Here is a 56518-nt window from a genome sequence, read left to right as displayed (position 1 = left end):
GATTTCCTCATGAGATATCCTTCCGTTTTCCTCGAGCAATTGAACAATTTTCAGGTCAACCTCATCCATCACATACCTCCTGTGGTTATAGTAGCATATTTTCCTTCATATAGACTATTTGTACTCTATATTGACCGAATTCAAACGAATAGTAAATACAGAGCAAGAAATCCTAAAAAAATCATGCCAAAAACCGTCGCGAAAGCCCCCTTCTCATTACGAATCGTTACTTAGGTACCCATACAAAAAAGAACAAGCCCCCGCTTAATTGTAAGCGGGGACTAGCTTAGAAGCATCGTCCTTATCATTCTGGTTTCTCAAACAATGCCATCCACTCATCAACTTGGATGGAAACGACTTGCTCTCCAACTTTTTCAACCGCGAAGTAGGCTTTGGTTTCATCGTCAGCACTTGTGATATGCGCGGTTACTTGCTCAACTTGCTCCTCAGTCTCAGTCGTACGTCTGACCCAAGTCGCATATGGGAACGTCTTTTTACGGATGCGCGAATGACTCTCCACCAGCCCCTCTTGCTCGATCCACGTTACCCATTCGGAGCGTGAGTAGCTTCGTACATGACTGTGATCCCGAAGTTTCTCCAGCGTATTCACAAATCGGTCGAGCTTTTCATCCTCTGCTGCGATATTGTCGATCAGCACGAATTTTCCACCCGGTTTCAGAACACGCGCCACTTCTTTTACAAACGATTCCGGGTTCGGGAAGTGATGAGCCGCGATTCTGCACCCGACTGCATCAAAGGATTCACTCAAAAACGGAAGTGCCTCCGCATCCGCAACCACATAAAAGACATTGCTTGTGTGAGATTTCAGATGGTTTCGCGCCGCTGCAAGCATCGGCTGTGTCAAATCAGTCGCAAAGACGTGACCGACATGTGGAGCGATTGCCTTGGTAAGATAACCGCCGCCCGTTGCCACATCGAGAAACACCCATTCCGGCGATGGATTCAGCCATGGCGTGAGGAGAGCGAGATCCTCTCCCGTAGCATGCGTCTGGCTATTCACATACTTTTCAGCATTCGCGCCGAACTGCTGTTTGACTTCCTCTTTGATCCTTTTGTCATCGCGCATGAGAATCGCCCCCCTATTCTTCGTTCACGATAACTTTCTTCCCTCTCATTTTCATGATCAAGGGAACGGTGATCCAGAGAACCGCAATGATGAGGAACACCAGCGATACTGGCTTTTCAATAAAGATAGAAAAATCACCATTGGACGTCGTCAGCGCTCGTCGTAAATTGTTTTCAATCATTGGACCCAAGACCAAGCCAAGAACGAGTGGAGCCATTGGAAAATCGTTTTTCGCCAAAAAGTAACCCACGAGTCCGCAGAGCAGCAACAAGACCAGATCAAAAACAGAGACACGGACAGCGTATACACCAAACACCGAAATCGCAACGATCATCGGGATCAAATATTTCGGCGGTGTCTCAATCAGCTTCGCAAACACCTTTACGAGCGGCATATTGAGGATCAAGAGCATCACGTTTCCGATGAACATACTAGCGATCAAGCCCCAAGCAATGGTCGGATGATCCTCAAATAAGAGCGGACCTGGCTGCACATTGTACATAATCAGTGCGCCCATCAATACCGCTGTCGTCCCTGTCCCCGGAATCCCCAAGGTCAAAAGTGGAATCATCGCCCCGCCAGATGCTGCGTTGTTTGCCGACTCTGGAGCCGCTACCCCGGCAATCGCTCCTTTGCCGAATTTTTCAGGCGTTTTACTGATTTTCTTTTCCAGCAAATAAGCGAGGAAGGATGCCAGTGTTGCACCAGAACCAGGAACAATTCCTTTAAAGAATCCAACCAGTGATCCACGGAGAATCGGTCCAGCACTTTCCTTCAAGTCTTCCTTGGTCGGTATGATTCGGGAAATTTTGGCGATCTCTCCCTCATTCACATCGCGCTCGAGGATCGTCTTGAACACTTCGCCAAGCGCAAATACCCCTACGGCGATCGTCAAAAACTCCAAACCGGAATAAAGCTCGGGCATATCAAAGGTAAAACGCGCCACGCCGGATACATTGTCCAGCCCAATCGTCGCGATCAATAAGCCAAAAACCGTCATCATCAATGCTTTGGTCACGGACTTGCCTGCCAGCCCGCTCAGTGCACATAACCCCAAGATCATTAGCGAAAATTCATCTGCCGGACTGAGCTTGAGCGCTACTTCAGAGAGTGGCTCTGCCAAAAATACCAAACCGATAAGCGAGACAAGTCCTGCAAAAAATGAACCAATCGCAGCGATGGAGAGAGCAACTCCGGCTCTTCCCTGCTTTGCCATCGGGTATCCGTCCAGTACGGTAACGACAGAAGATGATTCACCCGGTGTATTCAACAAAATCGAGGTGGTAGAGCCGCCATACATCGCCCCGTAGTAAACCCCTGCTAACAAAATAATGGCGCTGGTAGCCGCTGCTTCTGGTGGCAGTCCACTCGTCAACGAGGCTGTCACCGGAATCAATAAGGCTACACCGCTGATTGGCCCAATCCCTGGCAATACTCCAACTACCGTCCCGATCAAGACACCCACAAATGCAAAAATGATATTTTGCCATTGCAGGGCAGTGGCAAATCCGTTCAGCAAATAATCAAATGCACTCATTTCATCCACCTCCTACAAGCCTAACCATGTTGGTAAACCGGGCAATGTGCCATCGAGAACTTCCACGTACAACAAGTAGACACCGAACGAAAACGCACCGGAAATGATTACGCTGTTGAGCCACTTCCCTTTCTGCATTGTCTGGAACCCAACGAAAAGGAACAGGAAGGTACTGATCACGTAGCCGATTTCCTCTAAAAGCAATACGTACAATAATGCCCCGACCAGAATGATGAGGAACCGTTTGTAATCGAGCTTTTCCTTCTCTTTCTTGCCCTCTTGCTTGTATGTAAATGTCTCATAAAATAATCGCAGGCTGAGCAGGATCAGAAGACTTCCGAGTCCCATCGGAAAAATGTTTGGCCCTACATGGCTGCCGTAAGCACTCGCCGAGATGTTTTGGCTCCCGACTACAAAGGCTACGCCCAACACGAGAAAAATCAGACTGGCGAAGCGGTCAAATGTTCTGCTCACGTATGTTCCCTCCTGTTCGTACCAGAATCCAGAATGAAGGAGGAGAAGAATCGCTCCTTCTCCATCCCCCAGCAACCCTTTTTATTTCGCCATTCCGAGCAAGCCCAGGATTTCCTTGAACATTTTTTCTTGCTCACCCAGGTAGCTCTTGAAGTCTGCACCGTTTTTGTAGCCATCGTCCCAGCCGTTTGCTTCCAGCTCTGCTTTCCACTCAGGAGTCTCTGTCATCGCTTTCAATTTTTGCTCCCAATAAGCAACAGCATCTGGCGTCATATCTTTTGGCCCAAATACACCGCGCCAGTTGATCAGCTCCGTGTCATAACCGGATTCTTTGTACGTCGGGATATCCTTGAACATTCCTTTCAAGCGCTCAGGGGAAGAAACACCCAGGATTCTGACCTTGCCGGATTTCAAGTATTCACCCGAACCGGATACATCTGTTGCCAGTACGTCAGCATTGCCACCCAAGAGAGAGGCGATCGCTTCTCCGCCGCCATCGTAGGAGATGTATTTCACGGATTTCGGATCAATTCCCGCTTTGACAGCTGGCATCAAGAAGGTCAAGTGATCAAGCGAGCCAGGAGCAGAGCCGCCTGCAACCGTTACTTTGGTTGGATCAGCTTTGATGGCATCCATTAACGATTTCAGATCCTTGTATGGAGAATCGGCTGCTACGACGATCGCGCCGTAATCTTTCGTCAATTGTGCCAACGGAGTCATATCCTTGTAGGAATGCGGGCTGTTTCCTTCTTTTTTCACATTGTTGATGACGATTGGTGTAGAGGGAAGCAGGAGCTTGTAGTTGTTTTTCTTGTCCTGCGTCACAAAATCAGCCAAGCCTACTGCCTGTCCGCCACCTGGTTTGTTTTCGACCGAAATCGTCTTGTCTACCAGCTTCGTTGCTGACATCACCTTTGCGAGGGAGCGCGCTGTTTTATCCAAGCCTCCGCCTGCGCCCGATGGTGCGATAACGGAGATAGGTTTTTCCGGGTAGGTAGAAGCTCCTCCAGAGGATGCTGTCTGCCCACCGCCGCCTCCACAGGCTGCGAGGCTAAGTGCCATTGCCGTAGTGAGGAGTACTCCGCTCCACTTTGTCCATTTGTTTGATTTTTTCATCTTTATGACCCCCTCTGTTGATAGCGTTTTCAATTATGGTAAGGAGATCATAGCATTCGATGAAAACGCTTCCTAGTTTATTCAGATAATTTGGATAAACACCATATTTCCGATTATTTTCATTCTTTTCACGCCAAAAAGACCTGCCGTTCCGATCTGGGAACGTGCAGGTCTTGCCATATATTTGACTGTAAAACTACGTCAGGCGCTGGTCTCCTTTGGCTGTTTGATCCTGCTGTGGTAGTTGGTCCATGCACGTGCGCCGAAGGAAAACAGTGTAAGGACAAGGACCAAGCGAAACAAATGAAACGCCGTCACTAGGAGCGGATCGGCTCCTGTCGCCAAGGCAGTTAAGCTCATTTCGGCAAGTCCACCTGGCACCGTAGCCAGAATCGCTGTCACGATATCAGTTGCAGTGACGTAAGAAATGCCGATGGCAAGCACAATTACCATGACGAACAAGAACAAGGAATGCATGAGACCAAACAGAAAGAATCGGCGGTTTTTCACGATGTCCTCTCGTTTGAAGCCAAGACCGCTGCTGACCCCGATGAATATTTGGGCCCCTTGGACCAAGATGCTTGGCAACGCAGGACTCTCTCCCACAAGTGATGTATTCATCGAAATCAAAGCGGTCACGAGCAAGGCACCTAGCAAGAACGGAGCGGGTATATAACAGCGTGACGCAATCAACGCTCCAATGAGACCAGCCACAAGAATCATGACTGTCTGCCCAATCCCCAGCATGTGTTCTGTCGTAGCCGTCTGTACGGCAGCATGCGTAGGTAGAAATGCCACGAGATAAGGGGTACAAAGCACGACGCTGATCGCACGGATCGAGTGGAAAATCGTAATGACTTGTTGATTTCCTCCCGCCATTTGCCCCACCGACACCATTTCCGATAATCCACCGGGAATATTGCTGAATATCGCCGTTATCCCGTCTACTCTGCAAATCTTGTAAAAGATCCAAGCGTTCACCAAACTGATCAAGATGGTCAAAATCGTGGCGATGAGCATCAAACCCACGTGCCCCGTCATCGTATCGACGATTTCAGATGTCATTCGCAGACCAAGGGTAATCCCGATCACTGTCAATCCTGCTTGACGAAACCAGCGGGGAATCCAAAGATTTTTGACCCCAAGCATATTACAGATAACTGTCGTAACTAGCGCTCCGAGTAGCCAAGGAAGTGGGCTGTGAATGGTAGCAAACAGCAAGCCTCCCAATGATCCGAGCAGCAATGTAAACAGAATGCGTAGCAGCATAAGCGTTCCCTCTCCTACTATCCGACGTTGTATGAAGCTTCTAGGGTGGGGGTACACCTAGTGTAAATCAATTGTTCTCGCAGAAAAAATACAAAATGGTTATCGTTAGCGATTCCTTGTGTGAATAATAAAAAACTGCTGGCTCCCCTTCAGGGAATTCGCAGCAGTTCCTTTTTCCTTGCTTAATCGATGAATGCAATCTCACCCTGCTCTATGAAGCCCACAAATGCCTTGACCATTTGCAATTCCATCGAGTCGGCATGATAAAACATCCAGGTACTTCGCTTGATCGGCTCTCCCTCAGCTGTGGTCAGCTCAGTCATGTGCAGATCATCTTTGCCATTCAGCACGCCTCGTGGAAGGATGGCGTACCCCAAACCATTTGCTACCATTTCACTGCATGTATCCGCCTTGTCGACCTCCATGCCGATCAACGGTGGTTGGGAAAATCGTTCCGTCCACCAGCTGTCCACTAATGCCAGCAGCATGGGATCCGTCTCATAGTCGATTCGCGGCAGAGTGGGCAGGTCGTCGATCTGAATGGGTTCCGTGGAAACGACATAGACCGATTCCTCGAACAATAAGTGCTTTTGGTCGGACCAGTTGTAGCTTCCCCGGACGAAGCCTACGTGCACGTCCTGATTATACACGGACTTGTAGACGTCTTTGCTCCATCCGGTCATTACCTTGTACTCGACGTTTGGATAGGCTTCCTTGAACTTTTTCAAGATCATCGGGAGCTTGTACCGTGCAAAATAGTTGGAAACCCCCAGCCGGAGCGTACCATTGACCTCGCCGCCCATGTTCAAGACATGCTCCTTGATATTGCGCAGTCTGAGGAGCATTTCATCCGCACATTTGGCCAAGTACTCGCCTTGAGGAGTGAAATGAACGCCTCTACTCCCCCGTTGCACGATCTGTACGCCAAATTCTTTTTCAATCTGCCGTAGTCTTTTCGTCAGCGCAGGCTGGGACAAATACAAGCTTTCAGCTGTTTTTGTAATGTTTTGTTCCTGGTACAAGGTTTGGAGAATGTACCAATCGCGATATTCCATAGCTATAGTGTCTCCGCTTGGTTATTTGTCACTTCTTTATTTATCACATTTTTCTCCTTCCTTTTCAAATAGTTTCCAATCACAATAACCAGAATTGCCAATGCTACTGGCAAAATCATATGCAGCGAAGGCATTACCCCCTCCAGGAAGCTGCCAACTGCTTTGTCTCCTACAATCATTTCTCCTGCTGTATATCCGAGCAGAGCCGCCCCCAATAATACGATAATCGGAAAGCGGTTCATCAGCTTCATCAGAAGTTGACTTCCCCAAATGATGAGCGGAATGCTGATAGTAAGACCGATGATGACCAAAACCAGGTTTCCGTTCGCTGCTCCAGCTACGGCGATTACATTGTCCAGGCTCATAATCAAATCGGCAAAAATAATGGTTTTGAGTGCCTCGACAAAACTCGCTCCCCCACCAATGTGACTGTCCTCATCTTCACCTTTTAACAGCTTGACCGCAATCCAGATGAGCAAAAGCCCTCCGACGACTTGGACAAACGGAATTTTCAACAGCCAGATAGCAATGAAGGTCAGGATGATCCGAAGTCCGATTGCACCGAAGCTCCCCCAAAAAGTAGCTTTCTTCTGCAGCTCTGGACTCAGGTTGCGACAGGCAAGAGCAATCACGACTGCATTGTCTCCGCTCAAGACCAGGTTGATCATAATAATTTGAAGTAAGCTAAGTAAGTATTCTGTCATGATGTCTCCTCCAAAATTTCTGATACTGACAATAATAGACCTATCTTTTCATTCGTGCAGTATTATTTCTATTATTTGCATATATTTTTTTGGAATAGAAAAAACCTGTCATTCGAAGACAGGCTACTTCTTGTATCCATACACAGAATAATCCGCCCGCACTTTTCGAATCGCTAGCCAAACCGGCAATCCTCTCGCTACCCAACGCAGGGCGGACATAATATTTTGTTCATTTTCAAACTGCTCGACAATGATGACGGTCTTTTCGTTGATGTACGTCTGTAGCTCCTCCCACCCCATTGCTGAATAGCGATCATTTCCGTACGTTTTCAACGCCAAAAAGTCTTCGCGTTTTGGGTCCTTCAGTTGGAGGAGATGCTGAATGGCTCTCGCGCATTCGGGATGAATGGTATTATTCATGCTGTCATGCCTCACTTTGGTACGGGATGATTTTATGTTAAACGATTGCAGCAGGCTTCGCACGCAAATAAAAAAGGCCATCATCACTTTGGAAGGACAACGACCTTTTGTGCTTCTGTTGATTCAGTTTTTCTGCTCTCGTCTTCGTCGTCCGTTGTCTCATGTCAGCGAATGCAAAGATGCTTCTGTTGAGCTCTGGGTTTCTTTTTCCTTCACGAGCCAGTTTTTCCCGCTGCTTGCGTGCTGCGCTTTTTGCCATTGTCTTTCACTCCTTTTTTACTGCTTACTACGATGAATACAGTCCTTGGTGTTATCATAGACCGCTTCCTGCTTTGTTGCAACGAAAATAGTAAAATTGCCTACTAGTCTTGTCCACGCCTTTTTCTCTCCCATGAATAGGATAGATTGACAGGAGGTGTTGAGACTCGATGAAAAACAAAAGAATCACCGCGAATCGCGTGGAAAACCAAGTGTATTCCAATCGGGTTCTGCGCTCTGAATTCGACCGCAACTGGCGTACGGTAATCTCCAGAAGTGGTTACGTTATTTATATTGCAAAAGCGAATCGGGCAAAAGTCACTGTACTACTCTCAGATGGATCCAGGAAATTGCTCATCTTCAGACAAGGTGGAAGAGTATTGGTTGGCGGTGGGGGTACCAGTCATTATAGCAAACCACACATTGCAAGGAATTTGTAAAATGTGGGAAGCGCCCTGCTCAGTATTGCTTGTGGCAGGGCGATTTTCATTGAACGGATCACTACCTCGTCTTAATAATCACCGTCATTTTTTGCTCCTTTTTTGTATCCTGAATACTGCCCATGATCTCCGCTCGTTTCCATCCCAAAAATGTATGGTCTTGTCCGTTATGCATCTTTATTTTCATTCCGTTTGGGATCATGAACAGCGTATTCCATTTTTCAACTGCCGCAATATCTTTCAAGTCTAATTCGAGAGGTTGTGTTTGAATATGGAGACTGTGTGGTTGAAAATAGAGTCTATCACTCGTAATCGTTAACCTCCCACTTACTACTTCGATCCCTCTGAATAGGCTGACGGCTATATTCTCTTTCACAATCGATTCGTTTCGCCTGAGTTCCATTGCTTACTTTTCCCCTCCGACATACGATTCCATTTTTTCTCGAATTGGTAGGCAATTCATATTACCATAATTAGGAACTCGTATGTACAAATGAAGCACAACAGATTCTGTCAACGATCTGTTGTGCTTCAAAGCGCCCTGCTCGTATGCTAGTAGGTAAACTTATTGAGCATTACTTTCAGCTCTTCCGCCAATGACGACAAGGATTGAGCGGAGGATGAGATCTCTTGCATGGAGGCGAGTTGCTCCTCTGTAGAGGCTGCTACTTCCTCGGCTGTTTCGGCATTGCTTTTCGCGATGGTGACGAGCACATTGGCTGTCGCGGTTACTTCCTGAACAGCAGCCAAGATTTGCTGTGCGATCATGGAAACCTCATCGATATGTGGATTGGTCAGTCTGGTGCTTTCCATAATGCCTTCAAACTTGTGAATCGTCTCCTCCGAAACTTCCAAGCCTGCTTCAACATCCAGTCTGACTGTTTCCATGTTGTCGACGGATTGCTTGGTTTCCCGTTGAATCTCTGTGATCAATTCAGAAATTTGCTTAGCCGACATTTGTGATTGCTCAGCCAACAGTCGCACCTCTGTAGCTACAACCGCAAAGCCTTTGCCATGCTCACCAGCCCGCGCCGCTTCAATCGCTGCATTCAATGCCAGCAAATTCGTCTGCTGGGCAATCCCGCTGATGACATCCGAGATCGTGCCGATTTCTTTCGAACGGTCATAGAGCGATTTGGTCATGCGATCCGACTGTTCTACGGATTCGTGAATCGACTTCATTTGACTCATGACCTGAGCGACAAAGTTGCCCCCTTCTTCTGCCTGAACCGTCGTTTGCTGAGCCGTATCCGACAACACATTGACACTCTCTACAATCCGTGTGACCCCTTCCGCAATCTCTTGCAATGAGCGAACATTTTGGTCGATTCCGCTCGTTTGTTGTTCCGCGCTGCCAGCTACCTCTTGAACCGCAGTCGTTACATGCTCGGTTGCAATGCTCGTCTGCTGCGCACTCGCAGTCAATTGCTCCGAAGACGCTGCTACTTGCTCCGCTCTAGTCTCGACATCTGAAATGAGCGCCCGCAGGTTATCCTGCATCGTATTAAACGCATGGCCGAGCTCACCGATTTCATCGGTTGACCGTACTTGAATCGGGTCAGTCAAATTCCCTTGGCTCACTCTGACGGCATGTACCTTCACTTCCTGGATGGACTGGAGAAGGGAACGCAGAACAGCTGCTACAATGAGTCCTCCCAACACCAAGCAGATCGCGATCGTCCAAAACGTTTGCGCGAAAATCGGCTGTGCAGCCTCCTCAACCTCTGACAGGTGCATCGAACCGGCGATTTTCCAACCAATAGCCGGATTCGTCACATATAAAATCTTTTTCGGGATGCTTTGCTCCTCGTAATTGAATTGACCTGTTTCTCCTTGGAACAAGTTGTCGTAAAAACTCTCTTGTGCCACTGTTCCTGCCTGATTTTCCGGGTGGACTACATACTTCTTATTGCTGTCCACTACGATGACATCTCCATCCGAACCGATGCTGACTGAGTTTGCCAGTTGTTTGATCTGTTCAATCCCAACTGTAATGCAGATAACCCCAGCGCCATCCTCTGTCGTTCTTGCTACCGCTACTACAACCTCACCTGATACCGCCGAAATATATGGCTCCGTAACGACGACCGTCCCCTTGTTCTCCATCGCTCGCTTGTACCAGTCTCTCGTCCGCGGATCAAACCCTGCCTGTACTTCTTGCTTGGGAGCGCGGAAATACTGGCCATCAACCGTTCCCAAACTGATACTGGACACATCCGCATGCATACCCATATACATATCCAAATGGTGCATGATTTCTTCTTGAACATCAGCTGATTTCACGCCAGGTGTGATATCTTTTGCCAAATAGTCAGCATCCTTCTTTTTGTCCTCAAACGTACTGCTTACGATGGAGTTGACCAAATCGACGTTTTCGTCGGCGCTGTCCATGATCTGTTTTTCAATTTCTTGTCTCGCTTGATTGTAAGCCAGGCTTCCAACGACAAGGGAAGGGACTAACAGAATCAAGAGAAATGTGATGATGAGTTTGGTTCGATAGCTTCGAAGCCAATTCCTGAGGTTAACTTTCACTTCATTTCATCTTCTTTCTAAGGGGTATTTCGAAAAACGTTTCCTGTTGGTGAAGTCCTAATTTTTTTATATCGGTAACGAAGGAGTGTTAATTAAGCAAAAAATATATCGAGCTGTAATAGGTATAAAAAAGTGGGGATTATACCGCCCGTGCGGCCATAGAAAAACCGCCCTGCTTATGAATGATAGACAGGACGGTCGGTATGGGATCGATGCAAGCTGCAACAGTTGCCACGATTTGTTGAGCGAATTTGTAAGTCACTTCAACCGCGCTTCATTTTCCCCAAGCGAATAAACTGTTCGTCACGCACACGCAGCTTTTCTGAAACAGCCGTATCCGTATACGAGTAAATACCTGCTCCGGTCTTGGTGCCGAGATTGCCTTCTGCTACCCGCTCCTCCATGATAGGAGGTGCTTTTGTCGATCCATTCAGCTCTGGCACCAGGTTATCCATCACGCGCTTCCACGTATCGAGTCCACCAAAATCCGCCGTCTCAATAGGCCCGACAAAAGCCCAACGAAAGCCAATTCCGTTCTTCATCACCGTATCGATCTGGGCTGCATCTGCAACACCTTCTGCAAGCAAATGAAAAGCTTCTCTCATCAAGGCTGTTTGTAGCCGATTGGCGATAAAGCCCGGTACATCCTTTTTCAACAGAACAGGGCACTTTCCGATCTCTTCCATCAGCTGCATGGTTTTTTGAATTACTTCTAGCGCAGTCTTCTCATGCTTGACTACCTCGACCAACGGAACCAATTGGGCTGGATTGAAAAAATGTGTAATGATAAAGCGTTGGGGCGTGATAGCTTTTTCAATCAGTCGCGCAATCGAAAACGTAGACGTATTGGAAGCAATAATCGCATCTGGCTTCGCGTAATGCTCCAGCTTTTCAAACAGCTCCCACTTTAGCTCGATGACTTCTGGGATTGCTTCTGTGATGATTTCAGCTTCAGATACTGCCGCTTGCAAATCCGTGGTCAGGACGATATGCTCGAGCGCCGCTACTCTAGACTGGTCTGCAATCACTCCCTCTGCAACCAGAAGGGAAAGGCTGTTCTCGATGCTAGCTCTCGCTTTCAGCAAAAACTCTTCCTGCAAGTCGTAAAGAGAAACACGAAATCCAGCCAATGCGAATAACTGCGCGATTCCATGTCCCATAACACCTGATCCGATAACAGCCGCATGCTTTTCCATAGAAAGATCCTCCTAGGGTGAATTCGGTTTACTAGCAAAGCTTTCCACGATGAAATACCTAGTTCCTGCCCACAAATTCCTACTCCTTTTACCGAAATTCATTCCTATGACGCTTGTTGGTAGAGTCAAAGTTTTGTACCATTAAAAATCGTTTCCTAAAACCAGCTATTAGAATGAACGTTTCATATACGGAGGTACGCATGAAACTATTGAATAAAGTCGTGGTCATCACAGGAGCCAGTCGGGGATTGGGCCTTGAGATGGCAAATGTTCTGGCAAAAGAAGGAGCGATCGTTTGGGCAACCTCTCGAACCGCGCCTCATCCGAACGAAATTGCACATGCTGAACCGGGAAGTGTGACGAATGTACAGCTAGATGTGACTGACGAGCAAAGTGTCTTTGCCTTATTTGCGCAAGTACAAAGGTTATACGGACGTCTAGATGTCCTCGTGAACAATGCAGGCGTCGGCGTGTTTAAGCCTGTTGAACAAACAAGCTTAGAGGAATGGGAGAATGTTTTTCGCACCAATGTAACCGGACTCTTTCTTTGCAGCCGCGAAGGATACAAGGTAATGAAAGCTCACGGAGGCCGTATCATCAATATCTCTAGTGTCTCAGGGTATATTCCCATTGCGGAAAACGGCGTTTATGGTGCTTCGAAATTTGCCGTTCAAGGCTTTTCCCAAATTTGCAATGAAGAATGGAAAGATGACAACGTAAGAGTCTCCACCATTTTTCCCGGCGCTGTTCATACAAATATGACGGAGGACCGACATTTTTTTGATCTGAGTGCGATGCTCGTACCAAAAGATGTGGCAGATACCGTGTTAGATATCGCTTCCCGTCCCCTCCACGTTCGAATCGATGAAGTCAAAATCCTTCCGCCTAAAGGCGTCCTCTAAATGACAGATGAATAAGGAGAGTTTACAAATGCAGCAAGTAGCAATCATCACAGGAGCAGGCAATGGAATCGGAGCAGCAGCCGCAAAGCTTTTGGCTCAACATGGGGTACGTGTCGCTGTTCTTGATTTACATGAAGAAAAGGCTCAGTTAGTCGCCCAAGAAATCAATCAGGCAGGCGGTCTAGCCTTGTCCATTCGCTGTGATGTCGGTCAACGAGCGCAAGTAGAAGAAGCCATCCAGCTAGTAGAATCGCATTTCGGAGATATCACCATCTTGGTCAACAACGCCGGAGTTGGCGGTCCATTCCACCGAGTCGACGAAGTCTCTGATGAAGAGTGGGATTGGATCATGAATACCAACTTGAAGAGTGTTTTCCTATTTTGCAGAAACCTGTTGCCCAAGATGAAAGAAAGGAACTACGGGCGGATCGTCAACATCGCTTCTATTCAGGGCTTGCTCGGCTCAGCACATTCGTCCACCTACGTCGCTTCCAAGCACGGCATGATCGGCTATACGAAAACAATTGCTGCGGAGTGGGGTGAGCACGGGATTACTTGCAATGCCATCTGTCCCGGATATGTGGATACCGCGATGGGCGTACGTCCGGAGGATATTTCGGATTACATGAATCGCGTCATCGCCAAAAGCCCGGTCAAACGCGTAGCTCAACCGGTGGAAATCGCCCAGATGATTGATCATCTAGTTGGACCGCATAGCGGATACATCAACGGAGCGAGCATCACCATGGACGGCGGAATCAGCAGTCACATTGGAATTACGGATCAGTTGTCCTAGTTCGTTACACACAGAAAAAGCCGCACGCTCGGTCAGTTTCCACCGGTCGTGCGGTCTTTCTTTCCTCTCCCCTTATAGTCCAAATAAATCATCCAAAAAGCCACCGCAACTGTGATGACTACTAAAACCTTTCTATTGATTCCCATAAACAATCAACCCATTTTCGAATAATTAGTGAAAACACCGATCCAAAGTCAAGCAACTTTCTTTGACCACCTCATATGTTATTGCAGGAGGTGGTCTAAGTGGCTAACAGATGTCTTTGTCGAGGTAGTAGATGTAATATCTTTTGCAGGTGTGGATGCAGGCGAAGAAGGAAAATAGCAGCGAACTAGGAGGATGATATGCTATTCCTAAACATGATTTTTCTCAGTTTGGTGACGGTTAGCAGTATCCTTTATACCTATAAAAATCGGTCCGAGCTTGCCTGTATGGATGGCATGATCATCGCTATGGTGTCAGGTGCTATGTCTAGTATTTCCTTGGGGTTGAACATTCAAGTATATCTGGTGAGCGATTTACAATCTGCGACGATCATTGCTGTCGCAATTGGTATGATGGTTGGGTTTATCTCAGGGAAATTGGTCTCTCTTACCGCTTCTATTGAAGGAGTAATGGCTGGAGTTATGGGCGGGTTGATGTCACCTATGCTAGGGGCCATGCTTTCTCATCCCTTGGGGCTTATCTGGTTTCTCGACTTTGCCTACATCTTTGTTTTCATCCTGATTGTTTTCCTAGTAAAAGAAGCAAGGCAAGCCTTTTTGGAAGAAGCGATGGAGCTTGAGAAAAAAACTAGCAGTTTACCTTGAAACTCTTCAAAAACACGGACGCGCTCGCTTCTTTGCGAGTTTTTTTCCAGCTCTCTTCCATCAACGGGACGAGCATCCCCATGGACGGCGGGATCAGCAATCACATTGAAATGACGGATCAGTTGTCCTCGTTCGGACACGTAGAAAAGGCCGCACGCTCGGTCAGCTTCCACCCGGCACGCGGCCTTTTTCCCCCTATAAAAAGCGGCGATGTACCTTCTTGCCATCGTACGTAAACAACACTTGTCGATCCTCCACCATCGATTCAAGGTGGATGGATTTTCCCCACAAATCATAGATGTAAGGCAATGTTTTTTCTACGTATTTGACATCCAGCTCCAGCCCCTCGAAATGATGCTTCAGGTACATCTCGCCGGAGCGTAAGTAATCCCCATCGTGTACGAGTACATAAGGGAATCCCCCGTTAACCCGTGTGCCCGCAAGACCATCGCGTACCTTCTCCCACTGCTTTTCCGCTACGACCCAATCGTTGCCCTGCTTGCCGAACATATACAAATCCAGATCACTGACGAGGTCCTTGGTCAGGAAGTTGCGAATGAAGCTGATGTCGGACTCCAGCTCGCGCACCTCGAAAATTTTCGCGCGTCCCTCACCTGGCTTGCGTCCGAAACGCTCCTGCTCCTCCTTCGTAGGATTATCCCAGCGCTTTTCAATGTCCTCCAAAATTTTCAGACCCAAATGATACGGATTGATGCTCGTCGTCGAAGGCTGAATGACGGAGGAATGCAGCTTGGCAAACTCGATCGTCTCCGATTCTGTCAGCTCCATTTCCCTCAGGATGCGCATATGCCAGTAGGTGGCCCAGCCTTCGTTCATGATCTTCGTTTCCATCTGCGGCCAGAAATACAGCATCTCATCCCGGATGATCGTCAGCACATCCCGCTGCCAATCGTCTAGGATATTGCTGTATTCCATAATGAACAGCAACAGGTCTTTTTCCGGCTCAGGCGGGAATTTTCGTGGTGCTTTTACCGGCTCGGCTTCCTCTTTTGCTTTACGGTCCAATCCCCAGAGATCGTCATAAGGGGAGTGCCGTTCGTTTTTCGTCTTTTTGTTCGCTTCCTCTGGCTCTCGTTTCCAACGCAGCTTCGGACGCAGCAAGCTTGGATCGATGTGCTCCTGAATCGCCAAGCTCGCGTCAAGCAAATTCTCCACAGCTTCCTTGCCATACTCGATCTCATACTGGCGAATCCGCTCTCCGCTGGCCGCCATGCTTTCGACCATATCCCGATTCGTGTTGGAGAAGCGCACATTGTTTTTGAAAAAGTCGCAGTGAGCAAGGACGTGAGCCACAATGAGCTTATTTTGGATCAAGGAATTGCCGTCCAAAAGAAACGCGTAACAAGGATTGGAGTTGATGACAAGCTCGTAGATTTTGCTCAGATTCAGGTCATATTGCAGTTTCATCCGGTAAAAGGACTTTCCAAAACTCCAATGCGAAAATCGTGTGGGCATTCCATACGCGCCAAATGTATAAATGATGTCAGACGGGCATATCTCGTATCGCATCGGGTAAAAATCAAGATTGAACCCTTTGGCGATCTCAGTAATTTCGTCAATGGATCGCTCCAGTTCTTTGCGCTCGTCGTTGGTCAAATCGTTTCGCCTCCCCCTATTGCCGTCGGTCTACATTATGTATATGGGGGAAACAGCCAAAAGACGCCACCTTTTAGAAAAGATGTCGTTCTTCATATGGCACGTTTTGATGGGGAATTTATGTCAATTGATTAAATCTTCTTTTCAACCAACGCTTGTACGTCCTGGTATTTGGTTCAAGCGGCCTTCCTCTTCCTGATCGTATCTCCTTGTAGAGAGTCGGTCGTTCTTTGAATTCAAGTGCCAGATCAGAAAGCTCCAAGTCATCTCTCCGAGCAATAAAAAAGATGCGCTCTCTCTTCTGAGGCACACCCATTGTTGCTGAAGCTACCAAAGACACATACCCTTTCGCTAATCCAATGATCATTCCCCTAACGTTCTCCGCGACCACTACCCGCGGACGTAACTTCTCAACCACGTCCAAGAAATCGAAGAATAGATCATCAAGCTTCTGCTTTGCCTGACCTTCTCTAAAATGATGTTCCTTGCCCCATTTCTTCTCGCGCTTTCCAGATGTAGAAAACACACTGCATAGAGGGGGAACCATCTAAGATGTCCAGATCAAAGAGCTCTGCCGGTAGCTGAGAATTCGGGAGATTCTTGAATTCTTGAATGGGCATTTGAAATGGGTACTTCGGGGGCAATGACAATCGAATTTGTTCTCAGCAAAATCATCCAAGTCGAGTACCTCGTTGGTAAACTCCGCGTCTTCATCGCTTTTAAAAGTGAACTGTGCAATGAGGTCTGCTGCTTCTTTATCATCGAAGCCGGTAAGAGCTTGATCCAGTTCACTATCTCGCAGCTCCACCAGCACTTCTTGGGCGAGAATTTCCTCATCCCAAGCACCACTGATCTTGTTTAGTGCGATATTGAGCGCCTTCTCTCGGATTTCATCCAAGGACTCAACAGAAACCTCTATTTAAGTAATTCCTTGTTCTACAAGAATTTTAAAACGCTGGTGTCCGCATACGAGTTACCTGTTTGCTCAATCCAAATGAGTGGCTCGACGGATCCAAACTCTTGAAAAGATCGTTTAAGCTTCTCGTATTCGATGTCGCCCGGTTGCAAATCTATTCGCGGATTAAAAGGGGCTAGATTAATTTTAGAGACTGATATTTTCCGTATATCCATGCTGTTCAGCTCCTTCGTGGCAATAAAGTAAGAATAAAGAATATTGCCAGCCCTTAAATTGCTGGATGCCTTGATTTTGTTGGGCTGGTGCCATGTTTTGTAGGTGTAATCAAACGACTACTATTCCAGTGGAAAAGTATATGTTTTGTTTCACCGCAAAAAATGGGGTTGAGGCTTAGAGCCTCATGCTTTGGCTGGCGGTTAGCTTCTGGCGACCCCCTAGTCCAAATTTGGGTCTTCCCCTGCCTCTGTGATCTCCTGGCTGAATAGGTGCAGGAGCCACGCCTCTGCTGTCTTCCCATTGAGAGAATACAGTGGATTGATTGCTAATGCTGACTGTCCTTCTAAATGAGTTCGACGCATGATGTGCAGCTCAATGAATGTCTTCACGATCTTGCGTGCTGTTGGATAGGAACAGTCTGCAATGCTGGCAAGGTCTTTGACGGTAAGTGGCGTCCCCTTTTGCCCACGCTCATTGTCGCCTTGCAGGAGGTTAGTTCCCTCGCTTGCATAGGGTGCGATTTTAAGCAATAAACCAGCCTCTGCAAGTGACAGCTTTCTGAGCCGTCGCTTTGCCTTCTGGCTGGCTGTGATCTTTACGACTTTTGAGCTGGCCTACAGGTCGAAATACTTTTACAATTTCGTCCGACCGGCGCAGTACTTCCTCCGTATAGTAAATTTCACCTGTCACTGAGTCAACAAACTGGTGCACTACATTTCACCCACCTCCATGAAAAAAAGCACCGCGTGGGTGCTTAATTTAAATTATTTCTTATTACTATCACTGTGACAAGAACCCCTGCGATACTTGGAAGAATAATTTTCGAACTAACGACAATATCAGGTATCAAAATTCCTAGATAAATTTCTGGCAAAATATCACCCCCTATACTTCCATTCTGAGGTAATGGCAGGAGCTTGTCTATATCAAAAGCCCCACTCTTTCGGCAGGGGCATCCGGCGCGAGCCAATCCTTACGCCTAACTGCGGTCACAGGCTATAGGAGGCGGTACAGCAGGTAATTCTGTACACTTGAGACAGGATCGGCTTATTCGAATATGAGAGATACCGGACAAGGGACGAGAAGCCGAAGCCGTAGGTCTCGCATGTAATCCCCTGTCCGGTAAATCCCAGCAGAGTAAATCGCGATTTTCCAAAGTTCCGAGAAGGGTTCCTAAAACTTGAAAACCGCTGTAATGCATACAATGAAAAATAATTGCATGGTTCCCTGCTACGCTCGTCGCAACTGGTGCGTTCAGGCTCAGAATGTCCCCCTCTCGTAAGGTCACATTCGTCATCACCCATAGATTCGCTCAGGTACACCATTGATAAGGGATAGGTGGTATCTCCCAAGAGCTGGTGCCGCTTGCTACTGACTCAAGATTACCGACTATCCGAATTCAAATCGTCCTGCCTTTTATCCCTGATAAAGTCCGAGTTTTATCCTGCATTTTATCGCGATTTTATTGGGCTTTTTCGCACAAAAAAGGGCACTCAGATCATGCCGAGTGCCGTAGCAATTTGCCTTATTGCCGACGCTCGATCTCGTCTAGCGAGTATTTCAATGCTCGATCAATCTGTTTGGCCTTCAGCTCGTTTATTGTCTCTGTTGGCTGTAGCCTTGGGAACAGTTGACCTATGCCCTTCTCTCTTAGTTCCTGCCTATTCTGTACAGCAACACGGAGGGCTTTATACTCTTTCAGTTCTTTCACAACGGCCTTTCTGACTTCTGTCTCATTCACTGGTTGCAGAAATGACAGTTGTTCTTGTACCTGTGCGCTCATTTCCAGATTCCCCCTCGCGGTAGCCCGTGATATAATTTTCTTGGCGAAAGAAATTATTAGGGCTCCCTGTTTGGGGGCTTATTTTTTTGTACTCCCGAAATATTATGTTAAAAGTCATGTGGATCAGCCCACTCAAAGTCTTTTTCAGTCAGACTTTCATTTTCTGAGACACTATTTAGAAAGCAATTAATTGTATCTTCCAATGCTTCATCGGGAGTATTTCCAAAACCAGCGATCCAATCTGGTGATCCGTCAACTCGTGATTTAAAAGCAACATTTACCTGACCAAAAAACCCACCTTTATTACTTTCTTTGATCTTTACCTTAAACTTGGTAAACGGAAGGAACACATGTGCCCAAACGTCATACTCTCCCACTACCTGATATATCTGAGTTACTCTCGAATCACTTACATTTTTCCATTTCATCAAAATTCACTCCTAATTAATTGAATTTCTCTTTTGTAAACAGGATAATCGACCCACTCCCGACCTTCGAGTAATCAACCGCTCTCTCCGACCGCAAATATCCAATTCAAGCCATGTATTTAGCGAGGCCTCTAAAGTTCTGCCTTACTGCCACAGATAAATACGCCCGACTGTAATACCAACATTTTTTGATTTTTTGGTAACTTCGAAGCCTTTCGGACGTCTAATAGTCACAGAAAGGATGAGTGTCGATGAAAAATAGTAGTATTTTAGCCCTTGCGACAGTGTTCTTTACAGCATCCGTGCTTCCTCCGTTGGTATTACCGGCAGCAAACGCAGCGACAGTTGCGACTGCTGCTAACACTGCGGCTCCACCAACCAAAATATACCGGATAGATCTTGATGGAAAAAAGCAAACGCTAGTCGCTCAGTTACCTGCAGTGCATCGGGCAAGCATGTCGCCAAACGGAAGGTTTGTATATGCAGAGAAGCAGGGGTTCAAGAAAGATGAACCAACCATTCCATACTTATATGACACCAAAACCAAGCAACTGAGCCAGTTGAACGGTTTCGCTAAGTGGGTATCGGGCAAGGACGAATTATTAATGATGGATCAAGCTAGCTTGTATCGATACAACTTACTCACCAAGCAAAAAACATTGCTCGTGAAAGGGACCACTGAAACCCCGATCTTGGATTATGCGATTGCACCAGATGGCCATTACCTTACCTTTATCCAATCTGATCTGAAAGATCCTGACGCACAGAAACGCAACAAGCTTATCTTGCAAGACATGAGTACGCTTAAAATGAAGGTTAATGACCAGTTTTTCCTTCCTGACGAAGAACAAAGCAGTACACAGTCCATAGAATTGCTCTATTGGATACCAACGTCAAAAAAAGTGTTGTATAAAGCAAACGGAACAATAAAAGAACTTGATTTACCGACAGGTCTCAAATACACGCATTCATTCAAAAGCTTCCCCTCGTATTCCAACGATATAAAGTTTCGGTTTGATATCAAGGAAGGTCACGGTTATATGACTGACCTGCAAACAGGTAAGAGTGTCCCGACGGCGGAGCATCCACATCCATTCTATTTGGATCGTGACTTGACTCAAGTCTTCTGGTCTCCGACCGGACATAACTATGTCGCAGAAAAATTCCTATTCACCTCAAATGCTCAAGATGCAAATGAACAACTTGTGATTCAATCGACGAAGAAATCGTTTGTGTACCCATTTGATGGAAGCCCCTATCTGAACGCAAATGACAATATCCAATTTTTAGGGTGGGCAGCTGATGGCAAGTCATTTTTCGTTGGTGATTTGGACTCGGTGCACATGAGCCGTTTCGACAGGTGGCAATCCCGTACAAGATAAAAAAGAAAAGTGGCTCTCTTATTGGAGCGTACACGGATAATACGCTAATACGCTCCTCTATCTTTTTTAATAAAAAAATATACCCTTGTTAAGTTAAATCACGATGGCTTCATGTCTCAGCAGTCCATTTTCTGCTGGCTGCATCATCGGTGGGAATCGGTCAGCGTGGAGCTGTAGTAGTAGTTTCCCTTTCTTGCTGTAACCCGCCTTATGAAACCCTGCTGCATGAAAGCAACCACCGCGTAAATGCTTCCCTACATAAGTGACTATCCCATCCTTTGGCGGCTCTCCCCAGAGGTGCCGCGTGATCCCGAGGGCCATCACAATAAGGTGACTGGAAAGGTAATCCCCTTCATTCCTAAACAATGTGCATTCCCAGGCATCCCAGCCATCGTCCCTGATGCCGTGCCATGTAACCCACAATGCCTTTTCATCCTCTGTGAGCAGGACCAGATTTTTCCCTGGTAGGCAGAACTGATTGCTACCAGGTTTCTGTCGGGTGTAATGCCGATCAGCCAGAGCCAGCGCCCTTTTGTCGCCTTTATTAATCAGGTTCCACGACATTCCTTTCACCCTCCCATTTATCACATCGATTGGTATGTATATCACATGATCCCAAGTAAAAGCTCTTTCTCGTCTACTACTTTATCTTTGGAAAATAAAAGTAGTAAGAAAACCCACTAGCCTACTCCGACAGTAACAAGAGATGCATTATCCACCCTATATAGTCAATAGCTACACCTTTTCCCTAAGTCATAAAGCTCGTTGCTCCTTCTCGCAATTGATAGTCTGAGACTATGGAAACCATAGTTTATTTGGAATAGTAAATAGGTTTATAAATCAGTAAAATAAGGTCGAAACAACCAATACTTCAATATAATAGGAGATGTTGTTCATGAAAAAAGTGCTTCTCACTTTATCTGCACTAGCTGTATCACTGGCAGGAACCCCAGCCGCTTTTGCAGAGTCACAAACTGCCGTTAAATCTGAAGCCAATTACCAAGCACAGGCAATAAACTACACTTTCTCCGCTGGCCTAGGCGAACCACAGCCAGGACCGGGAGATGCATTTAATTACCAATTTTGGGTGAATAGCCCTAGCCAGATTAAAGTAGTCGCTACGCAAAAATCTACCAAAACTCCCCTAATTGTGTATGACATTATGACAAGTACAGATGGTGGTAAAACTTGGGTCGATTCTGGTGTTGATGGAGTTTCCTTTACTGGTAATAGTACAGTTACTTATGCACCGAAACAAACTTTGCAACCCGGTTTCTACATGTTCTTATTGAAAAATTATGGGTCCAGATACACAAAAGTGGATGGAACTCTTAGTGTACTCCCACTACCATAAACTATTTTGGTAGAAGAAACCCTTGTGAAAAAACAGTGACATACCCAAGCAGTCTTAAAGCTGTCGAGAAATCTCGGCAGCTTTATTTATGCCCTTGAGCAAAAAATCTACCAATTACCGCTATATCACCTCTCCCCGTTGAGATTTGCATGATCAATTCCTCCTTGTTTTACAAATCGTGTGTTGAGTTTCCTATTCATTGACAACCTGATTGCCGCCCTCCAAAATGGTAATATGTGTGGATTCAGATTAGGAGAGAGCAGATATGCTCTTTCGCTCTTTCCTAAATTATCGAAAGGAGTGAAGATAAAAATGGATTTAGATAACTACAAACTCATTTGGACAACCGGAAAAGAAAATTATGTTTTAGTCAAGATGGATGGTCGTTATTTTGTTTGTAACCGAGTTACTAATACACTTTTGTTAATTGAAGATGAAGATCTGCATGAAGCGATTGTCAACGAAATGTTAAAAAATCAGTGCGAGATAGTAGAAGAGAGTTAAACTCAATTACCGTTTTGTAAAGCAACGTAAATGACTACTTTCATTAGTGACACGCTAATGACTTTCTGAGTAATCCCTAACTATCTATTCAGTTTTTGAAACCTCCTGATCTATACATTCAATCAAACTTGTAATAATATGGTTAAAAATGAAAATGAGGTGTCCATTTGCTTGGAGTAAATGTCTTCTTTTTTGTTACTTTGCTCGGTGTTTTAGGGTCATTACTGTGTACAGCAATTATTATCGGAAGACGATGTACAGAACCATCAAACGAACTCAGAAGACAAGTTGCAGTGCTTACCCGTGAAGTTGAAGAATTAAAATCTAAGAAGTTAAGTTAAACTTTAAGCATTTCTTGCTTAAGGTTTTTTTATTTCTCTACATAACTAAAATGTTAAATAACGATTTTTCCATGTGATAAAATTTCGATATACCTTTTATGGAGTGAACTTTGAAATGATACAAAAACATGAGGTTATCGACTTATTCTTATCTGCTTGTCCATCCTATAAAGAAAGATGGCTCCATTTTATTAGTGAAACTTACGACGATAGCGAAGAGCATCTTCCGTATATTGATGTCTCAGATTTCGCCCAACATGTAGATGAGCTTTACCAACAGCAAAAGTTAACCGAGTTCCCAATGATATTTGAGGTTTTAGAAATTCTCCATATCAACGGTGACGACTATGTTAAAGAATTAGCTACAATTGGGTTTCTGGAATCATTGCTAGGTTGTGAAATTTCAAGCTCAATTGAATGTTTTCTGATGCCCATTTCCCTAAATGGTGGATCTCATTAAATAAATTCATGTCTGGAGAAAATCGTTATGTTGGCGAAGACCAATAATACAACGTACACACTGTGTTAAATTGCTTGTTCCTTTCAAAAATGTGATTTAAACTTCAACTAAACTCTCTGTTTTGCAGAGACATATGGTGATGAATTATGAATAAGAGGCTAAGAAAAAAGATTCATAAACAGCTTTTGGTAGATATCTGTTTTGAGATTTGCGTATCTGCGCATTGGAGAAAAAAACTCAAACGCACTCCCTTCCATGTCCCAATCGAAATTAATGTCTTCAACTCAATGTATCTGCCTTCTGAACTTCGCCAAAAGATTAGACAATTCAACCTAAAATATTTTGTTAAAAAGCTACCATATCACTTTACACACGATTTTGGTTATTATCCGGATAATTATGTGTTTTTTTGCTTCACCCCACTTGAATTCCCTAGGGTAAAACAATTGTCAGTAAACAATCCAGCTACAATGTAACGGACATCCTGAAATTGCCCCTACTCTCCATCAAACCTGTTTTTATATAACATTGAACCATCGTTACAATCTGAGGAGGACCTTGTATGGACGTTGGTCAAAAAGATGGACAAGCATATACAAAGCAGGACCTAATCGATTTTATTCAAAGATCGCTCGCTGAGTTGGAAAACAATCCGGATTGGGAAAATGTCTCTCTAAGTCATTATCTCGAATCGATGGCTGCTTGGTTGAACACCCAATTAGCACCAGACACCCCTTCTTGGGAAGCTTTCGCGAAAATCTTAGAGGCATCCAAATACTACGAATAGTTCAAAGAGCTAATTAGCATATTGAGCAATTTGTTTAATCATGATCTGAAATATTCCGAAAATTACTATTCTTATAGTTCTCTACATATGTTAAGATGAAGCAAATGGTAAATATCCCCTTTTGTTGAGGTGATTAACTATGTGGAAGAATCTCCTTAAATCAATCAGCTCAAAAGGTAACATTTTCCCTTGCGAACATTACCCTGGCTGTATACGTTATCCACATGTGCCTTATTGCATCTGCACTTAGATGTAGCTAATCTCATGAAAGTACCGAGAAGGCTGTCCCAAAGCTATGAAAGTGGCAAGGGATGGCCTTTTTTATCGCTTATCTTTATCAAAATTCAGCTAGTGCGCCCTATTCCTTAATCAGTCGTACCCCTGACTTATGTACTAGTGACACCTTCCCAGATTTCTTCAGTCTCCTTTTTTTGTCCCAACTCCGTGTGGCATAATAAACACAAGGAGTTGGTCTCATGGAAGAGTTTATTTTATTACTCAGTCGAATGGTCTGAAGTCAGCTATTTGAAAGAGGCCTTAGATGACTAGCATAGGAATAATATCCGTGCTGACGTTGATCAAATCGTAGAGATACTACAATCCATTCCTGAAGAAGAACGGAAAGCGTTCTCCGATCAAGTAGATACTTTAGCTGAAATAGTAAAACGCAAATACGAAAAAAGCCGTTCACAATGAAGCTGAACAGGCTTTTGATCATATCTATGAGTTTTTTACATTCTCATCCTTATCCATGTGCATTAAAAGTGATATTGTCGATGTGTTCTTTAGAGACTGAACCTTTTACCTCCTTGACGTTCTCTGTCGTCTTCATCGCTGTTCCCGTCTTGTACACTCTGTCATTTCTCGTGACTATGTAATTGATAAGATTAAGAGCATTGCTCTTGATCCACAGATTGTTTTAGAGGTTTCGGAAGAAGGTCTTACCAGACATTGGACAATCTCTATGATGCTATTCAGTCCGGTGCAATTAAAGCTAACGCTGTAAGCGATCGGATTACAAATCTTGAAAAAGAACAGGAGTTAATTGAAACCCTGCTAATGGATTCAATTGGGAGGGATGTGCCAGAGAGGAATGTAGAGGAGTTTCATTCTTTGATTAGTCTAATTGGTGAAGACTGGAACTACCTGACGTTTGAGGAACAAAAAGTGATGATCAGGAAAATTATTAAGAAAGTGACATTGGCTAAAAACAAGACCGTCAAAATTACCTAGAACCTTATCGAGTAGTGTTTTCATTCTTTTGGAGCTTTGCCTTACCAAAACTCCAGTGCGAAAATCGTGTGGGCATTATTGAACCCTTTGGCGATCTCGGTAATTTCGTCAATGGATCGCTCCAGTTCTTTGCGCTCGTCGTTGGTCAATTTGTTTCGCCTCCCCCTTTTGCCGTCGGTCTACTTTATGTATATGGGGAACCGTGCTAAAAGACGCCAGCATTTAGAAAAGATATTGCGAATTATCAATTATACTGGTGGTAATCTTGGAGTAGATGTAAGAGAATCTATTTATAATAGCCCCTTTTTTCTGAGATGAGGTGCAGTGAGATAATGAAAACTTTTGGGTACTTCATTACTTTTCATACTAACTTGATAGTAGCTTACTTTATATACGATCAATCCAGCTATGTAAAACCTCTATTACAGTCTATTTTTATCGTGGCCTTAATCGTTATCATGGATTTCATTACGAATAAAAAGAGCAATCAAGTAAAGCACAAATAAAGATATTAGTTAAAGACGCTTGCCTCAAGAAGAAAAAAGGCATCCCCGATTGGAGACACCCTTGATTTGTTTTTCATCTTGCTACTTAACCCTTGAACCAGCCACGTACACCAGAATAAATAAGAGCTCCTGCGAATACGACCACAGTGATCAGACCCAATCCATCCACCACCGGGTCCACCCCACTTAGGAAGGAACCGTCCAACGGCGCTTTCAACAATGCGAAGCCACCAAGAAGCCCTCCTACGTTGGAAATCCATTTGTTCATATTACGTCACCTCCCGTCGCAGCGGCCTGTAAGCGTTGCCACCGCGATACTTTACTCTATGTCGGAGGTTGACAAGCGGCTTGTATGGTAGTCCAAGGCGTGTTCACCAAATTACAATTGGGCAATGTCTATCTTTTTACGCTAAAATAGAGGTCGGACAGATGTACAGGTTATGCGAAAAAAGGAGGGACGCACTCATGAAGCTGTTTTTGATGCTCGGCAGTATCAGTGGATTTCTTTCTGTTGCGTTGGGAGCATTCGGGGCACATGCACTGAAGGAAAAATTGGACGAATATTCGCTGGGCATTTTCCATACGGGCGTGACCTATCAGACGACACATGCACTGGCTCTGGTGCTAGTTGCTCTGTTGCTCAAATGGTACCCGGATTCTTCTGGCCTCGTTTGGGCAGGCTGGTGCTTTACAGCCGGAACGTTGATCTTCTCCGGCAGTCTCTACACACTGGCGATGACCGGCATTAAGGTTCTCGGTGCGATTACGCCGATTGGCGGAGTTTTGTTCCTTGCTGGCTGGGCGTTGCTTGCGATTCATGCATGGAAAACCGTATCGTAGACAAAAGCTTGCAAAAGGTTGGGATTTCATTCCCGGCCTTTTTTCTTTCCGCCATGACTTTAGCGGAACTCTGCCTAGCAATAACGCTAAATCCTGACACCCTCCATAGACGATCGCCATATGCTGTAGGGTTAGCAGTTACCCCACTCACAAGGAGAGGAAATCATGACAAAGCCCTCCTATACTCGCCCCTCGTACTTTTTTGGTGGAATACCAGATGTCTACATGCAGATGGGGTACTATCCGTTTCCCACTCCTTCTGCTACGGAACAGTTGAGTCGGAGTGTTCACATTCCGTATGCGATGTCGATGGCGGATCAATGCAAATACTTCATGGGGCAGTCGGAAAAAATAACCGTGGGCGATGGGGCTATCGGGATTGCTGCCTTGTCGAATCCCTTACGCTCCAGTGTTCATTTATTTGTCCATCACTGGATGATCACCAATCCATCCCCGCACCCGATAGAAGCACATTTCTTGTTTGGCAAAGCTTCCTCAATCACAGGTACGACTCTCTCACGTCAAGTGACTTCTGGTTATGTTCAACTCCCCGCTTGTCCAGCCGCCCAAGGGCAAATTTTGCATGGCACTGGTATGACAGATACCTTTTCTGATCACATTCATACTGCCACACGAATCATTCCGGCATCCTCTACCGTTGAGGCGACCCCTAGCGGACAGTGGATTCTCGGACCTGGCATGTCACTCATCGTTCGCGTTCCAAACACAGGTGAGAAGACATCCTTTTCGTTTTCAATAGACTGGTGGGAACAACCCGTATATGGGTAGCTCTCACTGGAACACTTGACGGACAAGTCTAGCCGCAACAAAAAAGGGAACCCCCAAAGGAGTTCCCTGTTATTTCACTTGATTTTTTCCTATACCATGTTGAAAAGCCAATTTTCACGTGATAAAATGAGAATTGGTCTGTCGGTCAATCGATGATATGTAACTATTTTATCTCCAATATAATAGTATCACATTCACTTTCGATTGTCAAACCTTCAGGCCAAAAATGGGGAACGAAAAAGGAGCGGTACCATGAGCGTGACTGATCAAGATCGGCAAAACGAACAACAACGTGTTGAACAAGTCATCTCAGAGATAAAGAACCGAATAGATGACCTCAAAGAGCATGTAAATGTCGTGAGCGAGGATATTATCGGCATTCGCAAGCATTTTTGGGACGACGTGACAGTCAACTTCGAGGATGCCATTGAAGCTGTCGAGACTTACGCCAGTATCAAGCAGCAAGCGGAGGTTCTGTCCGAGCGTGAACGCATCCATCGCCATGCCCAAAATCAGTTGCGTACGCTGCAGCGATTGTTGCACTCTCCCTATTTTGGCAGGATCGATTTTCAAGAAGAGCTGGAATCAAAGCCAGAAGCCATCTACCTTGGCATTTCTTCTTTGCTGGATAAAAACGACGAGGAGTTTCTCGTCTACGACTGGCGCGCTCCGATCTCCAGTCTGTATTATGACTACTCGCCGGGGCCAGCCGAGTACAATACACCAGGCGGTAGTGTAAATGGAGAGATTACGTGCAAAAGACAATACATCATTCGCGACGGCAAATTGCTGCACCTGTTCGATACGGGCGTGACGATTGGCGACGAGCTACTTCAGGAGGTACTCGGCAAACAGGCTGACTCGCAGATGAAAAGCATCGTGGCCACGATCCAACGGGATCAAAACCGCATCATCCGAAATGAACGCAGCCGACTCGTCATCGTCTCCGGAGCTGCCGGCAGCGGGAAGACGTCTGCGGCACTGCAACGAATCGCTTATTTGTTTTACCGTTATCGCAAGACATTGACCGCAGAGCAAATCGTCTTGTTTTCGCCCAACTCTTTGTTTAACAGCTACGTCTCGACCGTTCTTCCTGAGCTCGGCGAGGAAAATATGCAGCAAACGACTTTTCAGGAATACGCGGAGCATCGTCTCGGTGACGACTTCCAGTTGGAAAATCCGCTTGAACAGATGGAGTATGTACTGACAGCCAGTGGTCAGTCTGGATATGAGGCGCGGCTGGAAGGGATCCGTTTCAAGTCAAGCGCCTTGTTTTTGCAGGCCATGGATGAATTCGCGAATAGCTTGAAACAAGCTGGAATCATGTTTCTCCCTGTTACATTTAGGGACCAGACGCTAATCAGTGCGGCTCACATCCATGAACTGTTTTATTCTCTCGATACGAATCTGCCGATCCCCAATCGAATGGTACTCGTTGCAAAATCACTGCTGACAGAGCTGAAAAAAATGGAACAGCGCGAACGATCAAAGCCATGGGTAGAAGATGAAATGGAGCTGCTTGACCGAGATTCGTATGTAGCTGCCTATCAATCGCTGCGCCGCAAAAAGCAGTTTCGGGAGGATACCTTCGATGACTTCGAACGCGAGCAGGAGCTCTTAGCCACATGGATCGTCAAAAAACAGTTTCAGCCTCTGCGCGATTTTATCCGGGAGCTCCAATTTATTGATACTCGCGCTATTTACCGCCAGCTCTTCTTATCACCTGACTTGCTCGGGACGCTTGCGCCAAGCACTCTCCAACACGATGTATTAGACAAGTGGCCGGCAGTGTGCGAACAGACAGCAGAGCGTTTAGAGCAACAGTATTTGGCATGTGAAGACATCCCTCCTTATTTGTATTTGCAGGAACGATTGGAGGGCAAGCAGACGAACAACCTCGTCCGTCATGTCTTTCTCGATGAAGCCCAAGACTACTCCGCCTTTCAGTTCGCTCTCATCAAGAGCTTGTTTCCCCGTGCCAAAGTGACCGTGCTGGGAGACTGGAATCAGGCGATTTACGCCCATGCGTATCACCAAAATAGCTTCGATGCTGTCACATCCCTGTTTGAGCCTGAAGAGACGGAGACCTTCGTCCTGACCAAAAGCTACCGCTCCACCTATCCCATCGTCTTGTTTACGCGGCAACTTTTGCGAAACGGGGAGATGATTGAGCCTTTTATGCGCGATGGTCGCTTGCCAACTCTAACCAAGGCGACATCCCCTCAAGCTCATACCGATCAAATCGAAGCACGCATACGTGAGCTCACTGATCGTGGTCATCAGACGATCGCTGTTATCACAAAAACGCTAGAGGAAGCCCAAATCGTTCATGACGCTTTGCAAGAGAGATTGCCGATACGCTTGATCAAGCCCGCTACTCTTTCCTTCGAGAAAGGCATCTTGATCATTCCCTCTTACTTGGCAAAAGGAGTCGAGTTCGATGCAGTCATCCTTTATGATGCTTCCGCTACATGCTATGGCGAAGAAAGTGAACGCAAGCTTTTTTACACGGCATGTACACGTGCCATGCACGAGCTGCACCTTTACTATTCGGGTGAAAAAAGTCCATTTATAGATAACGTTTCTCCTGCTTATTACGAGCTGTTTGTTTAAAAAAAGAGATCCAGCTGACCGCTTACTGGTTCAGCCGGATCTTTTTTTCACCTTTTTAGACCTACACAAATCGTGACAAGCAACAGGATCAAATCCATCTCATAACCGCCCACAAAGCCTTTCGCCCATTTCACTGTCACAATCGCACCTGCCATGATCGCAGCTAATCCCCATGCGGCATATCTCGCCCCGACTCCAATGATCAGCGCGAGGCCGCCGAGCAGTTCTACGATCAACACCAGATACGCCAGCCACCCTGGCAAGCCGAGATCACCAAACGTCGTCACAACATTAGCCATCCCTTTTTGCAGTTTGGCAATGCCATGGATGAAAAACAAGATTCCCGTCGCGATTCGTAATAAAGAAAACGCTTTTTCGTAAGCCATCTTCTCTTATTCTCCCTCCCCTCCACCACTACCATATGCCCACTTGTGTACAATCAGTCTTGTGCTCTTCGGCGGGACAACAGCTCAAAGCTTTGATGCTTGCAACGAGGGCAGCCGCGTTTTTTCAATTGTTCGATCGTCACTATTTTTGCCTGTGCCCCTACCTGGATTGATCTTTTGCAACGCTTGCATTGATACTCACGCTTGGAAGGAGTCTCTTCGCCTGTGTACAACGACTCCAGAAATGGATGCTTGATCGTCGGAGTCGTCAGCTCTGTTGTGGTAAGTACGATCATCTGTCCCTTGTTTCCAATCATTTGCGCCGCTTCGTATTCATTGAAATGACTGAGCACCTCTCGTACGGTCAAGCCTGCCAACACGAACTCTCGTTGCATATTCAGCGTAAAATCAGGTGATTTATGCGCGAAGGACAGGAAGATGGACAGTCCTTTTTGCTTTTGCAGCGCACTGATTCCACGGGATAAAAACAGCGCCATTCCTTGCAGCGTGTAAGGTGGATCAGTAAAAAAGCAATCATAGCCACCCTGTAGCTTCTTCGGCAGCGGCTGCCGCAAATCAGCCTGATGGCAGGCGACGGTCAATGCTTTTTGCTTAGACACATCCGTAATGTACTGAAGAAAACGTTCATCGATATCGACTACTTCAATTTGCTCTGGACGTTGTTGATTCCCTGGAAACAAGCGCTTGAGCAAAAGTCCCAGTGAGATGCTGACCAAATCATCATCCCCGACACATAATATTTTTTTGCCCACCAAGCTCTGATGCCGCAAGCATAAGATTGCCCTGCGCAGGCTCGTCTCGACTGTGCATTTGGACTGATCGATTTGTACATCAGCTTGCGGACGCCCAGCAAAAATCATCTCCATCTCCGCTTGCAAGTCAGCCAGCTCGGTTTTCCAAGCTTCGTCGTCTCTTATCAGCTTTTCGTACAGCTTTCGATCCAGCCCACCATACCCTAGCTTTTGCTCAATGAACGCTTCCCCCTCTGCGGTGCATCTCACCCCGCTTCCTTGCTGTATGGCACCTGCCTTAATCAGCTCTTTTTTGATCGCAGTCGCCACAGGTATAGGCAATAGTACTTTTCTTGCCAGCTCTTTCGTAGGCAAATCCGGATGAAAATAACATGCTAGCAGAAACTGTTCGATCACTTGTTGACCTTCTTGTAAACGCACTTGTTTATAGGTGTCTTCGATATAATTTTTCATGTGGAGTACCTCTTTTCAAAAGGGATGGACCCATCGATGCATGCAAAAAAGGCAGAGCATGAACATTCGTTCATCTCCGCCTTGAGGGCATACGTTCGCTACGTGCGCGTGGATAGTCCCGCAAAAAAACCGTGCGTAAGAGCACGGTTCCCGTAGTCGAGCAAATGGGTAGATGGATGACCGTAAGTTCTTAACTAATCAAGGTCTCCTCTGTTCCATAGCAAATAAACTCACAGGACATGAGATTTTTGCCAAAAACAATGGGAGTACCCTATCCAGTTGCTTAGTTAAGAACACACACCGACATCAAAACGTCCCCTTTTGAAAAAGATACTTTCCATTATACGGCAATCGCAATCAATCGGCAAGAAGCTACATGGCAGTCTCTATAATCGCATTTCTAGGCTGCTTCCGCTGTTCATGCAATCTGCGTCCCAGCCAATAAAAGATCAAGCTGACCAGCGCCAATACTGCCATGACCCCAAACATCACGGGGCCACCATATGCGGTGAGCACCATACCACCTGCCCATGGTCCAAGGAAGCTCCCGAGCATCGTTGCGCTTTGTGCCCCATAGTAAGTCCCTCTCATATTCGCGGGACTGATCTCGTCGATTTGCGCATACTCCGCTGGTATGATCAAGATTTCCCCAAGCGTAAAAACGATCATCGCTGTCATAAACCAAGCCCAATTTGACGAAAAAGCAAAACCAACCTCTCCTATGGCCATCAATACAGCACCACCTGCTATCCTCGCAAACAAGGAGTACCGCTCAACCAACCTCGTTACTGGAATTTGCAAAAGCAGGACGGTAAATCCGTTGACGCTCATCAAGGTTCCAAACAAGGCGACACCCTCCGAAAAGTTTTCCCGCAAGTATTGGGAGAGCGTAACAGACATCTGACCGTACACCGTCACTAACAGGATTCCGCCTGTGACAAAGGTAAGAAGGACGACATCCCTTCTGAGCACTTGCCAGATCTCACCCAAACTGGCTCGCTCCACCGCTCCGTTCTCCCCACTGTTATCGGTGACGCCGCATCTCCGACATGCCACTACTAAAATGACGGCAAAGCTCATCAAGGATACCGCAGTCAGAATAAACGCCAGATTGCTGCCGGAAATCCCAAAAAAAGCACCGAGCATAGGACCAATCGCGAAGCCAAGATTGCTCGCAAGATAGCGATTTGAGAACACACGAAAACGTTTATGTTCGGGCGTCAAGTCACCCATCAACGCTTTTGAAACCGTCGCAAAAATCGATGCCGCGAATCCCATAATCATGCTGATTACCAATAAACCGATCGGATGTGCCAGTGTAATGAAGCCGATCATCGAGCACGCCATAGCAAGCAAGGAAAAAAACATCAGCTTTTGTCTGCCAAACAAATCCGAGAGAATCCCGCCAACAAATCCCCCTACTGTTCCAGCCAAAGGACCTGCCCCGATAATCAGCCCAATATAGGCATGAGAGAGCTTCGTCGTTTCACCGAGATAGATAGCCAAAAAAGGGATACTCATCGATTGGGTGAGCTGAACGAACACCGTCCCTGCCATCAAAAGATGAACAATCGGGTGATACGCCTCCCACACTTGCCTCATTTTGCTCATACTGATTCAACCTACCCTCTCAACAAAATCATGCTATTTCCGTAAGCAAAATCACTCTGATGCATGGAAGAAGGAACGAAGCAAGACCGGGAGACGCTCGACGAAGGCTTCTCGCAGACTGTAGTAGGAAATTGTCGTACTTCCTGTGTAGTGAGCACGAATCAGCCCCGCTCTGCGCAACGCCGTTACATGATGATGGACGGTGCTTTTTGCTAGGGACACTTGCTTCTGTAATTCACCGAGCGTGCACGTCTTTTTTGCCAGACAGCGCAAAATTTGCAGGCGCTTCTCATCCGCCAGACACTGTGTGATAGGCAACAGCTCCAAGAGTGGCTGTGGTTTGGTCATTGCCGCATCTTTGACAGGATACATGCAAGTGGCAAGCCCCCGATAAAAGTCGAGAACAGAAGAATGGGCACAATGGTATTGCGGGATCAGTACAACCTCTCGCAAATCTGCCATCGGCTCAATCCAGATACCGTTTGTAACATGATCGACCAAGTCGATTGGAGGGGTTTCTTTGGCGCGGGCCGTCAGCTCATCGGCACTCCGTTGCAGATTCTCCAAAATGCGGGGGTCCATCTTCGAAAAATAATGCTCATTCCACCGGGTAAGCAACGATAGGCTGCGATCACGGATTTCTCCCAAGTTCAGCGGGATTGTCTCCACCCACGGCGCGAGGCGCTCATAAATTTCACCGGGAGGAATGCTTTCCAGCCACCCAAGAAATTCTTCAACGGATTTGGTCTGGGGTGATTGCGCTACTAGCAGCACCAAGCGGTGGAGTACTTCCCAGCGTTCATCTGCGAGTTCATCTGCAAAAGACGCCGGGAGCTTTTGTTTTGTCTCCTCTAACCAAGCCGTACCAAGCAAACTATGCTTGCGCTCCTTTTCGTGAATGTAAGTGTAGAGGCTAATGATACATTCATACGCAGGAGACCATTCTACTCTGATCGAATATAATTCATTCATTCTATCACCATCGAACATTTAGTTTTTTTCAGTGTATCATTCTTATTTGATATTGCATAGCGCCATTTCGTTAGAATAGCTTTTAAGGTCCTTAATGGGGTCAACATAGTGGAGGAGAAGAAAAAGCACAGGGCTCTTCGACTCTGACACGCCAGCAGGTGGGATTCACTGTCCGTCTCCACTTCCAAAAGGGGACCGTCGAGCCAAAGCCACCCTACGGGCGGAAGTTTCTCAAAGAAGAAGTGTTCGACAAGCGTGGTCCCCTTTTGAAAGTTCCAACTGGGGAGGCGTTGTCAAGGTCTACGAGCCCTGTGCTTTTTCTTCTTACCAGCTTTGTTGGTTTATCGATACCATTTAAACCTTTGGCAAAAGCTTTACTGAAACCATGCAAGAAGCAGACGCTGAGGTGCCTTGTTCACACAAAAAAAGTAAGCCCCCAGCTTCACTAACTGACGAGGCTTACCTATACTAGCTTCCCTTATACAAACGGCGGGTCCCACGCTTTTTTTCGCCAACCCAACCGATGATCAACGACGTTCAAATCACGATCCAAGACAACATCTACACCAAATGGAAGCTTTCGGTTGTACCAAAAGCGCACGTCGCTCCACGTGACTTCATAACCGTCGGCAATCTCCTTCCACGTAACGTGGATTCGTTGAGCAAATCCGAGAAAAGCACGAACGCCATCCACACCGACAGTAGCCTGGATGATCGCATCACGCTGTTGCTTCGGATATACATCCTCCAGTATCACACGTGCATACTCGATTCTTCCTGTGTAAAACAGTTCCTCCGTCTCAACGACGAATCTCCAGTGAAATGGATGTATGCTCGGGAACACATGGGATATGCCCCTTGTTTCCAACGCCCTTACTACCCGTTTGACGTTACGGTGATGCTGCCAAGCCCGCACGCCAATATACACGAGCGTCATGCCATATGCTACCGGAAATAACACGCTAGGATCTCCTCTAAAAGCGATCCACCTGATCGCCGCTGCCAGATGAATCGCGAACACCAGTGGCTCAAAAATCGCGAGCACATCCAAATGCACCCAACGCTTGCTAATTGGACGAATACATTGGACTCCATAGGCGTTTAGCATATCGAGAAAAACATGCAGCACAACAGCCAACAGCGTCCATCCGTACAAAATACCGAACTGCCCCATGAGCCCAAACCCCCAGGCAAGAGAAAGACTAATGATGAGGGGCCACAGAAATAAGGCGGGAATCGAATGCGTAATTCCTCGATGAATGCGAATGTAAAAAGAAATACCGCGAAGTCTGGCCACAGTGTCGAAATCCGGGGCATGAGAACCCACTACCGTTGCAATCATTAGCGCCTGAGCAAGTGCCGGATCATTCGCCACTGCTGGCGTGATATGAGCTAACCCCGCCAGTGTGACACCCAACAAAAGATGACTGCCAGTGTCCATTACGATGCCTCCCTTTACAAGTACTCCCTTCCCTTTTACTGTACGAAAAAATAGCGAGGATTCTATAAACCGCAGGTAAATGTTATCCGAAGATTTCTTCTGCAATGTTAACAATCTCTCAACGAAAAAAGCAGCCTGTCAGAATAGTGACAGACTGCTTGGAACTAATTTATTCGTACATTTATGCTTCTTCTGTCAGGCGCAGGAATTCGTCGATGTCTGCCACAGCCAGGTCAACAGCTTTTTGCCAGAACTCAACTGTCGTCATATCCTCGCCGAGATGCTTCTTCGCCAAGTCTTCTACCATCAGGCGGCCCGTATCTTGGAGCAGTGCATCGTATTTCGGCGCGAAGGTCTCCCCTTCTTCGAGGGCACGCGCATAGACACTCATGCTGAACAAGTACCCGAATGTGTACGGGAAGTTATAGAACGGGTACGACGTGATATAGAAATGCAGCTTGGATGCCCAGAAATGCGGCTCATAATCTGCCAAAGCGTCGTTGTACGCTTGCTTTTGCGCCTCTTCCATGATTCGGTCGAGATCAGCCGCGCTCACGAGACCTTCTTTGCGCTTCTCATAGAAGTTTTTCTCGAAAATAAAGCGAGCGTGGATGTTCATGAAAAACGCGACGATGGATTGCAGCTTATCTTCCAAGAGCACCAGTTTTTCATCGTCATTGGCTGCATTTTTCACAGCAGCGTCAGCGAGGATCATCTCTGCGAAGGTCGATGCTGTTTCCGCTACGTTCATCGCGTAGTTTTGGTTAAGGGCTGGCAAATCCCACATGACTTGCTGATGATACGCATGCCCCAACTCATGTGCCAGTGTGGATACATTGCTTGCGCTTCCCGCATACGTCATGAACACGCGAGACTGTTTACTGACTGGGAAGCTCGTGCAGAATCCGCCTGGGCGCTTGCCAGAACGATCCTCTGCCTCGATCCATCCCTCATCGAATGCCTTTTGGGCAAACTCAGCCATGCTCGGATTGAAGCGATTGAATTGCTCCACGATCAGGGCAGCTGCTTCATCGTAAGACACTTCTTTATGTACCTTACCGACTGGAGCTCCTACATCGTACCAGCTCAGCTTGTCTACACCGAGTAGCTTTGCCTTGCGCTCCAGGTAGGCAACCAGACGATCCTTGCGATTGTCGATGGCCTGCCACATCGCGTCGAGTGTTTTTTCCTGCATCCGTCCAATATCCAGCGGCTCACGCAGGACGGAATCCCAGCCACGATGACGGTACAGAGAAAGACGGAAACCACCCAAGTGATTCAGCGCTTGTGCGCACAGCTCCGTTTCCTTGCCCCAAGCTTCAGTCCACTTTTCGAAAACATGGGAACGCACAGCACGGTCAGGACTGCTCATCAGGTTTGAAGCTTGCCCGACAGACAGCTGCTTCGTCTCCCCGTTGACCTCAACCTCAATGCTCATACGTCCCACGACCGCATTGTACAAGTCTTGCCAAGCGTGATAGCCGTCTACAGCTAAATCGTTTGCCAGCACTTCTTGTTCAGGCGACAGCTTTTCCTGTGCACGGCGGCGGCGCTCATTCAGCACAAAAGCAAGCGATTGCAATTCTTCGTCTGCCAACAAATTCTCCCATGCAGCCTCGTCGATAGCCAGCAGTTGTTCTTCCCATCTCGTCAATACTGCACCAAACGCAGCTGAGATGCTTTTTACACGACCACCCATCAGTTTGGCAGGCTCATCCTTTACATTTTGAGCAGTCAGGCAGGAAATGAATGCACCTGCTTGTCTCACTCGCACGGCAATGCTTTGAACTTGAGCGACAACTTCTTTGAAAGCGGCTGTTTCATGCAAACCAGCGCCAGATTGCTCGAAACGCGCTTTCAGGTTCGCAATATCCCCTTCCACTGTCACTAAAAACGCCCGAAAATCCTCTGATTCACTGCCACCAGGAAAAATCACATCCATATCCCAGCGTTGCGGCAATGCTTTTGTCATAGGTACCCCTCCTCAAAAAACTCCTTCGATAAAAATATTTCTATAATAAGGTAGCTATTCCCTCCCCATTTATTCATATCGTTAAAAAAGCGACTGCCATGTAAGCAGTCGCCAGCTTTTCACACCTATTGAACAGGGATCGAAAACGTCTCCCCTTGTTTTTCAACAACGATCTTATCCCTCTCGTCCCCCGCTGCTGCCAACAGACGCTCGAACGGCTCATCAACTGGCTCACGCGAGAGCACAAACGTATTCCAGTGAATAGGCACCAGCCACTTGGCTTTGGTCTCCTTGAACATTTGCCATGCTTGCTCTGGCGTACAATGCGCTGCCTGATACGAGTCTGGCTTATAGGCGCCGATCGGCATGAATACCAGATCGATTGGCCCGAATTGCTTCGGCAAATTTTCCATGGAGATATAAGCGGTATCGCCGGGATAGAGGATGCGCACACCATTTTTCTCAATCATATAGCCGTTGTAGCCATACTCATGATTCCATGGAAAACGGTTGCCCCAATGTCGGACAGGAATCGCCGTAATCGTCATTCCTTCTTTGGTTGTAATGACTTCTCCCGGCTGCATTTCCTCATATGAACCAAATGACATATGCTTGAATAGTTTGCTCGTCTGGTGCGCTGTAATGACATGTGTGGATCGATTCGCTATTTTCTGCAAGGTTGGCAGATCGACATGATCCAAATGGGCATGCGATAGCAAAACGATATCTACCTCGCCAAGTTCAGAAAAGTCGAGGGCAGGAGGTGTAAAGCGCTTGGGACCAAAATGGACACCTGCTAGCTTAATCCCCAGCTTCTCGCCCAAAACCGGATCCGTCAGTATTTTCGTACCAAACATATTCAACAGAATCGTCGAGTGGCCGATCCATGTAAATGTAACCTCATCGTGACTCCAGTCGGCAGGCACTGGCTTTTTCGTGTCCAGATGACGAAACTCCGGCTTCGGAAGCTGTCCCATATGGTACCAGTAGCGGTAAACCACATAGCCAATCAATCCGAGTGTGAGAACCCCCACTATGGAGCCTACCCATGTAAAAAAGTTGAGCATCAGACAACTCCCTTTATCCAGCTGTGATTTCCCCATTATAGCAAAAGGCATCCTTGCTGTAGCAAGCCTAAAAAAGCGGCAAACTGCTTTTTACGCTCGCTTACTTCCTCCTGCCGGGCTTGTTATAATTGCTAGAGAAAAACGTAGAGAATCGAGGAGAAACCCATGATCCTGCACAAGGGAGAAGTCCTGTTCCGACAAGGCGAAGCTGGACCGCTCTACCATCTGAAGAGCGGTCTGTTAAAAATCGTTCGGGTACATGCAGACGGAGCATTGACGCTAGTCAACATCATCGTTCCAGATGAGATCATTCCGCATCATTCATTGATGAGCCCGAATCCCTATTACGGGACAGCAATCGCTCTCGTGACCTGTGAGATCGAAGTGCTGTCTGCCCCGGATTGGTATCGCCATCTGGATGACCATCCTGAAAAGTGTCGTGATATCGCGCTACAGCTGCAAGGGAAGCTGCGGATGATGCAGCAGCGTATCGACCAACTGACCGAAGTCTCTCCTGCTGAAAAGCTTCGCAAGCTCCAGCTTTGGTTTCAGACATTCATTCCTGTCGCCTCGCTTTCGGAGTTGCTGACTCAGGATGAAATCGGTCAACTCATCGGACTTCGCCGCGAAACGGTAAATCGACTACTGCGCGCTCAAGCTGCGAATCGCGAGTAAGCATACGCTTTTTTCGTAGGAGCCTTTTTATGCCAAGGTCGCTGCCGGACCAAAAAACTCAAAATGAATGTCTTCTGCTGGCACTCCCCATTCCAACAGGGCACCGTTGATTGTTTTCATGAATGGAATTGGACCACAGAAATAGTAGCTCGCCTCTTTTGTATCAATGACCTTTTGCAGCCACGGCAAGTCGATATATCCCTCTTTCTGGAAAGCTCCGTTCAATCGATCTTGTTCGGTCGGCTGTGTATAGCACCAGTGAACAGAAAGCTGCGGATGTTTTGCGGCCAACTCCTCTACTGACTGCTTCATAGCATGCACATTTCCGTTTTTGGCTGCGTGAATGAAGGTGATCGGACGGTCTGTTCCCGATTTGATCAGTGTGTTCAGCATGCTGATCATTGGGGTCAATCCAACACCACCACTGAGTAGCACAACCGGACGGCTGTCCTCTTGCTGTAAAGTAAAATCTCCAGCCGGTGCAGACAACTGCAGTCTATCTCCTTCCTTCACTTCCTCTGACAAATAAACAGATACTTTTCCTGCTGGCTTATCCTGCATCGCGTCCTCGCGTTTGACAGAAATGCGGTAGTACGCATTGCCTGGCGCATCAGAGAGACTATACTGGCGAATGTGCGTAAATTGCTCGCCCGGTAATTCTACCTTGATGCTGACATACTGCCCTGGCTCATAGCTGGAGATCGGTTGACCATCCGCCGGCACCAGATAAAAGGAAGTGATTACGTCGCTTTCCTTCACCTTGCGTTGGACGATAAACTCTCTGAAATCTACCCATCCTCCAGGCTGTCCGCTCGCCTCTTCATACATTTCGTGTTCTACACCGATGAAGGCATCCGCAATAACCCCATACGCTTCCGCCCACGCCTGTAAAATCTCGTCCGTAGCCGCATCCCCAAGTACGTCTTTGATCGCAGCTAGCAGATTTTCCCCGACGATCGGGTAGTGTTCGGCCTTCACTCCCAAGCTGCGGTGCTTGTGTCCAATTTGCTTCACAACAGGCAAAATCGTTTCCAGCTTATCGATATATAAAGCCGCAGCATACACCGCATTTGCCAGAGCTGCTTGCTGTCTACCCTGCTTTTGATTGGCATGGTTGAAAATATTGAGAAGCTCAGGGTGCTTAGCAAACATCATTTGATAAAAACGTTTTGTAATGGCAGTTCCATGCACCTCTAGGACAGGAACGGTTGATTTTATGATTTCAATGGTTTTTTGACTTAACATCGTAGAACCTCCTTGAAGTGCTTCGTTCTTTCTATATTTCAAGTGTACGGGAGGTTCACAGATACACATGTGATTCTGGTCACAGGAAATCGAAACGATTTGTGACATTTCAAAACACCCTAAGAAAAAGTCGTCCCCCAACCGTCTTGTTGCAAAAAAAATGATGAACATGATAGCATAGCAACCAATGGATTGTTATTAAATTCCACCAAAAACAGTGAAGGTGAATGAATGCTAACCGTAAACCGAGATGACGAACGCCCAATCTGGCAGCAACTGCTGGACCAAGCGATCCATAATATTACCACCGGAAAATGGCAGCCAGGTGAATTGCTACTACCCTCCCGCGAACTCGCTTCTTTAATTGGTGTTTCCCGTTCAACCATACAGATTGTTTATGAGGAATTATTCAGCCGCGGCTACACTGTCACCTCTCGCCGCGGTGGAACGCGAGTTAGCGAATGGATTTATGCCACTCGTCCTTCAGAGGATGCCGCGCCAAAAGGACCTGTCCCTCCCGAATTGCCTTTATTAAACGCTACAATCGGTCATTTGCACGGTTGGTTCGGGGACAGAGATAGTCAAAAGGTTGAGGTCGATTTCAGTCCCCATGAGCCATATTTGGACGAACATTTTCAAAAGATTTGGAGACGTTCGTTTTTACAGGCTTCCACAGAAACGAATCTGGACAGTTGGGCTTATGGCAATGCCTATGGATACCAACCGCTACGAGAACAGATTCAACGTTATTTGTCACTTGAACGGGGCGTTCATGTAAATATCGATCAAATCATGCTAACCTCAGGTGCCCAGCATAGCATCGATCTGATCGCACAAGCCCTTTTACAGGAAGGGAATACCGTTTCTGTAGAAGATCCTGGCTTCCCTGCTGCCTGGATGGCAATGAAGTATCGGCGTATGCAAGTTGTCTCCGTTCCAGTCGACGAGTACGGGTTATGCGTAGACCAGATTCATCCGGGGTCCAAGCTTGTCTATGTCACGCCATCGCACCAGTGTGCGGTTGGAGTCATTATGTCGGAACCCCGCAGGCAACAATTGTTACACATGGCTGCCGAGCAGCAGTTTTGGATTGTTGAGGATGATTACGACAGCGAATTTCGCTATCGCGGCGACCCACTTCCGACCTTGTTCAGTCAGCGACCTCAGAACACATTGTATATGATGAGTTTTTCCAAAATGATTGCTCCTGGTATACGGATATCGGCAATCGTTGGTCCCAAAGAGGCCATTCGTCAGCTCGCCCACGTCCATGAATTAACCTATCGACATCTTCCGATTATGGAGCAATTAACGCTTACTCATTTTATTGAGCATGGTCATTTCATGCGCCATATGAGACGGGTTCGAAATGTATATCGGCGCAGACATGAAGCCATGACGAAGGCCATCATCACGACAGGTCTCGTCGAACACTTCACACTAAGCGGCGTAGAAACGGGATTGCATATCCTTCTTGAAGCTGATCAATCGTTTGATGAAGAAGCCACGACGATCCTGGCACTGGAAAAAGGAATCCGTGTTTATCCACTTAGCAAGTATTGTTTGAAAAGCGATCGAAAAGGATGGGTGCTGGGTTTTGCTAAAGTAGATGAATCCACCATTGAAGAAGGCATTTCTCGTCTTGCGGAGATTACACGGTTTTACCAGGTTTGAACATTTTTTCTTCTTCTATTGGATTTTCTTTCGCAGTGATATGCTGTGGATCTATCCGATACACCTGAACCGGACCACCGAATACTGCTGAACGGTATTTGTCTACATGCTGCTTGGGTAAAGGCCGATTATAGTAGCCTGGCACATACTTATTCATCATTTCTTGCAACATGTGTGTAGCCTCATCCAGATCAACGATAGGCTGTGCCTTGCCAAAAATCATTACACTCATATACGCTGTGTCCGTCTTAGCTGGCACCGGATCAGTAATCGTTCCATATTCTTCACAAACTGTAAAACAGACCTCTGGATTAGCATCGATAACCTGATTTCTTCTCCCGCCGGTGGCACCATGGAAATAAAGCTTCCCATTTGTCCAAACAAAATTGAGCGGAACAACATACGGCAAATGACCATCGACCATTCCAAGATGTCCGATTCTAGCTTGCTGCAAAAATGTCTCCATCTTGCTCTTATCCAATACTTCTCTCATTTTGTAACGCACTCCATCCATTGCTATCACTCCTATTTTTTTGAAATATGCTGCAAGTTTATCAGCCATTGGAGTGAATATAAACGTCCAAAACCACCTAATTAAAGCAATCCATAAGCTATCGTCTCAAGCATGAGAAAACGAAAAGCTGCCGGAACATCCCGGCAGCAGGCATTTTCTTATTACTCCGTATGGTTGATGAAATGAGCAATTTCTTTCACTCTCTCCATTGTCATTCCTTCTCTTTGCTCAACTGCAAGTGGATGATTCGTTTGTTCTAATTCTATTAAGGGAACCGCACCAACTTTTTGTGTATGTACCCATGTCTTTAAGGATAGGGTGGTTTCTGGATAGATGGAAAGTTCAGTCGATAACCAGCCAAAATAAGGTTCTTCATTTTCTCTTCCTTCTACGTGTAGCAATTCATTCGATCTCAAAAAGTTTTCTTCACTAAGAGACACCCAGACACTCCATATAAATTTCTCATTACTATCTATTATTGGTATTTCAATGTGTCCTCTCATAAAGAAATACTGTTCATCAATGACACAAAAGTCCTTTATTAATTCTGTTCGTTTCTCTTCTGGTACCATGTAAAAATAATGTGGCGCTTCTATTCCGTAACAGAAAGGAATTTCATTTAATTCGTTGTGACAGTGAGGGCATTTCATCTTTTTTGCTCCTTATCATTTCTCGCCGATTTTTTATTTACATTACCACATATTTCATGACATGGATCATCTCCCATGCTACAAAAAAAGATCATCTCCAATCAAGCTGGAATGATCTCAATGTTTCTAATCAGTTTTGACAATACCAAACGGAAACCCGTTCCCTTACAAAATTGGCTACGTTGTCTATGTCATTAATATCAAAAAAGGGTAACCCCGGCTGACGCTTGTCCGTCCAACCTACGATCCCTACCAAATTAGTAACAATTGATAAAAGCTCCTCATCTTCTGGCCTGCGAAGCAGGACGAGCTTGGGATAGCCTTCACGCTTGAAGCCTTCTACCAAAACGAGTTGGGCCCCGGCATCTGCCAATCGCTGGATCAGGACGGACAACTCCTGCGGCTTTTGCTCCACGATGGCCGTTTTCGTTTTGGATGTGATCGCAACCAGCGAGGCTCCGGCTTCACGATAACGCCAAGTGTCCTTCCCAGGTTGATCCCACTCAAAATCGTGTCCGCCATCATGCTTGATGACCCCAACTCTTATCCCAGCCTTTTCGAGAATCGGAATGAGTTTAGTGAGCAGCGTCGTCTTGCCACTGTTCGAATAACCGACAATCTGCAAAACACAAGGTGGCTTGACCATACGCTATCCCTCTCTTCTCCAGGTTGGGGCGGCATGCGTGAGTACATCAACCAGCTCTCCTGCTTTTTTCCCGCTTCCCCCGGCTGGTATGATCATAAAGCATTCGCTGTCCTTCAACGTCCCCAGATTCCCTGCCTTTTCATTGAAATCAGGGATTGCGTGCAAAACCCCGTCTTTTTCGAGGAGCTTCCCTCGCAGATAACGCGGGTATGGACAAGGCTTCGTATAATCGACGCCGAGTCTCGCCTTTATCACCTGCTGTACCACATGGGCTTCTCCCGAGATGCGACGAATGGCTGCTCGCGCAAATAACTCAAACCCGAGGAAACAGGCACCCGGATTCCCTGATAGGGCAATCAAAGGCTTGCCCTCCATGAGCATGGCTGTCGTCGGACTTCCCGGACGTATTGCGATCCGGTTGAACAAAAGCTCCACCTCAGGCTCATCTACTAAAGCCGCGATCACATCAAAATCCCCAACGGACACACCACCGCTTGAAATGACCAGATCCACGTCCCGCAAGCATTCACTAATTTTCGCCTTCGCCACAGGCAGATCATCCGGCAATCTTGAAAACGAAACAGGGATGCCCCCTGCCTCGGCAATCAAGGCAGTTAGCATCACCGTATTACTGTTGCGAATTTTGCCTGGAGCAAGCGGCTGATCAATCTCCAACAGCTCGCTTCCAGTCGAAATCAGACCGACACGCGGCTTGCAGAACACCTCTACCTGCGAATAGCCAAACGTAGCCAAGCTGGCGAGAGTCCCTGCGTTAATCCGCTCGCCCGCCTTGGCAATGATCGTTTCTTTGGCCATCTCTTCACCACGACGCGATACATTTTCCCCAGGCTTCATCTCCCGCTTAATCCGTACAGTATCCGCCTCTTCGGCTGGGTTATGCGTTTGCTCAAACATGATGACCGCATCTGCATCCGCAGGCATCATCGCACCTGTCATGATCCGCGTCGCGTAGCCCTTTTTCAGTTCTCTAGTAGGTACTTGCCCGGCCGCAACCGTCTCTAGCACTGTTAGTGTAATCGGGTGGTCAACGGAGGCCCCAACCGTATCCGCAGCTCTCACGGCAAACCCATCCAGCGGCGAGCGGTCAAAGTGCGGCAAATCGTATGTTGCACGTAGATCAGAGGCCAGTATCCGCCCGTATGCCTCCCCGATCTGCACTTGTTCCGTTCTCCCTGTCACTAATTTTGCCAAAAGCTTGCTCATCGCTTCCTCAACCGAAATTGTTTGTCGCGAAAAACGCATGGCTTGTTCCCCCTAATCTTGACCACCCATTGCTGGAGCTCGTCAGCCGACGTTTACTTCCAAATCTTCTACTTCTCTCTCCACGTATTTCAAATCTTTATTGGCGTGGAAAGTGTCCGCTTTTTCAACCTTCACGGCTGTATTGTATTCGGGAATACCTGCGTATGTCTCGTATACACCCTTCGGAATGAGTACGTTCCCTTCCGGCCAGTGTACTTGAATATTTCCGCGTCTGGTGTCCTCGAATTTGGCACGTCCTTGGAACGTTCCATATTTATTGTAAACGACGATATTTTCGCCTTCTGCAATGCGCAGTTCTTTTGCATCCTCTGCATTGATCAGGATATCATAACGGTCCGCATTGTTGAACGGGTCTTTCTTGCTATAAATCATCGAGTTGAACTGCTTACCGCGACGAGTCGTTACATAGAAGTGTCCCTCTGGCTTGTTCAAATCCGGAATCTCAATCGGAATCAGATTCGCTCGGCCATCCGGTGTCGGGCATACGCCGCCTTCACACAGCCATGCACCGCCCCATTGGAAAACATCCCCGCGGTTTTTCAGATGCTGGATACCATCGTAATTCGGATTCGCCAGAGCAATCTCTGCACGAATATCAGCTGCGCTTGAGAAATGCATCAGATGCTTTTTCTCCGGATTGACCCGTGCCGCCAGATCTACGTAAATCTCCCATTCCGAACGAGCTTCTTCAATTCGTGGTCCTTCCACTTCGGCACTGAAATAAACCATGCGCTCTGTACTTGTCGATGTACCGCCACCCGGCTGCTCGTAGCGAGTCATTGCTGGCAGTACGATGACTTCTTCCTTCGCATCCACCAACGTAGATGTATTGAAAATGATGTCCTGATGTACACGCACTTCTATGCTCTCCAAGCATTTTTGCATGAAGTCCGGATCTGGCATCGTCTCCAGGAAGTTGCCGCCACTCGTATAGAACAATCTGGTCTTGCGCTCATGTCCATCTGGTAACACTGCATTTTCCAAAGAAATACCGACGATATCTCCTTGCCATTTCGGGATCGGGAAGTTCCAGAGCTTTTCGATGCGGTTCCATGATTTTTCTTCAAAATCTCCACCTGGCAAGCTGAACGGATCGGCACCCATTTCACCAGAGCCTTGTACGCCAGAGTGTCCGCGAATTGGCATAAGACCCGTGTGCTTGCGACCCAAGAATCCACGAAGGATGGCCAGATTGGCTACTTGAGAAATATTGTCCGTACCGAATTTGTGCTGGGTCAGACCCATACTCCATACGAATACACCATTTTTAGAGTTAGCGAGCAACTCCGCGAATTCCTTGATACGCTCGCGGCTAAGACCGGAGGATTCTACGATCTTGTCCCACGATTCATTCATCACATGCTTGCGCAGCTCTTCGATTCCGTTAGCGTGCTCCTTGATGAATTCATGATTGATCGCAGAACCTGGTTTGGCTTCCTCCATCTCGAACCAAATCTTCATCACGCCATTCATGAATGCGATGTCGCCGCCAATGTTGACTTGGTAGAAATCGTCTGCAATCTTCGTCCCGAACAAAGCACTGTCTGGTACAGATGGAATCCAGTACTTCTCCATCGCTGGCTCTCTGTACGGGTTGATCAGGATGATTTTCGTTCCTGCTTTTTTCGCAGCATACATGTATTTCGTCGATACAGGCTGGTTGTTACCTGGTACAGAGCCCCAGAATACGAGCACATCGGTACCGATCCAATCCTGATAGTTGCAGCTTGAAGCACCAATCCCAACCGAACGCTTCAGTGCTGTCTTACTCGGCGAGTGACAAATACGTGATGCGTTGTCGATGTTGTTGGTCCCGAGGAAACGAGCCATTTTAGCTGCTGTGTAGTATACCTCGTTGGTAATCCCACGAGCGGTCAAGAAAAAGGCCAGCTGTTTCGGGCTGATGTTTTTGATTTTTCTCGCGATGCGGTTTAACGCTTCATCCCAACTAATGCGGGTGAACTTGTTTTCGCCTGGTTTTCTTGAAAGCGGATACGGAATTCTTCCCAGCTTGCGCAATTCTTCGCTGGACAGCTTACGCAGCGCATTTACATCTTCAAACCATTCGGCATCCATGGCTGGCATGGTATTGAGACGCAGGACGTTCAGTCGCGTGGTGCACAAATGCGGACCAGTCAACGTCTGATCGTAGAGACCGGATACGCCGAGAGCGCAGCCATCGCATACCCCTTGGGTCAAAATGCGATAGGCATACCCCAAATTATCGCGATTGTCAAAAGCCACCTTCATCGTATCGCGAATGTGATGCGGCTTGATTTTTCCGAGTCCCATCGGCATCAGTGAAGCCCATAAGGAAGGCTTCCACGAAGTATCCAGCTTAATTGGTCCGCCATGCTTGGTCTTGCCCATTTCTTTTATCTCCCCTCTAATAAACTCCATTGAGACGAAAAAACCACCATGAAACCGTCCCTTGTCCTATAGGAAAAGAGCGTGTTCACGGTGGTTGTCTACGGCAGGTTCGCTACCTAGTCTCAACTTCGTGTTTGCTTTCGCGAATTCCGTTACGTCTAAGCCGATGAACAGGAGCGCTGCTTCGTTTAGACTTACGGTTCGTTTTTCATTTTCTTTTCGATGTCTTGATCAAAAACAAAGATCGACATTCCAAAATCCCGTTCGATGTCAATATCGACGAATAGATCAACGAGTTTTGCTCCAAGAAACGCTTCCATGTCTACTGGCTGGTGTTTCCGATAGATCTCTTTGACCATTTCGGTTCGGGCAGCTCGTAATGTCTGCTTTCCGTCTTCCGAAGTGGCGATGAACTTTTCCACCGGAGAAAGGTTGCCTTCCATCTCGCAGATCGCCCAGTTCTTGCAGAACGTGGTGCTGATCTTGCTAGGTCCCTTTCCCATATGGCGCTTTCGGAAAGCCCTGACCAAATTACTGAATTCTGCTTCGAACTTATTCATCGAGGAAAATCACCTTTACTTCAAATCATTCTCTATTTAAACTTTACCATTGATTAACTAGCCAATTCAACAGACTTTTCTCTTTGTTTGGCTTCTTCCTTCAGTTTTTTGATATCCAGTCGGACTAATAGCGAGATCACCAGAGCGATAACGAACATTCCTGCGAAAACACTCATCGTTCCTGTATAGCTTTCTGTCGTCTTGCGAACCCATGCTGCAAAGATCGGTCCTGCCAAGCCGGCAGCAGCCCATGCTGTCAGAATATAGCCGTGAATCGCGCCCAATTGCTTCGTTCCAAACAAGTCACCGATGTACGCCGGAATGGATGCAAAGCCACCGCCGTAACAGGTCATAATGATGAACATCGCAACCATGAACAGGATTGGATTGGACATATTCGGCAACAGGAAGAACAGTACCATTTGGATAACAAAGAAAGCTGTGTACGTATTTGGCCGTCCAATGAAATCAGACAGAGACGCCCAGCCGATTCGTCCACCACCGTTGAACAAACCGTTTAGCCCTACCATCAGAGCTGCTGTTCCGACAGACATCCCCACCATTTCTTGCGCCATCGGCGATGCTACCGAAATCACGGCGATTCCACAAGTCACATTAATAAACAGCATCAGCCACAGCAAGTAAAAACGGCGTGTCTTGATCGCTTCGTTGGCAGTCAATTGGCACAAATCTTTTTTGATTTGCTTGCTGCCAACTGTTCCCTCAGCGGAAAATCCAGCCGGTACCCAGCCTTTTGGAGGTGGAGCCAAATATTGAGCCGAAGCCAGCATCACAACAAAATAAATAATGCCCAAAATATAAAAGGTGTTCGCGATTCCTACATTGGCAATCAAAGCGTTCATAATCGGACTGGCAATCATGGAAGCAAAGCCGAAGCCCATAATGGCAAGACCTGTCGCTAAACCACGGCGATCCGGAAACCATTTGACCAAGGTCGATACTGGCGTAATATAGCCTACACCAAGACCGATACCGCCCAACACTCCATAACATAAGTACAACAGAGGCAAGCTGCTCAATTGAATCGCCAAGCCAGCCCCGACAGTTCCTACTCCGAAAAAGATAGATGCGAGAATACCAGCTTTACGCGGGCCGTGCTTTTCGACATAATGACCGAGGAAGGCAGCAGACAGTCCCAAGAACAAGATCGCAATGCTGAACGTAAATTGAACGTCTGGCAAGTCCCAGCCAAACTGCTCGGTAATTGGCTTGGTGAATACACTCCAGGCGTATACCGACCCAATCGAGATGTGGATGCCTACCGCAGCCAACGCGATGAGCCAGCGGTTTTTCACTTTTTGTTCCAAATCATTCATCTCCTTTGTAATGGTCTTTAGCATACTGTGGATCCATCAGCAGCCTTCTCGAAAAAAAGAAAAACTGCTGATTTCACCGACTCACCCAAGTCTCCTATAAATGGAAACAAGGGCTACGATGAAACACAGCAGTTAATCATCAGCAGGAACGCTACATCAGCATCAACAAGCATTGTGTTCACTATGTAATTCGCTGCAAGGCTACAAAATAATCGGTGGCAGGGTCGCTGCTCCGTGTCAATCTGTCCTTACGCTATGAATACATGGAAAGACGAAAATTTTATGACACTTTTCATCTCACATAGTATACTACCATGTAAGCGTTCACTCGACAATATTTTCCTCACAAAATAGCCATGAAAACTTCATAATTTCGACAAAAAGGAGGCCCGTATGTCTGAGCTAACCATCACTACCCGATTGCCCGTGTTGAAAATTTCGGCTGACCAACATGGCTGGGAAGACGACGAAATCGTTACAGAGTACCCCCTCACGATTTTCCTCAATGATGAGGAATTCGCTACAATCGTATGCACCCCGGCCGACCTGGAAGAAATGGTCATCGGTTTTCTCGCAGCCGAAGGCGTCATCAAGGGCTACTCGGAAATCAAACAGCTTACGATTAATGAGGCCCAAGGGTTTGCTTACGTTGATTTGCATAAAGAAACGATTTTGTCGCAGAGCTTTTACTCCAAACGCAGAATTACTTCCTGCTGCGGAAAAAGCAGACAATCCTTTTACTTTTTTAGCGATGCGCGCACAGCAAAGCCCGTTGAAAGCACAACAACTGTCACCCCTGCTCAATGCATGCACCTGATGAAGGAATTGCAAGCGTCGTCTGAGATCCACCGCCAAACAGGTGGCGTCCACAATGCAGCCCTCTGTACACCGGATGAAGTTTTGCTTCAGTTCTCCGATATCGGGCGTCACAATGCTCTCGACAAGATCTATGGAAAATGCTTACGAGATAACATTTCCACCACGGACAAAATTCTAGTATTTAGTGGACGCATCTCGTCTGAGGTGCTGCTCAAGGCTGCCAAGATTGGTGCTGGCATCATTTTGTCCAAGTCCGCTCCAACTGACCTCGCCCTGCAATTGGCAGATGAGCTGAAGCTCACCGCAGTCGGTTTTATCCGCAATGACAAAATGAACGTGTATACACAAGCCGAAAGAATTCTCCTGCCTTAAAGTAGCTATCAAGCAAAAGCGGGACAAGCTTAGTGCCTTCCCGCTTTCCTATGTTTTTCTCATCTGTTTAATCCCAAAGCCCGAGTTGGCCTCTCGGGCTTTGGTTTTTTGTACGTAGAATTTTTATTTGCAGCAGCAATGTTTCTTTTTGTGATGCTTGCAGTAGTCGTCATCATCTTCGTCCTCGTCATCTTCTTCATCTTTGTCTTTATCTTCTTCGTCGTCCTCTTCTTCGTCATCATCTATGTCATGCTTCTTGCAACAGTGGTGGTCAAGTTTTTCAAAGCATTTGCAATCATGGCGTTTGAAGCAACAGCAGTGATCGTGGCAATGTTCATGCTTTTTGCAGCAGCAATGCGCCTCATCGTAATGATTGTGTTTTTTGCAGCAGCAGTGAGGCACGTAGTAATCATCGTGTTTCTTGCAGCAGCAGTGGTCGTCGTAATATTTGTTGTGCTTTTTGCAACAGTGGCGCTCGTCATACTTGTCGTGTTTTTTGCCGCAACAGTGGTGGGGGTGTTTTTCGGGTTTTTTGTAACAACAGTGGTGACCGTGGTGTTTGCCTTGTTTTTTGCATTTTCTTGTCATTGCGCTCCCTCCTTTCTTCAGCCATCACTACTATTCATACGGTTTGTCCAGAGAAACGCTTGTATGATAGCCCTCTATGAAAAGCCCCTTTTTTCCAAACAAAAAACAGGACACGTCTCAAGCATGTCCTGTCTTTCTGCGTTTTTCTTCACTTTTTGCCTGTTCGTATTCTTCAGGTGTGTTGACATTAAATACAGCCCAAGGGTCCAACCTTTCATCAGGCAAGGGCAACACACGCAGTTCATCTAAAGTCCGCATCAATCTTCGCTGTCCATGCAATAGCGCCTGCTCCCAATTACTCTGTGTTCTCCGATGGTACACTGCACATAATGGATGGATTCGTCCCTCTGATTGGGCGACAATCACATCCCAATCGTTGCTCTCCCTGGCAAATTCAATGAGTTTGGCTATTTGTACACGATCCATAAAAGGCAGGTCGCAGGACAACACCAGCAAAGCATCCTCTGAACTGACGCGAAAAGCAGTAACCAGCCCACTTACAGGACCGCAGGATGGTACCAGATCAGGTGTGATTGTGACGGGCTGTTCATCAATCTGTTCCTTTTGTGTCACTTGAGTGCCCGAAAAATCGTTCGCTACAATGAAACAAGACAAGCCAACCGCTTGTACTTCCTTTACCAGTTCTGTTAAAAAGGTTCCGTCCCTCCACGGTAATTTTTGCTTTGGCGAGCCCATTCTACTGCTCTTTCCGCCCGCTAAAATAACTGCACCGATACGCAGCTGCTGCATAAATTTCCTCCCGGGTGTTGACAATAATCCTTATTAGTTTATAATAATTTTAAACAAATAATAATTATAAATAAGGAGAGATTCTCGATGGAAAACACACTCTACAGCGTTCTAAATAAACAAGTGGCGAACTGGACAGTCCTCTATACGAAACTACACAATTTTCACTGGAATGTAAAAGGACCACACTTCTTTACACTCCACGCAAAATTTGAGGAATTGTACAACGAAGCAGCAGCGAATCTCGATACCCTCGCTGAACGAGTCCTCTCCATCGGTGGAAAGCCTGTAGCGACTTTGGCTGCATGTCTGAACACAGCAAGCATCACTGAAGCAGAAGGAAACGAAACAGCTGAGCAAATGGTAGAAACGATCGCGAGAGACTTCTCTATTCTCGTAGATGAACTGAAGCTAGCTATGGAAACGGCAGACCAAGCCGACGATGAAGGGACAGCCGATATGCTGTTGGGAATCCGCAGCAGCCTGGAAAAACACATTTGGATGCTCAAGTCCTTCTTACAATAAGCATGTAAATCAATAGACACCAAAAGGCGATTGTGCATAGGCACATCGCCTCTTTTTGGGTCTTGCCTCCCGTGAAACTGCCTTTTACCCCCTAGTTACCTAGAGCTAGAGTGAAAAAATCAGTTTCCGCCCGTCCTTTTCTACTTTTACTTGGGGCAAATACTTTAATGACTTCTGTACACCAATGTAGGGACTAGCAAACTCTACCTGGTGCCGTACTTTCAACACGGAGCAAAGATCAGCCAATGACATTGGAGACATTGCTTCCCGTAACAGGTTTTCGATGTGCTTCGCAACTTCCACATAATCATGACGAATGTGCGCCTTTCTCACTTTCATTCGCTTCATCAAGTCATCTGAAAATTCCTCTGTTGATATAGCTACATCGTCTGGGTTTTCTTCGTCTCCGATCCCGACTTCGTTATCCAGCTCGCGAATGCGGCTCAAAAGCTGCTTGATGTCAGCTCCCAACTGCTTGTCCTGATCGACATACTGTCGCCGCAGTGCCATACGCTGCTCTAGCATGGCCTGCAATGTCATTTGTAACGCTTTCCGTTCGTTAAACATTGCGTTATGTATTCCCCTTTTCGCAAAAAGTAGAATGATGGAATTATATCCAATGATAATATAATTCTCACTAATTGGAAACGGGGGAATTTAAGTGGCAAAATCCTCAACGTAAAGACGGGACTATTTTCCCATTCATCTTTCCAGCCGATTTTAAGCTGCCTTTTCCTCGCTCAATCGATCCGTAATCACCGCAATCGCACCGTCACCCGTTACGTTACAAGCGGTACCAAAGCTATCCTGCGCGATGTACAGAGCAATCATCAACGAAGTCAACGTGGTAGTAAATCCAAGCATGGTCTCCATCAATCCGAGTGCTGCCATCACAGCCCCGCCCGGCACACCTGGTGCGGCGATCATTGTTACGCCCAGCATCAAGATGAATGGAAACATCACACTAAAGGATGTCGTCATGTCATGTAGCATCATGACTGCCATGGAACAGCTGACAAGCGTAATCGTGCTTCCGGAAAGATGGATCGTTGCACAGAGTGGAACGACGAAGTCCGCGATTTTTTCGCTCACACCGTTCTTCTTGGTCTGATTCAGTGTCACAGGAATGGTGGCCGCAGATGATTGTGTTCCAATCGCTGTGAAGTAAGCGGGAAGCATATTTTTTATCAGCGTGAATGGGTTTTTGCGTCCCATCTGGCCTGCTATCATGTACTGCACGAACAAATAGAATAGATGCAAGACGATAATCATGACGAAAACTTTCACGAATACGGACAAAATCATGGTGACTTGTCCACCATAGGTCAGATTGGAAAATACAGATAGAATATGTAAGGGAAGCAACGGGATAATGACGGAAGCGATCAGCTTCTCGACGATATCTCTCAAATCTACCATCACATTCTGCAGGGCATTCCCTTTGATGACAGTCGCTCCAAGACCAAGGGTAAAGGCGAGCAACAATGCTGTCATCACACCTACAATCGGCGGCATGTCCACGGTAAAGAATGGCTTCATCAGTGCTTCCTCCGGGTTGGCATACTGATTCACCAGTCCACCTACCTCAAGAATGTGTGGAAAAATACTCGTACTGACCCAATAAGCAAGCGTTCCTGCAAGAATCGTAGACAGGTAAGCAACCCCTGTGGTTACCCCAAGCAACCGCCCTGCCCCTTTGCCCAGCTCACCGATGCCTGGCGCGATAAATCCAATGATAATCAACGGAATCGCAAATCCGAGGAAATTTCCAAACAAGCCACTAAATGTAGCCAATCCTTTCACGACCCAAATTGGCGAAATAGAGCCAATCCCGACCCCAAGGACAATGGCGACAAGGATTTTGGGTAGTAAACCTAGATTTTTCATCAATAATGAACCTCCGTTAAGTGTTAATAAATAATGTCCACGCGGAATGGACTTTGTCTCCTTTACGCGGACTAATGAATAACAAGGTAACACATTCGGGATGAGATTGTCATGAATCATAAAAAAGTAATAATATTCAAATGAAAGAAAAACCCCCAATGAGCGGTGCTTACTCACTTGGGGGAACGATTTTATTTGGCGCAAAGCACCTCGCGAAATTCTTCTTCGATGTCTGCCAATACGCGCATAGCATTCGCTAGCTCCTGCTCATTCTTTTCCACGATCAGCGTGTGACAACGTCCAAATTGCTTCGCCTGCCTCTCTTTAATTGCCGCCAGCTCTGGCGCATGCTTCGAGAAAAACACAGCGAAATCCATGGCTCGCCTCGCCCCTAATTGGAAAGCAAAATAGGAGAGATGACCAGTTTCTGCTGGTGTGAGCCCGCCCTCCTCTTCGATCCGTTTCACTACCCGCAAGATCGCTTCCTTTCCGTATAAGACCGAAGCGTTTGGTTTAGCCGGTGCACTTTCCTGATAAATCCCTTGGAATAAACGAAGGGCATTCGCAGCTTGTTCCTCCTCTGACGGACTGCCTACACGCTTTGGTGCTGTCCAGTAGTGATAAGAAAAGAGGCGATCGAAGATTTTTTCGGCTTTCCATGCCAAAACAAACTGGGGCAATGGCAAGCTCACAAAAGGGAATCCTGCCGGATCATGCAGGTAGATTTCTCGCTCATCCATCCTGTACGCAAGAACAAAATGGTCAGCGCCTCCCAAATAAGCAGCATTGGGATTATACGTCAAATAGCCCATATCAAGTGGTCCGAGTAAAACGGGCCCATTTTCCACGTCACGCCGTAATTCTTCCAATAGTGGCTCTCCCTCAGCATCCGCTGACTTTTCCGTCCAGCGAAATCCTAGTAGCTCCAACGCATGACTTACACCACGATCGGGAATCTCTTGTCCGAAATAAATGACTTTCTGCTCCTCATGCCACATCGCCCCGATACCTACGCCAGAGAGTACTTCAAGTACAGCAGGCGATACCTTCTCCCCAATTGTCTCCAAAAGCATAGCTGAAGAATTTGCGTAGCAGTACGCGCCACTTCCGATGTACGGTAACATGCTTTTCTCCCTCTTTCCCGTCAATGTATGGCTTACCTATCATTGACTATGGGGCGCATGCTTTTCTGACAACGCTTTACAAAACGCTTCTCGTTCACGCGAAATATTTTTTGAAAAACTCCATCTTCTCACTCACGAAAGCATCATCCGAATCGATGCTACCCATGATATGAGGATCGTGCATGCACAGCCCCATCAGCCACAATTGGCGAATTCCTGTCATGAGCGGCACCGCTGCCTGATCGTTTTCAGATAAGGGACGAACCTCGGTATATCCTTTTAGAAAAGCATTCCATAACGATTCTACCAGTTCGTCATCTTCCTCGATCAATATTCGGCTCAGCTTGAAAGCGGCCAGATCATACGCCCGCCAGCCATATCCACATAGGTCGAAATCAAAGTGGGTATAGGTGTTGTCCTCACAAAAGTTCGTATTAAAATTCCCTTGAAGGTCTCCGT

Annotated in this window: 59 protein-coding genes and 2 pseudogenes (2 of these 61 running past the window's edge); 17 read left to right on the top strand and 44 right to left on the bottom strand. The window is 46.7% G+C overall.

Features of this window, described 5'->3' with window-relative positions:
* The 10 genes from ACUUHJ_RS06645 to ACUUHJ_RS06600 form a co-directional block, all read right to left on the bottom strand.
* Nucleotides 1-69: the beginning of an Lrp/AsnC family transcriptional regulator gene (locus ACUUHJ_RS06645; protein ID WP_016741717.1), read on the bottom strand. The gene continues 384 nt to the left of window position 1, outside the view; only the first 69 of its 453 coding nucleotides appear in the window; it begins with the start codon at nt 67-69; its stop codon lies off the left edge, out of view.
* A gap of 235 nt (nt 70-304) precedes the next feature.
* Nucleotides 305-1087, bottom strand: coding sequence for a class I SAM-dependent methyltransferase (locus ACUUHJ_RS06640; RefSeq protein ID WP_472298496.1), 783 nt, complete (start codon nt 1085-1087; stop codon nt 305-307).
* A 13-nt stretch (nt 1088-1100) separates the two neighbouring features.
* Nucleotides 1101-2624, bottom strand: coding sequence for a tripartite tricarboxylate transporter permease (locus ACUUHJ_RS06635; protein ID WP_012684914.1), 1524 nt, complete (start codon nt 2622-2624; stop codon nt 1101-1103).
* A 12-nt stretch (nt 2625-2636) separates the two neighbouring features.
* Nucleotides 2637-3098 (bottom strand): tripartite tricarboxylate transporter TctB family protein, encoded by a 462-nt coding sequence (locus ACUUHJ_RS06630; protein ID WP_472298495.1) that lies wholly within the window; start codon nt 3096-3098, stop codon nt 2637-2639.
* Nucleotides 3099-3179: 81 nt separating this feature from the next.
* Nucleotides 3180-4214: a Bug family tripartite tricarboxylate transporter substrate binding protein gene (locus ACUUHJ_RS06625; RefSeq protein ID WP_289676552.1), complete on the bottom strand. Its 1035-nt coding sequence runs from the start codon at nt 4212-4214 to the stop codon at nt 3180-3182.
* A gap of 201 nt (nt 4215-4415) precedes the next feature.
* Nucleotides 4416-5483, bottom strand: coding sequence for an AbrB family transcriptional regulator (locus ACUUHJ_RS06620; protein WP_472298494.1), 1068 nt, complete (start codon nt 5481-5483; stop codon nt 4416-4418).
* 182 nt (nt 5484-5665) lie between these two features.
* Nucleotides 5666-6538 carry a LysR family transcriptional regulator gene (locus tag ACUUHJ_RS06615; RefSeq protein WP_472298493.1) on the bottom strand — a complete coding sequence of 291 codons (873 nt, stop codon included), beginning with the start codon at nt 6536-6538 and terminating at the stop codon, nt 5666-5668.
* A gap of 2 nt (nt 6539-6540) precedes the next feature.
* On the bottom strand, nt 6541-7242 hold the full coding sequence (locus tag ACUUHJ_RS06610) for a TerC family protein (protein WP_472298492.1): 702 nt from the start codon (nt 7240-7242) through the stop codon (nt 6541-6543).
* A 123-nt stretch (nt 7243-7365) separates the two neighbouring features.
* On the bottom strand, nt 7366-7662 hold the full coding sequence (locus tag ACUUHJ_RS06605; protein ID WP_007722285.1) for a hypothetical protein: 297 nt from the start codon (nt 7660-7662) through the stop codon (nt 7366-7368).
* A 37-nt stretch (nt 7663-7699) separates the two neighbouring features.
* A complete protein-coding gene (locus ACUUHJ_RS06600) occupies nt 7700-7921 on the bottom strand; it encodes a hypothetical protein (RefSeq protein WP_289676544.1) in 222 nt (73 codons plus the stop codon).
* A gap of 169 nt (nt 7922-8090) precedes the next feature.
* On the opposite strand from ACUUHJ_RS06600, the gene ACUUHJ_RS06595 reads away from it, so the two are divergent.
* Entirely contained in the window at nt 8091-8360 is a 270-nt protein-coding gene (locus tag ACUUHJ_RS06595) for a hypothetical protein (protein ID WP_289676542.1), read from the top strand.
* A 61-nt stretch (nt 8361-8421) separates the two neighbouring features.
* Here the strand turns inward: ACUUHJ_RS06595 and ACUUHJ_RS06590 are convergent, their stop codons facing one another.
* The 3 genes from ACUUHJ_RS06590 to ACUUHJ_RS06580 form a co-directional block, all read right to left on the bottom strand.
* Nucleotides 8422-8763 (bottom strand): GRAM domain-containing protein, encoded by a 342-nt coding sequence (locus ACUUHJ_RS06590; RefSeq protein WP_289676541.1) that lies wholly within the window; start codon nt 8761-8763, stop codon nt 8422-8424.
* A gap of 149 nt (nt 8764-8912) precedes the next feature.
* On the bottom strand, nt 8913-10892 hold the full coding sequence (locus ACUUHJ_RS06585; RefSeq protein WP_289676539.1) for a methyl-accepting chemotaxis protein: 1980 nt from the start codon (nt 10890-10892) through the stop codon (nt 8913-8915).
* A gap of 263 nt (nt 10893-11155) precedes the next feature.
* Nucleotides 11156-12088 (bottom strand): 3-hydroxyacyl-CoA dehydrogenase family protein, encoded by a 933-nt coding sequence (locus ACUUHJ_RS06580; RefSeq protein ID WP_472298491.1) that lies wholly within the window; start codon nt 12086-12088, stop codon nt 11156-11158.
* Nucleotides 12089-12288: 200 nt separating this feature from the next.
* On the opposite strand from ACUUHJ_RS06580, the gene ACUUHJ_RS06575 reads away from it, so the two are divergent.
* The 3 genes from ACUUHJ_RS06575 (at nt 12289) to ACUUHJ_RS06565 (ending at nt 14595) form a co-directional block, all read left to right on the top strand.
* Nucleotides 12289-12990: an SDR family oxidoreductase gene (locus ACUUHJ_RS06575; protein ID WP_289676536.1), complete on the top strand. Its 702-nt coding sequence runs from the start codon at nt 12289-12291 to the stop codon at nt 12988-12990.
* A gap of 28 nt (nt 12991-13018) precedes the next feature.
* Nucleotides 13019-13786, top strand: a complete 768-nt coding sequence (locus ACUUHJ_RS06570) for an SDR family NAD(P)-dependent oxidoreductase (protein ID WP_289676535.1) — start codon at nt 13019-13021, stop codon at nt 13784-13786.
* 344 nt (nt 13787-14130) lie between these two features.
* The gene (locus tag ACUUHJ_RS06565) at nt 14131-14595 is read left to right on the top strand and encodes a hypothetical protein (protein ID WP_289676533.1); all 465 of its coding nucleotides are present in this window, start codon (nt 14131-14133) and stop codon (nt 14593-14595) included.
* Nucleotides 14596-14790: 195 nt separating this feature from the next.
* Here ACUUHJ_RS06565 and ACUUHJ_RS06560 read toward each other — a convergent pair whose 3' ends face one another.
* The 7 genes and pseudogenes from ACUUHJ_RS06560 to ACUUHJ_RS06530 form a co-directional block, all read right to left on the bottom strand.
* Nucleotides 14791-16212, bottom strand: a complete 1422-nt coding sequence (locus ACUUHJ_RS06560) for a SpoVR family protein (protein ID WP_289676532.1) — start codon at nt 16210-16212, stop codon at nt 14791-14793.
* 136 nt (nt 16213-16348) lie between these two features.
* Nucleotides 16349-16850, bottom strand: a pseudogene (locus tag ACUUHJ_RS06555) (DNA cytosine methyltransferase); the annotation flags it as partial.
* Nucleotides 16760-17110 (bottom strand): hypothetical protein, encoded by a 351-nt coding sequence (locus ACUUHJ_RS06550; protein ID WP_472298490.1) that lies wholly within the window; start codon nt 17108-17110, stop codon nt 16760-16762. The pseudogene ACUUHJ_RS06555 and the gene ACUUHJ_RS06550, both read right to left, overlap by 91 nt.
* Nucleotides 17111-17562: 452 nt before the next feature.
* Nucleotides 17563-17874, bottom strand: a complete 312-nt coding sequence (locus tag ACUUHJ_RS06545) for a hypothetical protein (protein WP_472298489.1) — start codon at nt 17872-17874, stop codon at nt 17563-17565.
* Complete coding sequence (locus ACUUHJ_RS06540) at nt 17867-18055, bottom strand: hypothetical protein (protein ID WP_472298488.1); 189 nt, start codon at nt 18053-18055, stop codon at nt 17867-17869. The genes ACUUHJ_RS06545 and ACUUHJ_RS06540 overlap by 8 nt, the downstream gene beginning before the upstream one ends.
* A gap of 814 nt (nt 18056-18869) precedes the next feature.
* Nucleotides 18870-19127 (bottom strand): hypothetical protein, encoded by a 258-nt coding sequence (locus ACUUHJ_RS06535; RefSeq protein ID WP_289676527.1) that lies wholly within the window; start codon nt 19125-19127, stop codon nt 18870-18872.
* Nucleotides 19128-19234: 107 nt separating this feature from the next.
* Nucleotides 19235-19555 carry a hypothetical protein gene (locus ACUUHJ_RS06530; RefSeq protein ID WP_289676525.1) on the bottom strand — a complete coding sequence of 107 codons (321 nt, stop codon included), beginning with the start codon at nt 19553-19555 and terminating at the stop codon, nt 19235-19237.
* Nucleotides 19556-19806: 251 nt separating this feature from the next.
* On the opposite strand from ACUUHJ_RS06530, the gene ACUUHJ_RS06525 reads away from it, so the two are divergent.
* Nucleotides 19807-20937 carry a TolB-like translocation protein gene (locus ACUUHJ_RS06525; protein ID WP_289676524.1) on the top strand — a complete coding sequence of 377 codons (1131 nt, stop codon included), beginning with the start codon at nt 19807-19809 and terminating at the stop codon, nt 20935-20937.
* Nucleotides 20938-21030: 93 nt separating this feature from the next.
* On the opposite strand, the gene ACUUHJ_RS06520 is transcribed toward ACUUHJ_RS06525, so the two are convergent.
* The gene (locus ACUUHJ_RS06520; protein WP_289676523.1) at nt 21031-21501 is read right to left on the bottom strand and encodes a hypothetical protein; all 471 of its coding nucleotides are present in this window, start codon (nt 21499-21501) and stop codon (nt 21031-21033) included.
* Between the two features lie 331 nt (nt 21502-21832).
* On the opposite strand from ACUUHJ_RS06520, the gene ACUUHJ_RS06515 reads away from it, so the two are divergent.
* From ACUUHJ_RS06515 to ACUUHJ_RS06495, 5 genes are all read left to right on the top strand, one after another.
* Nucleotides 21833-22291 (top strand): hypothetical protein, encoded by a 459-nt coding sequence (locus tag ACUUHJ_RS06515; RefSeq protein ID WP_289676522.1) that lies wholly within the window; start codon nt 21833-21835, stop codon nt 22289-22291.
* A gap of 312 nt (nt 22292-22603) precedes the next feature.
* Nucleotides 22604-22795 carry a hypothetical protein gene (locus ACUUHJ_RS06510; protein WP_173621483.1) on the top strand — a complete coding sequence of 64 codons (192 nt, stop codon included), beginning with the start codon at nt 22604-22606 and terminating at the stop codon, nt 22793-22795.
* A gap of 456 nt (nt 22796-23251) precedes the next feature.
* Nucleotides 23252-23596 (top strand): DUF7674 family protein, encoded by a 345-nt coding sequence (locus ACUUHJ_RS06505; protein WP_472298487.1) that lies wholly within the window; start codon nt 23252-23254, stop codon nt 23594-23596.
* A gap of 562 nt (nt 23597-24158) precedes the next feature.
* A complete protein-coding gene (locus ACUUHJ_RS06500; protein ID WP_289676521.1) occupies nt 24159-24383 on the top strand; it encodes a DUF7660 family protein in 225 nt (74 codons plus the stop codon).
* Nucleotides 24384-25334: 951 nt separating this feature from the next.
* Nucleotides 25335-25616 (top strand): hypothetical protein, encoded by a 282-nt coding sequence (locus ACUUHJ_RS06495; protein WP_472298486.1) that lies wholly within the window; start codon nt 25335-25337, stop codon nt 25614-25616.
* A gap of 7 nt (nt 25617-25623) precedes the next feature.
* Here ACUUHJ_RS06495 and ACUUHJ_RS06490 read toward each other — a convergent pair.
* Both ACUUHJ_RS06490 and ACUUHJ_RS06485 read right to left on the bottom strand, forming a co-directional pair.
* Nucleotides 25624-25765 (bottom strand): annotated as a pseudogene (locus ACUUHJ_RS06490) (stage V sporulation protein R); the annotation flags it as partial.
* Between the two features lie 442 nt (nt 25766-26207).
* Nucleotides 26208-26390 (bottom strand): hypothetical protein, encoded by a 183-nt coding sequence (locus ACUUHJ_RS06485; protein WP_172142071.1) that lies wholly within the window; start codon nt 26388-26390, stop codon nt 26208-26210.
* A 197-nt stretch (nt 26391-26587) separates the two neighbouring features.
* On the opposite strand from ACUUHJ_RS06485, the gene ACUUHJ_RS06480 reads away from it, so the two are divergent.
* The 3 genes from ACUUHJ_RS06480 to helD all read left to right on the top strand — a co-directional run bounded on the left by ACUUHJ_RS06480 (nt 26588) and on the right by helD (nt 30364).
* Nucleotides 26588-26962 (top strand): DUF423 domain-containing protein, encoded by a 375-nt coding sequence (locus ACUUHJ_RS06480; RefSeq protein ID WP_012684886.1) that lies wholly within the window; start codon nt 26588-26590, stop codon nt 26960-26962.
* Between the two features lie 165 nt (nt 26963-27127).
* Nucleotides 27128-27751 (top strand): DUF6143 family protein, encoded by a 624-nt coding sequence (locus ACUUHJ_RS06475; protein WP_172142075.1) that lies wholly within the window; start codon nt 27128-27130, stop codon nt 27749-27751.
* 252 nt (nt 27752-28003) lie between these two features.
* Nucleotides 28004-30364, top strand: coding sequence for an RNA polymerase recycling motor HelD (gene helD / locus ACUUHJ_RS06470; RefSeq protein ID WP_472298485.1), 2361 nt, complete (start codon nt 28004-28006; stop codon nt 30362-30364).
* Nucleotides 30365-30411: 47 nt separating this feature from the next.
* Here the strand turns inward: helD and ACUUHJ_RS06465 are convergent, their stop codons facing one another.
* The 7 genes from ACUUHJ_RS06465 to ACUUHJ_RS06435 all read right to left on the bottom strand — a co-directional run bounded on the left by ACUUHJ_RS06465 (nt 30412) and on the right by ACUUHJ_RS06435 (nt 39039).
* Nucleotides 30412-30750: a DoxX family protein gene (locus ACUUHJ_RS06465; RefSeq protein WP_289676515.1), complete on the bottom strand. Its 339-nt coding sequence runs from the start codon at nt 30748-30750 to the stop codon at nt 30412-30414.
* Between the two features lie 53 nt (nt 30751-30803).
* Complete coding sequence (locus ACUUHJ_RS06460; RefSeq protein WP_472298484.1) at nt 30804-31976, bottom strand: bis-aminopropyl spermidine synthase family protein; 1173 nt, start codon at nt 31974-31976, stop codon at nt 30804-30806.
* Nucleotides 31977-32348: 372 nt separating this feature from the next.
* Nucleotides 32349-33587 (bottom strand): MDR family MFS transporter, encoded by a 1239-nt coding sequence (locus ACUUHJ_RS06455; RefSeq protein ID WP_289676513.1) that lies wholly within the window; start codon nt 33585-33587, stop codon nt 32349-32351.
* Between the two features lie 51 nt (nt 33588-33638).
* Nucleotides 33639-34559, bottom strand: coding sequence for an ArsR/SmtB family transcription factor (locus tag ACUUHJ_RS06450; protein ID WP_472298483.1), 921 nt, complete (start codon nt 34557-34559; stop codon nt 33639-33641).
* Nucleotides 34560-35037: 478 nt separating this feature from the next.
* A complete protein-coding gene (locus ACUUHJ_RS06445) occupies nt 35038-36000 on the bottom strand; it encodes a metal-dependent hydrolase (RefSeq protein WP_472298482.1) in 963 nt (320 codons plus the stop codon).
* A 181-nt stretch (nt 36001-36181) separates the two neighbouring features.
* Entirely contained in the window at nt 36182-37972 is a 1791-nt protein-coding gene (locus ACUUHJ_RS06440; protein WP_472298481.1) for a M3 family oligoendopeptidase, read from the bottom strand.
* 125 nt (nt 37973-38097) lie between these two features.
* Nucleotides 38098-39039: an MBL fold metallo-hydrolase gene (locus tag ACUUHJ_RS06435; protein ID WP_472301149.1), complete on the bottom strand. Its 942-nt coding sequence runs from the start codon at nt 39037-39039 to the stop codon at nt 38098-38100.
* Between the two features lie 165 nt (nt 39040-39204).
* Between ACUUHJ_RS06435 and ACUUHJ_RS06430 the strand changes: the two genes are divergently transcribed.
* Entirely contained in the window at nt 39205-39714 is a 510-nt protein-coding gene (locus ACUUHJ_RS06430; RefSeq protein ID WP_064201699.1) for a Crp/Fnr family transcriptional regulator, read from the top strand.
* A 27-nt stretch (nt 39715-39741) separates the two neighbouring features.
* Here the strand turns inward: ACUUHJ_RS06430 and hmpA are convergent, their stop codons facing one another.
* Nucleotides 39742-40959, bottom strand: a complete 1218-nt coding sequence (gene hmpA / locus ACUUHJ_RS06425) for an NO-inducible flavohemoprotein (RefSeq protein ID WP_472298480.1) — start codon at nt 40957-40959, stop codon at nt 39742-39744.
* A 231-nt stretch (nt 40960-41190) separates the two neighbouring features.
* Here hmpA and pdxR point away from each other — a divergent pair, with 231 nt between their 5' ends.
* Nucleotides 41191-42633, top strand: a complete 1443-nt coding sequence (pdxR, locus tag ACUUHJ_RS06420) for a MocR-like pyridoxine biosynthesis transcription factor PdxR (RefSeq protein ID WP_472298479.1) — start codon at nt 41191-41193, stop codon at nt 42631-42633.
* Here the strand turns inward: pdxR and ACUUHJ_RS06415 are convergent.
* The 7 genes from ACUUHJ_RS06415 to ACUUHJ_RS06385 form a co-directional block, all read right to left on the bottom strand.
* Nucleotides 42611-43147, bottom strand: a complete 537-nt coding sequence (locus ACUUHJ_RS06415) for a pyridoxamine 5'-phosphate oxidase family protein (protein ID WP_289676506.1) — start codon at nt 43145-43147, stop codon at nt 42611-42613. The two genes, pdxR and ACUUHJ_RS06415, sit on opposite strands and share 23 nt — an antisense overlap.
* A gap of 161 nt (nt 43148-43308) precedes the next feature.
* A complete protein-coding gene (locus ACUUHJ_RS06410; RefSeq protein WP_472298478.1) occupies nt 43309-43797 on the bottom strand; it encodes a DUF2199 domain-containing protein in 489 nt (162 codons plus the stop codon).
* A gap of 130 nt (nt 43798-43927) precedes the next feature.
* Entirely contained in the window at nt 43928-44443 is a 516-nt protein-coding gene (mobB, locus tag ACUUHJ_RS06405; RefSeq protein ID WP_472298477.1) for a molybdopterin-guanine dinucleotide biosynthesis protein B, read from the bottom strand.
* A 3-nt stretch (nt 44444-44446) separates the two neighbouring features.
* Nucleotides 44447-45706 carry a molybdopterin molybdotransferase MoeA gene (locus tag ACUUHJ_RS06400; protein WP_472298476.1) on the bottom strand — a complete coding sequence of 420 codons (1260 nt, stop codon included), beginning with the start codon at nt 45704-45706 and terminating at the stop codon, nt 44447-44449.
* A 42-nt stretch (nt 45707-45748) separates the two neighbouring features.
* A complete protein-coding gene (locus tag ACUUHJ_RS06395) occupies nt 45749-48097 on the bottom strand; it encodes an FdhF/YdeP family oxidoreductase (RefSeq protein WP_289676502.1) in 2349 nt (782 codons plus the stop codon).
* Nucleotides 48098-48291: 194 nt separating this feature from the next.
* Complete coding sequence (locus ACUUHJ_RS06390) at nt 48292-48657, bottom strand: Na-translocating system protein MpsC family protein (protein WP_012684864.1); 366 nt, start codon at nt 48655-48657, stop codon at nt 48292-48294.
* A gap of 53 nt (nt 48658-48710) precedes the next feature.
* Nucleotides 48711-49985 carry an L-lactate MFS transporter gene (locus ACUUHJ_RS06385; RefSeq protein WP_289676500.1) on the bottom strand — a complete coding sequence of 425 codons (1275 nt, stop codon included), beginning with the start codon at nt 49983-49985 and terminating at the stop codon, nt 48711-48713.
* Nucleotides 49986-50387: 402 nt separating this feature from the next.
* On the opposite strand from ACUUHJ_RS06385, the gene fdhD reads away from it, so the two are divergent.
* On the top strand, nt 50388-51185 hold the full coding sequence (fdhD, locus tag ACUUHJ_RS06380; protein WP_199927718.1) for a formate dehydrogenase accessory sulfurtransferase FdhD: 798 nt from the start codon (nt 50388-50390) through the stop codon (nt 51183-51185).
* A gap of 123 nt (nt 51186-51308) precedes the next feature.
* Here fdhD and ACUUHJ_RS06375 read toward each other — a convergent pair whose 3' ends face one another.
* On the bottom strand, nt 51309-51773 hold the full coding sequence (locus ACUUHJ_RS06375) for a hypothetical protein (RefSeq protein ID WP_472298475.1): 465 nt from the start codon (nt 51771-51773) through the stop codon (nt 51309-51311).
* A gap of 117 nt (nt 51774-51890) precedes the next feature.
* On the bottom strand, nt 51891-52523 hold the full coding sequence (gene mobA, locus ACUUHJ_RS06370) for a molybdenum cofactor guanylyltransferase (protein WP_289676495.1): 633 nt from the start codon (nt 52521-52523) through the stop codon (nt 51891-51893).
* Nucleotides 52524-52610: 87 nt separating this feature from the next.
* On the opposite strand from mobA, the gene ACUUHJ_RS06365 reads away from it, so the two are divergent.
* On the top strand, nt 52611-53048 hold the full coding sequence (locus ACUUHJ_RS06365; protein WP_016741658.1) for a Dps family protein: 438 nt from the start codon (nt 52611-52613) through the stop codon (nt 53046-53048).
* A gap of 105 nt (nt 53049-53153) precedes the next feature.
* Here ACUUHJ_RS06365 and ACUUHJ_RS06360 read toward each other — a convergent pair whose 3' ends face one another.
* The 4 genes from ACUUHJ_RS06360 to ACUUHJ_RS06345 form a co-directional block, all read right to left on the bottom strand.
* Nucleotides 53154-53615, bottom strand: coding sequence for a hypothetical protein (locus ACUUHJ_RS06360; protein ID WP_172142098.1), 462 nt, complete (start codon nt 53613-53615; stop codon nt 53154-53156).
* A gap of 153 nt (nt 53616-53768) precedes the next feature.
* Nucleotides 53769-54935 carry a dicarboxylate/amino acid:cation symporter gene (locus ACUUHJ_RS06355; protein WP_472298474.1) on the bottom strand — a complete coding sequence of 389 codons (1167 nt, stop codon included), beginning with the start codon at nt 54933-54935 and terminating at the stop codon, nt 53769-53771.
* A gap of 191 nt (nt 54936-55126) precedes the next feature.
* Nucleotides 55127-56059, bottom strand: coding sequence for a hypothetical protein (locus ACUUHJ_RS06350; protein WP_289676493.1), 933 nt, complete (start codon nt 56057-56059; stop codon nt 55127-55129).
* A gap of 94 nt (nt 56060-56153) precedes the next feature.
* Nucleotides 56154-56518 carry the end of a homoserine kinase gene (locus ACUUHJ_RS06345; protein ID WP_289676492.1) on the bottom strand. 619 nt of this gene lie beyond the right edge of the window, so 365 of the gene's 984 nt are visible here — the last part of the coding sequence; the start codon falls outside the window, past its right edge; its stop codon occupies nt 56154-56156.

Source organism: Brevibacillus schisleri, assembly GCF_055685845.1.
The sequence above is the reverse complement of the archived record's forward strand: the minus strand, read 5'-3'. Positions and strand labels throughout refer to the sequence as shown.

Bases quoted from the DNA above. Each gene is read 5' to 3' on its own strand.
- ACUUHJ_RS06410 (WP_472298478.1), bottom strand. From the start codon at position 43,797: ATGAAATGCCCTCACTGTCACAACGAATTAAATGAAATTCCTTTCTGT.
- fdhD (WP_199927718.1), top strand. From the start codon at position 50,388: ATGTCTGAGCTAACCATCACTACCCGATTGCCCGTGTTGAAAATTTCG.
- ACUUHJ_RS06605 (WP_007722285.1), bottom strand. From the start codon at position 7,662: ATGAATAATACCATTCATCCCGAATGCGCGAGAGCCATTCAGCATCTC.
- ACUUHJ_RS06580 (WP_472298491.1), bottom strand. From the start codon at position 12,088: ATGGAAAAGCATGCGGCTGTTATCGGATCAGGTGTTATGGGACATGGA.
- mobA (WP_289676495.1), bottom strand. From the start codon at position 52,523: ATGCAGCAGCTGCGTATCGGTGCAGTTATTTTAGCGGGCGGAAAGAGC.
- ACUUHJ_RS06390 (WP_012684864.1), bottom strand. From the start codon at position 48,657: ATGAATAAGTTCGAAGCAGAATTCAGTAATTTGGTCAGGGCTTTCCGA.
- ACUUHJ_RS06625 (WP_289676552.1), bottom strand. From the start codon at position 4,214: ATGAAAAAATCAAACAAATGGACAAAGTGGAGCGGAGTACTCCTCACT.
- ACUUHJ_RS06350 (WP_289676493.1), bottom strand. From the start codon at position 56,059: ATGTTACCGTACATCGGAAGTGGCGCGTACTGCTACGCAAATTCTTCA.
- ACUUHJ_RS06415 (WP_289676506.1), bottom strand. From the start codon at position 43,147: ATGGATGGAGTGCGTTACAAAATGAGAGAAGTATTGGATAAGAGCAAG.
- helD (WP_472298485.1), top strand. From the start codon at position 28,004: ATGAGCGTGACTGATCAAGATCGGCAAAACGAACAACAACGTGTTGAA.
- ACUUHJ_RS06430 (WP_064201699.1), top strand. From the start codon at position 39,205: ATGATCCTGCACAAGGGAGAAGTCCTGTTCCGACAAGGCGAAGCTGGA.
- ACUUHJ_RS06565 (WP_289676533.1), top strand. From the start codon at position 14,131: ATGCTATTCCTAAACATGATTTTTCTCAGTTTGGTGACGGTTAGCAGT.
- ACUUHJ_RS06450 (WP_472298483.1), bottom strand. From the start codon at position 34,559: ATGAATGAATTATATTCGATCAGAGTAGAATGGTCTCCTGCGTATGAA.
- ACUUHJ_RS06460 (WP_472298484.1), bottom strand. From the start codon at position 31,976: ATGAAAAATTATATCGAAGACACCTATAAACAAGTGCGTTTACAAGAA.
- ACUUHJ_RS06485 (WP_172142071.1), bottom strand. From the start codon at position 26,390: ATGAACAAATGGATTTCCAACGTAGGAGGGCTTCTTGGTGGCTTCGCA.
- mobB (WP_472298477.1), bottom strand. From the start codon at position 44,443: ATGGTCAAGCCACCTTGTGTTTTGCAGATTGTCGGTTATTCGAACAGT.
- ACUUHJ_RS06600 (WP_289676544.1), bottom strand. From the start codon at position 7,921: ATGGCAAAAAGCGCAGCACGCAAGCAGCGGGAAAAACTGGCTCGTGAA.
- ACUUHJ_RS06480 (WP_012684886.1), top strand. From the start codon at position 26,588: ATGAAGCTGTTTTTGATGCTCGGCAGTATCAGTGGATTTCTTTCTGTT.
- ACUUHJ_RS06475 (WP_172142075.1), top strand. From the start codon at position 27,128: ATGACAAAGCCCTCCTATACTCGCCCCTCGTACTTTTTTGGTGGAATA.
- ACUUHJ_RS06525 (WP_289676524.1), top strand. From the start codon at position 19,807: ATGAAAAATAGTAGTATTTTAGCCCTTGCGACAGTGTTCTTTACAGCA.
- ACUUHJ_RS06615 (WP_472298493.1), bottom strand. From the start codon at position 6,538: ATGGAATATCGCGATTGGTACATTCTCCAAACCTTGTACCAGGAACAA.
- ACUUHJ_RS06575 (WP_289676536.1), top strand. From the start codon at position 12,289: ATGAAACTATTGAATAAAGTCGTGGTCATCACAGGAGCCAGTCGGGGA.
- ACUUHJ_RS06465 (WP_289676515.1), bottom strand. From the start codon at position 30,750: ATGGCTTACGAAAAAGCGTTTTCTTTATTACGAATCGCGACGGGAATC.
- ACUUHJ_RS06360 (WP_172142098.1), bottom strand. From the start codon at position 53,615: ATGTTTAACGAACGGAAAGCGTTACAAATGACATTGCAGGCCATGCTA.
- pdxR (WP_472298479.1), top strand. From the start codon at position 41,191: ATGCTAACCGTAAACCGAGATGACGAACGCCCAATCTGGCAGCAACTG.
- ACUUHJ_RS06375 (WP_472298475.1), bottom strand. From the start codon at position 51,773: ATGACAAGAAAATGCAAAAAACAAGGCAAACACCACGGTCACCACTGT.
- ACUUHJ_RS06590 (WP_289676541.1), bottom strand. From the start codon at position 8,763: ATGGAACTCAGGCGAAACGAATCGATTGTGAAAGAGAATATAGCCGTC.
- ACUUHJ_RS06515 (WP_289676522.1), top strand. From the start codon at position 21,833: ATGAAAAAAGTGCTTCTCACTTTATCTGCACTAGCTGTATCACTGGCA.
- ACUUHJ_RS06635 (WP_012684914.1), bottom strand. From the start codon at position 2,624: ATGAGTGCATTTGATTATTTGCTGAACGGATTTGCCACTGCCCTGCAA.
- ACUUHJ_RS06440 (WP_472298481.1), bottom strand. From the start codon at position 37,972: ATGACAAAAGCATTGCCGCAACGCTGGGATATGGATGTGATTTTTCCT.
- ACUUHJ_RS06640 (WP_472298496.1), bottom strand. From the start codon at position 1,087: ATGCGCGATGACAAAAGGATCAAAGAGGAAGTCAAACAGCAGTTCGGC.
- ACUUHJ_RS06530 (WP_289676525.1), bottom strand. From the start codon at position 19,555: ATGAAATGGAAAAATGTAAGTGATTCGAGAGTAACTCAGATATATCAG.
- ACUUHJ_RS06620 (WP_472298494.1), bottom strand. From the start codon at position 5,483: ATGCTGCTACGCATTCTGTTTACATTGCTGCTCGGATCATTGGGAGGC.
- ACUUHJ_RS06445 (WP_472298482.1), bottom strand. From the start codon at position 36,000: ATGGACACTGGCAGTCATCTTTTGTTGGGTGTCACACTGGCGGGGTTA.
- ACUUHJ_RS06535 (WP_289676527.1), bottom strand. From the start codon at position 19,127: ATGAGCGCACAGGTACAAGAACAACTGTCATTTCTGCAACCAGTGAAT.
- ACUUHJ_RS06400 (WP_472298476.1), bottom strand. From the start codon at position 45,706: ATGCGTTTTTCGCGACAAACAATTTCGGTTGAGGAAGCGATGAGCAAG.
- ACUUHJ_RS06520 (WP_289676523.1), bottom strand. From the start codon at position 21,501: ATGTCGTGGAACCTGATTAATAAAGGCGACAAAAGGGCGCTGGCTCTG.
- ACUUHJ_RS06505 (WP_472298487.1), top strand. From the start codon at position 23,252: ATGATACAAAAACATGAGGTTATCGACTTATTCTTATCTGCTTGTCCA.
- ACUUHJ_RS06510 (WP_173621483.1), top strand. From the start codon at position 22,604: ATGGATTTAGATAACTACAAACTCATTTGGACAACCGGAAAAGAAAAT.
- ACUUHJ_RS06355 (WP_472298474.1), bottom strand. From the start codon at position 54,935: ATGAAAAATCTAGGTTTACTACCCAAAATCCTTGTCGCCATTGTCCTT.
- ACUUHJ_RS06435 (WP_472301149.1), bottom strand. From the start codon at position 39,039: ATGCTCAACTTTTTTACATGGGTAGGCTCCATAGTGGGGGTTCTCACA.
- hmpA (WP_472298480.1), bottom strand. From the start codon at position 40,959: ATGTTAAGTCAAAAAACCATTGAAATCATAAAATCAACCGTTCCTGTC.
- ACUUHJ_RS06455 (WP_289676513.1), bottom strand. From the start codon at position 33,587: ATGAGCAAAATGAGGCAAGTGTGGGAGGCGTATCACCCGATTGTTCAT.
- ACUUHJ_RS06395 (WP_289676502.1), bottom strand. From the start codon at position 48,097: ATGGGCAAGACCAAGCATGGCGGACCAATTAAGCTGGATACTTCGTGG.
- ACUUHJ_RS06365 (WP_016741658.1), top strand. From the start codon at position 52,611: ATGGAAAACACACTCTACAGCGTTCTAAATAAACAAGTGGCGAACTGG.
- ACUUHJ_RS06610 (WP_472298492.1), bottom strand. From the start codon at position 7,242: ATGACAGAATACTTACTTAGCTTACTTCAAATTATTATGATCAACCTG.
- ACUUHJ_RS06500 (WP_289676521.1), top strand. From the start codon at position 24,159: ATGGACGTTGGTCAAAAAGATGGACAAGCATATACAAAGCAGGACCTA.
- ACUUHJ_RS06595 (WP_289676542.1), top strand. From the start codon at position 8,091: ATGAAAAACAAAAGAATCACCGCGAATCGCGTGGAAAACCAAGTGTAT.
- ACUUHJ_RS06570 (WP_289676535.1), top strand. From the start codon at position 13,019: ATGCAGCAAGTAGCAATCATCACAGGAGCAGGCAATGGAATCGGAGCA.